47 protein-coding genes and 1 tRNA gene (1 of these 48 running past the window's edge) are annotated in these 57,671 nt (G+C 52.1%); 28 read left to right on the top strand and 20 right to left on the bottom strand.

Going from position 1 to position 57,671, the window contains the following annotated elements; genetic code table 11:
* From BLQ17_RS11665 to BLQ17_RS11655, 3 genes are all read left to right on the top strand, one after another.
* A protein-coding gene (locus BLQ17_RS11665; protein WP_092223020.1) for an acetoacetate--CoA ligase crosses the window boundary here: on the top strand, nucleotides 1-509 show its final stretch. It extends 1,435 nt beyond the left edge of the window; the window shows 509 of its 1,944 coding nt (coding positions 1,436-1,944); the start codon falls outside the window, past its left edge; its stop codon occupies nucleotides 507-509.
* Between the two features lie 82 nt (nucleotides 510-591).
* Nucleotides 592-3,057, top strand: a complete 2,466-nt coding sequence (gene recD2, locus BLQ17_RS11660; protein ID WP_092223018.1) for an SF1B family DNA helicase RecD2 — start codon at nucleotides 592-594, stop codon at nucleotides 3,055-3,057.
* A 98-nt stretch (nucleotides 3,058-3,155) separates the two neighbouring features.
* Complete coding sequence (locus BLQ17_RS11655) at nucleotides 3,156-5,021, top strand: hypothetical protein (RefSeq protein ID WP_092223016.1); 1,866 nt, start codon at nucleotides 3,156-3,158, stop codon at nucleotides 5,019-5,021.
* Between the two features lie 87 nt (nucleotides 5,022-5,108).
* Here the strand turns inward: BLQ17_RS11655 and BLQ17_RS11650 are convergent, their stop codons facing one another.
* The 3 genes from BLQ17_RS11650 to BLQ17_RS11640 form a co-directional block, all read right to left on the bottom strand.
* Nucleotides 5,109-5,939, bottom strand: a complete 831-nt coding sequence (locus tag BLQ17_RS11650) for an amino acid kinase family protein (RefSeq protein ID WP_092223014.1) — start codon at nucleotides 5,937-5,939, stop codon at nucleotides 5,109-5,111.
* 28 nt (nucleotides 5,940-5,967) lie between these two features.
* Nucleotides 5,968-6,174, bottom strand: a complete 207-nt coding sequence (locus BLQ17_RS11645) for a hypothetical protein (RefSeq protein WP_092223012.1) — start codon at nucleotides 6,172-6,174, stop codon at nucleotides 5,968-5,970.
* Between the two features lie 255 nt (nucleotides 6,175-6,429).
* Nucleotides 6,430-7,629 (bottom strand): putative sulfate/molybdate transporter, encoded by a 1,200-nt coding sequence (locus tag BLQ17_RS11640; RefSeq protein ID WP_092223010.1) that lies wholly within the window; start codon nucleotides 7,627-7,629, stop codon nucleotides 6,430-6,432.
* Nucleotides 7,630-7,856: 227 nt separating this feature from the next.
* Here BLQ17_RS11640 and BLQ17_RS11635 point away from each other — a divergent pair, with 227 nt between their 5' ends.
* Nucleotides 7,857-8,252 (top strand): hypothetical protein, encoded by a 396-nt coding sequence (locus BLQ17_RS11635; RefSeq protein ID WP_092223008.1) that lies wholly within the window; start codon nucleotides 7,857-7,859, stop codon nucleotides 8,250-8,252.
* 2 nt (nucleotides 8,253-8,254) lie between these two features.
* On the opposite strand, the gene BLQ17_RS11630 is transcribed toward BLQ17_RS11635, so the two are convergent.
* Together BLQ17_RS11630 and BLQ17_RS11625 are read right to left on the bottom strand one after the other, a co-directional pair.
* Complete coding sequence (locus BLQ17_RS11630; RefSeq protein ID WP_092223006.1) at nucleotides 8,255-9,961, bottom strand: ATP-binding protein; 1,707 nt, start codon at nucleotides 9,959-9,961, stop codon at nucleotides 8,255-8,257.
* Complete coding sequence (locus BLQ17_RS11625; protein ID WP_092223004.1) at nucleotides 9,961-11,112, bottom strand: FIST signal transduction protein; 1,152 nt, start codon at nucleotides 11,110-11,112, stop codon at nucleotides 9,961-9,963. The genes BLQ17_RS11630 and BLQ17_RS11625 overlap by 1 nt, the downstream gene beginning before the upstream one ends.
* 286 nt (nucleotides 11,113-11,398) lie before the next feature.
* Here BLQ17_RS11625 and purL point away from each other — a divergent pair, with 286 nt between their 5' ends.
* Nucleotides 11,399-15,205 carry a phosphoribosylformylglycinamidine synthase gene (gene purL, locus BLQ17_RS11620; RefSeq protein WP_092223002.1) on the top strand — a complete coding sequence of 1,269 codons (3,807 nt, stop codon included), beginning with the start codon at nucleotides 11,399-11,401 and terminating at the stop codon, nucleotides 15,203-15,205.
* Between the two features lie 58 nt (nucleotides 15,206-15,263).
* Here purL and BLQ17_RS11615 read toward each other — a convergent pair whose 3' ends face one another.
* Nucleotides 15,264-17,729, bottom strand: coding sequence for a helix-turn-helix domain-containing protein (locus BLQ17_RS11615; RefSeq protein WP_092223000.1), 2,466 nt, complete (start codon nucleotides 17,727-17,729; stop codon nucleotides 15,264-15,266).
* Nucleotides 17,730-17,756: 27 nt separating this feature from the next.
* Nucleotides 17,757-18,482, bottom strand: coding sequence for a YecA/YgfB family protein (locus BLQ17_RS11610; protein ID WP_092222998.1), 726 nt, complete (start codon nucleotides 18,480-18,482; stop codon nucleotides 17,757-17,759).
* A gap of 224 nt (nucleotides 18,483-18,706) precedes the next feature.
* Between BLQ17_RS11610 and BLQ17_RS11605 the strand changes: the two genes are divergently transcribed.
* Nucleotides 18,707-19,441: a metallophosphoesterase family protein gene (locus BLQ17_RS11605; RefSeq protein WP_092222996.1), complete on the top strand. Its 735-nt coding sequence runs from the start codon at nucleotides 18,707-18,709 to the stop codon at nucleotides 19,439-19,441.
* Nucleotides 19,442-19,478: 37 nt separating this feature from the next.
* Here the strand turns inward: BLQ17_RS11605 and BLQ17_RS11600 are convergent, their stop codons facing one another.
* Nucleotides 19,479-20,807, bottom strand: coding sequence for a serine/threonine protein kinase (locus BLQ17_RS11600; protein ID WP_092222994.1), 1,329 nt, complete (start codon nucleotides 20,805-20,807; stop codon nucleotides 19,479-19,481).
* Between the two features lie 213 nt (nucleotides 20,808-21,020).
* Here BLQ17_RS11600 and BLQ17_RS11595 point away from each other — a divergent pair, with 213 nt between their 5' ends.
* From BLQ17_RS11595 to BLQ17_RS11580, 4 genes are all read left to right on the top strand, one after another.
* A complete protein-coding gene (locus tag BLQ17_RS11595) occupies nucleotides 21,021-22,907 on the top strand; it encodes a bifunctional acetyl-CoA hydrolase/transferase family protein/GNAT family N-acetyltransferase (protein ID WP_092222992.1) in 1,887 nt (628 codons plus the stop codon).
* Nucleotides 22,908-23,009: 102 nt separating this feature from the next.
* On the top strand, nucleotides 23,010-23,588 hold the full coding sequence (locus tag BLQ17_RS11590) for a methyltransferase family protein (protein WP_176761191.1): 579 nt from the start codon (nucleotides 23,010-23,012) through the stop codon (nucleotides 23,586-23,588).
* 166 nt (nucleotides 23,589-23,754) lie between these two features.
* Entirely contained in the window at nucleotides 23,755-24,654 is a 900-nt protein-coding gene (gene serB / locus BLQ17_RS11585; protein ID WP_092222987.1) for a phosphoserine phosphatase SerB, read from the top strand.
* A gap of 462 nt (nucleotides 24,655-25,116) precedes the next feature.
* On the top strand, nucleotides 25,117-26,655 hold the full coding sequence (locus BLQ17_RS11580) for a methylenetetrahydrofolate reductase C-terminal domain-containing protein (RefSeq protein ID WP_092222985.1): 1,539 nt from the start codon (nucleotides 25,117-25,119) through the stop codon (nucleotides 26,653-26,655).
* Nucleotides 26,656-26,798: 143 nt separating this feature from the next.
* Here the strand turns inward: BLQ17_RS11580 and kdsB are convergent, their stop codons facing one another.
* From kdsB to glpD, 4 genes are all read right to left on the bottom strand, one after another.
* Complete coding sequence (kdsB, locus tag BLQ17_RS11575; RefSeq protein ID WP_092222983.1) at nucleotides 26,799-27,545, bottom strand: 3-deoxy-manno-octulosonate cytidylyltransferase; 747 nt, start codon at nucleotides 27,543-27,545, stop codon at nucleotides 26,799-26,801.
* 2 nt (nucleotides 27,546-27,547) lie between these two features.
* A complete protein-coding gene (locus BLQ17_RS11570) occupies nucleotides 27,548-28,846 on the bottom strand; it encodes a 3-deoxy-D-manno-octulosonic acid transferase (protein WP_092222981.1) in 1,299 nt (432 codons plus the stop codon).
* A 218-nt stretch (nucleotides 28,847-29,064) separates the two neighbouring features.
* A complete protein-coding gene (glpK, locus tag BLQ17_RS11565; RefSeq protein ID WP_092222979.1) occupies nucleotides 29,065-30,555 on the bottom strand; it encodes a glycerol kinase GlpK in 1,491 nt (496 codons plus the stop codon).
* Nucleotides 30,552-32,111 carry a glycerol-3-phosphate dehydrogenase gene (glpD, locus tag BLQ17_RS11560; RefSeq protein WP_407919124.1) on the bottom strand — a complete coding sequence of 520 codons (1,560 nt, stop codon included), beginning with the start codon at nucleotides 32,109-32,111 and terminating at the stop codon, nucleotides 30,552-30,554. The genes glpK and glpD overlap by 4 nt, the downstream gene beginning before the upstream one ends.
* Nucleotides 32,112-32,505: 394 nt before the next feature.
* Between glpD and BLQ17_RS11555 the strand changes: the two genes are divergently transcribed.
* Nucleotides 32,506-33,411, top strand: a complete 906-nt coding sequence (locus BLQ17_RS11555; protein ID WP_245695111.1) for a DMT family transporter — start codon at nucleotides 32,506-32,508, stop codon at nucleotides 33,409-33,411.
* A gap of 3 nt (nucleotides 33,412-33,414) precedes the next feature.
* Here the strand turns inward: BLQ17_RS11555 and BLQ17_RS11550 are convergent, their stop codons facing one another.
* Complete coding sequence (locus BLQ17_RS11550) at nucleotides 33,415-33,885, bottom strand: CBS domain-containing protein (RefSeq protein WP_092222976.1); 471 nt, start codon at nucleotides 33,883-33,885, stop codon at nucleotides 33,415-33,417.
* A 563-nt stretch (nucleotides 33,886-34,448) separates the two neighbouring features.
* Between BLQ17_RS11550 and upp the strand changes: the two genes are divergently transcribed.
* The 4 genes from upp (at nucleotide 34,449) to BLQ17_RS11530 (ending at nucleotide 39,658) form a co-directional block, all read left to right on the top strand.
* Entirely contained in the window at nucleotides 34,449-35,075 is a 627-nt protein-coding gene (gene upp / locus BLQ17_RS11545; RefSeq protein ID WP_092222974.1) for a uracil phosphoribosyltransferase, read from the top strand.
* Nucleotides 35,076-35,180: 105 nt separating this feature from the next.
* Complete coding sequence (locus tag BLQ17_RS11540) at nucleotides 35,181-36,509, top strand: uracil-xanthine permease family protein (protein ID WP_092222972.1); 1,329 nt, start codon at nucleotides 35,181-35,183, stop codon at nucleotides 36,507-36,509.
* A 121-nt stretch (nucleotides 36,510-36,630) separates the two neighbouring features.
* A complete protein-coding gene (locus BLQ17_RS11535; protein WP_092222971.1) occupies nucleotides 36,631-38,520 on the top strand; it encodes a transketolase C-terminal domain-containing protein in 1,890 nt (629 codons plus the stop codon).
* 193 nt (nucleotides 38,521-38,713) lie between these two features.
* Nucleotides 38,714-39,658: a carbohydrate kinase family protein gene (locus BLQ17_RS11530; RefSeq protein ID WP_092222968.1), complete on the top strand. Its 945-nt coding sequence runs from the start codon at nucleotides 38,714-38,716 to the stop codon at nucleotides 39,656-39,658.
* 88 nt (nucleotides 39,659-39,746) lie between these two features.
* On the opposite strand, the gene BLQ17_RS11525 is transcribed toward BLQ17_RS11530, so the two are convergent.
* The 3 genes from BLQ17_RS11525 to BLQ17_RS11515 are packed head-to-tail and all read right to left on the bottom strand — an operon-like array spanning nucleotide 39,747 to nucleotide 42,486.
* Nucleotides 39,747-40,466: a DUF2293 domain-containing protein gene (locus tag BLQ17_RS11525; RefSeq protein WP_092222965.1), complete on the bottom strand. Its 720-nt coding sequence runs from the start codon at nucleotides 40,464-40,466 to the stop codon at nucleotides 39,747-39,749.
* A gap of 12 nt (nucleotides 40,467-40,478) precedes the next feature.
* Nucleotides 40,479-41,108, bottom strand: coding sequence for a LysE family translocator (locus BLQ17_RS11520; protein ID WP_092222962.1), 630 nt, complete (start codon nucleotides 41,106-41,108; stop codon nucleotides 40,479-40,481).
* Nucleotides 41,095-42,486 (bottom strand): methyl-accepting chemotaxis protein, encoded by a 1,392-nt coding sequence (locus BLQ17_RS11515; protein ID WP_143005494.1) that lies wholly within the window; start codon nucleotides 42,484-42,486, stop codon nucleotides 41,095-41,097. The genes BLQ17_RS11520 and BLQ17_RS11515 overlap by 14 nt, the downstream gene beginning before the upstream one ends.
* 335 nt (nucleotides 42,487-42,821) lie before the next feature.
* Between BLQ17_RS11515 and BLQ17_RS11510 the strand changes: the two genes are divergently transcribed.
* From BLQ17_RS11510 to BLQ17_RS22240, 4 genes are all read left to right on the top strand, one after another.
* Nucleotides 42,822-42,898: transfer RNA gene (locus BLQ17_RS11510), tRNA-Pro, on the top strand.
* Nucleotides 42,899-43,179: 281 nt separating this feature from the next.
* Nucleotides 43,180-43,971 carry a TIGR04255 family protein gene (locus BLQ17_RS11505; protein ID WP_092222958.1) on the top strand — a complete coding sequence of 264 codons (792 nt, stop codon included), beginning with the start codon at nucleotides 43,180-43,182 and terminating at the stop codon, nucleotides 43,969-43,971.
* Between the two features lie 11 nt (nucleotides 43,972-43,982).
* Nucleotides 43,983-44,531: a hypothetical protein gene (locus BLQ17_RS11500; protein ID WP_143005493.1), complete on the top strand. Its 549-nt coding sequence runs from the start codon at nucleotides 43,983-43,985 to the stop codon at nucleotides 44,529-44,531.
* Between the two features lie 39 nt (nucleotides 44,532-44,570).
* Entirely contained in the window at nucleotides 44,571-44,960 is a 390-nt protein-coding gene (locus tag BLQ17_RS22240) for a hypothetical protein (RefSeq protein WP_143005492.1), read from the top strand.
* Between the two features lie 15 nt (nucleotides 44,961-44,975).
* Here the strand turns inward: BLQ17_RS22240 and BLQ17_RS11495 are convergent, their stop codons facing one another.
* From BLQ17_RS11495 to BLQ17_RS11480, 4 genes are all read right to left on the bottom strand, one after another.
* Nucleotides 44,976-46,037 (bottom strand): tyrosine-type recombinase/integrase, encoded by a 1,062-nt coding sequence (locus BLQ17_RS11495; protein ID WP_092222954.1) that lies wholly within the window; start codon nucleotides 46,035-46,037, stop codon nucleotides 44,976-44,978.
* A gap of 208 nt (nucleotides 46,038-46,245) precedes the next feature.
* A complete protein-coding gene (locus tag BLQ17_RS11490) occupies nucleotides 46,246-46,953 on the bottom strand; it encodes a DUF4760 domain-containing protein (RefSeq protein WP_092222953.1) in 708 nt (235 codons plus the stop codon).
* Between the two features lie 16 nt (nucleotides 46,954-46,969).
* A complete protein-coding gene (locus BLQ17_RS11485; protein WP_092222951.1) occupies nucleotides 46,970-47,854 on the bottom strand; it encodes an MATE family efflux transporter in 885 nt (294 codons plus the stop codon).
* 127 nt (nucleotides 47,855-47,981) lie between these two features.
* Nucleotides 47,982-49,025 (bottom strand): helix-turn-helix domain-containing protein, encoded by a 1,044-nt coding sequence (locus BLQ17_RS11480; RefSeq protein WP_092222949.1) that lies wholly within the window; start codon nucleotides 49,023-49,025, stop codon nucleotides 47,982-47,984.
* Nucleotides 49,026-49,766: 741 nt separating this feature from the next.
* On the opposite strand from BLQ17_RS11480, the gene BLQ17_RS11465 reads away from it, so the two are divergent.
* The 9 genes from BLQ17_RS11465 (at nucleotide 49,767) to BLQ17_RS11425 (ending at nucleotide 57,641) form a co-directional block, all read left to right on the top strand.
* Complete coding sequence (locus tag BLQ17_RS11465) at nucleotides 49,767-50,249, top strand: phage regulatory CII family protein (protein WP_092222944.1); 483 nt, start codon at nucleotides 49,767-49,769, stop codon at nucleotides 50,247-50,249.
* On the top strand, nucleotides 50,246-50,446 hold the full coding sequence (locus BLQ17_RS11460; RefSeq protein WP_092222943.1) for a hypothetical protein: 201 nt from the start codon (nucleotides 50,246-50,248) through the stop codon (nucleotides 50,444-50,446). The genes BLQ17_RS11465 and BLQ17_RS11460 overlap by 4 nt, the downstream gene beginning before the upstream one ends.
* Nucleotides 50,447-51,069: 623 nt before the next feature.
* Nucleotides 51,070-51,357, top strand: coding sequence for a transposase (locus BLQ17_RS23840; protein ID WP_456236639.1), 288 nt, complete (start codon nucleotides 51,070-51,072; stop codon nucleotides 51,355-51,357).
* A 9-nt stretch (nucleotides 51,358-51,366) separates the two neighbouring features.
* Entirely contained in the window at nucleotides 51,367-52,983 is a 1,617-nt protein-coding gene (locus BLQ17_RS11450; protein WP_092222938.1) for a DNA primase family protein, read from the top strand.
* Between the two features lie 137 nt (nucleotides 52,984-53,120).
* On the top strand, nucleotides 53,121-54,566 hold the full coding sequence (locus tag BLQ17_RS11445) for a hypothetical protein (protein ID WP_092222936.1): 1,446 nt from the start codon (nucleotides 53,121-53,123) through the stop codon (nucleotides 54,564-54,566).
* A complete protein-coding gene (locus BLQ17_RS11440; protein WP_092222934.1) occupies nucleotides 54,563-55,105 on the top strand; it encodes a hypothetical protein in 543 nt (180 codons plus the stop codon). The genes BLQ17_RS11445 and BLQ17_RS11440 overlap by 4 nt, the downstream gene beginning before the upstream one ends.
* Nucleotides 55,106-55,127: 22 nt before the next feature.
* On the top strand, nucleotides 55,128-55,964 hold the full coding sequence (locus tag BLQ17_RS11435; protein WP_092222931.1) for a tyrosine-type recombinase/integrase: 837 nt from the start codon (nucleotides 55,128-55,130) through the stop codon (nucleotides 55,962-55,964).
* A gap of 172 nt (nucleotides 55,965-56,136) precedes the next feature.
* On the top strand, nucleotides 56,137-56,769 hold the full coding sequence (locus BLQ17_RS11430; protein WP_143005491.1) for a hypothetical protein: 633 nt from the start codon (nucleotides 56,137-56,139) through the stop codon (nucleotides 56,767-56,769).
* 41 nt (nucleotides 56,770-56,810) lie between these two features.
* Entirely contained in the window at nucleotides 56,811-57,641 is an 831-nt protein-coding gene (locus tag BLQ17_RS11425; RefSeq protein ID WP_092222927.1) for a DNA cytosine methyltransferase, read from the top strand.
* Nucleotides 57,642-57,671 lie beyond the last annotated feature (30 nt).

Raw genomic sequence — 57,671 nt, 5'->3', positions numbered from 1 at the left:
ATGAGTCGGGGGAAAAGTATCATAAAGCCTATTTTGCAAGGTATGACAATGTCTGGCACCATGGAGATTTTGTCAGGCTGTCAACCAGCGGCGGGGTGACAATCTACGGCCGCTCCGACGCAACCCTCAATCCGGCCGGGGTTCGTATCGGTACGGCGGAGATCTATCGATGCGTTGAACAGCTCGAAAAGGTGCAGGAGTCACTTGCCATCGGCCAGGACTGGGATAACGATGTGAGGGTTGTGCTGTTTGTCGTTCTCCGGCCGGGGGTCGTGCTTGACCGGGAACTGGAGCAGGCAATCCGGGCGACCGTCTTCAAAAACTGCAGCCCCCGCCACGTTCCGGCAAAAATTGTACAGGTCGGGGAGCTCCCCCGTACCAAGTCGGGCAAGATTGTCGAACTGGCTGTGCGTGAGGTCGTCCACAACAGGGCGGTGAAGAACATTGGCGCCCTTGCCAACCCCGAGGCTCTGAGGCAGTTTGAAAATATTGACCGGCTGCAGCATTGAAGATGGTTTTCAGGAATTGTCCGGACAGCGGAATCAAGAGGCGGGGGGGGGGACGGGTTCAGGTTGGTGTATGGGGAGATAGATGACTGAAATTGTGGAAGTGGTGCGCGGAATCGTCAGTCGGGTAACGTATCACAACCCCGATAACGGCTGGTCCGTTTTGCGTCTGTCGCCCTTTAACAGTCCTGAAACCATGGAAACGGTGACAGTGCACCAGACCCAGGTCTTTGCCGGAGCGACCATGGAATTTCATGGGAACTGGACGGTTCATCCCCAGTACGGCAGGCAGTTCAGGGCTGAGCGGGCTATTGTCAAAAAACCAGCCACCGCCTCGGCTCTTGAGAAATATTTGGGGTCGGGGCTGATAAAGGGAGTGGGCCCGAAAACAGCGGCCAAGATCGTTGCTCATTTTGGTGAAACCACCCTCGATGTATTTGAAAAAGATATCGAAAGACTTGTCGAGGTGCCTGGGATTGCAGCCAAAAAACTGGAGATGATAAAAGGCGCATGGCTTGAGCACCGGGCGGTCCGGGAGGTGATGATCTTCCTCCAGAGCCATGGCATTTCAACCCTCTTTGCCGTTCGTATTTTTCAGAAATATGGCGACCAGGCGATAGCGCTGGTAACCGAGGACCCCTACCGCCTGGCCAACGATTTCTACGGGATCGGGTTTTTTTCCGCCGACAGGGTGGCCCTTTCCATCGGCATTGCAAGGGATGGGGAAAAACGACTGATGGCTGCGGTCCGCCATGTTCTCGGTGCGGCAAGGGAGGAGGGCCATTGCTATCTCTACCACCAGCAGATAGAGACGGCATTGACAGCGCTTTTGGAGATCTCTTTGCCCCGTGACGGCTTAGGTGCGGTGCTTGGCCGCATGGAGCAGGAAAACTATCTCAGAATGCGGCCACTGCCAGGAGCCGGAGAGCAGCTGGTCCGTTGTTACTATGGAAAAACCCTCTACTACGATGAAGCGTATGTAGCTTCGAGGATACAGCGGTTGACCGACCGTCGGGAAAACGATACCGCTCCTGTTGCAGCCCTGCTTGAGCGCCGGCAACAGCAAAACCGGCTGTGTCTGAGCCGGCAACAGCAGCTGGCGGTCTGCCAGACCGTCTCCCATCATTTTTCGGTGCTCACCGGTGGTCCCGGCTGCGGCAAGACCACCACCACCCGGGTCATCGTGCAGCTGCTTGAAGATCTTGGCCGGCGGGTACTGCTTGCCGCGCCGACCGGAAGGGCGGCCCAGCGTATGAGCGAGGTCATCGGCCGGTCGGCCCAGACCTTGCACCGGTTGCTTGAATGGCGGCGGGGAGGGTTTGAAAAAAACGAAAAGAATCCCCTGGACTGTGATTTCCTCATAGTCGACGAGTGCTCGATGCTCGACATATCACTGACTGCCTCTCTGTTGAAGGCGGTATCTGAGGGATGCCAGGTGCTGTTCATCGGCGACAGCGACCAGCTGCCCTCGGTTGGGGCAGGCAACGTGCTGCGGGATCTGATCGCATCGAGGTGCGTTCCCGTGGCCAGGTTGACCGAAGTCTTCAGGCAGGCCAGGCAGTCGAAAATTATAGGCTATGCCCATGATGTCAACAACGGTGTCGTACCGCATATTCGTTCTCCCTTCAGGAATCCCGAAGTGTGGCAGCAACAGGAAGATTGCCTTTTTATCGATTCCGATGAAGCGACCAAGGCGCAGATCGAATTTATAACCCGGGCCAGAAAAGTTCTTGATAACCACGTTTCTGACCAGCGCCCGGATAAAGAACTGTTTACCTTCCGGTGCGGGGAAGAGATAACATCCGCCTACGAGAAAGATTTTGCCATCCCTGACAAATTTCAGCATGTCGACCTAGAACGGCTCAGCCGGGCCCGGGGCCCGGTGGAGGAGCTCAAGGTGGTCCTGGGCAAGGTACACCCGTGGTCGACGCTGCATTACGGTTTTTCGGCTGTTGAGACGGTGGTTCGCCTCTATGTTGAATGGATCGGTAAATATTTCGGCATGTCCACCGAGATTCAGGTGTTGTCGCCGATGACGAGGGGGAGCCTGGGCACCATAAATCTCAATCGGATTCTCCAGCAGGCGGTCAATCCGGAACGAAGCGGAAAAGCACAGCTTACAATTGGCGACCGGATCTTTCGCCAGGGTGACCGCGTCATTCATAAACGGAACAACTATGAGCTGGGGGTGTTTAACGGGGATATCGGAAAAATTGAGGCGATAGACAACCTCGAGCCGAGCATGGCGGTCGTCTTCGGACCCGAGAACAGGACGGTCACCTATCAAAAAGATGATATAGTCGAACTCGAGCTAGCCTATGCCATTACGGTACACAAGTCCCAGGGGAGCGAGTTCGAAGCGGTCATCATCCCGGTACTCACGCAGCACTTCAAGATGTTGTACCGCAACCTCGTCTACACCGGTGTTACCAGGGCCAAAAAGCTGGCCGTACTTGTAGGCACCAGAAAGGCGCTCGCCATGGCTGTCAAGCGCGAAGATACCGCAAAACGCCAAACCATGCTGCAGCAGCTTTTGTCGAAAAACCAATAAAAAAAATTGCCAACCTGCCTTGGATTGTGGTAGTAAATCCCCAATGTTATTGGTCGTTAAAGAATGCATTTTATTGATTTCACTGCAAAAAATAACCTATGAAAAGCTGGAGATTTTATCTGTACGGCATCGTCCTCTCGTTTTTGTTTGTCGGGACATATTACCACTGTATTCTCAATACCGCGGTGGTCGAGCTCAACGTTACCTCCGATACAAGAACCCTGTTTAAAATCTATTACCGGCAGGCCGGCGGGCACTGGTCGGAAAAAAAATCGGCGGTCCAGCTGGTGACACCGGCCAGAAAGGATTATTCCTTCCGGTTGGCCGATATGAGGCGGATTGATGAGTTGCGGATTGATACCGCGGAAAAACCCTCAACGGTTACGGTTCATTCGATTGTCATCAGGCAGGCGGGCTTTGCCCCGGTAGTCGTCGACTCCGGACAGCAGTTTGCCCAGATAAGAATCGGCACCGGAGTGGAAAAATTCAGCTATTCCGAAACCGGTTTCACCGTAGCCGCCAGTTCAACCGACCCCAATGTATTCCTGTCGGTAAAACCTTTCCCTGAGCACCGGACTGCGGCGGCGAGAATCGTGGAGACGGTACTGCTGGTCATGGCCGCATTCGCCGTTGCCCATCTTGTTGAAAACGGCATCGTCGAGTCCTGTGCCATACCTCTGGCTGGACTGGTGGTTTTGACTCTGATCGTGGCAATGGCTTCCATCAGTAAAGATAGCGTTCACCCCGACGAGTCAGTACATGTGGCGGCGGCGACCTATTATACCGGAAAAAATATGCCGCCCCGGGTGGGGGCTCCTGAGATAGCTCACACCTACAGCAGATATGGAGTCTCAAGACTTCATTCCCGGGAAATTGTCTACCTGGCGGCCGGTAAATTCGCCAGGCTCCTCCAGCCGCTGCAGTTGCCTCAATATCTGGCGCTGCGCTATTTTAACGTCACGCTTTTCGCGATACTTCTGGCCGGCGCGTGGCAGTCGGGTATCTTCCGGGTCTTCTTTATCCCCCTGCTTCTCTCTCCCCAGATATGGTATCTTTTCAGCTACTTCAACTCAGAGGCTTTTGCGCTCACGGTGATAGTGGCAGCCGGATATCAGCTTGCCTCCGAAGATTCGTGCTGGAACCATTTGTTGACCGGTGACGGGCAGAGGCCTGGGCTTGGCCGTTGCATGGGGATCGGCCTGTTGTTCGGCCTGCTGTTGCTGTTAAAGCTGAATTTTTATTTCTTCCTGGTTTTTATTTTCTGCTATCTGCTCTGGAAAATTTTTTTCTGCAGAGTTGGTGTTACCCGACAGCTGTTGCTGCGGGTTCTGCCCGTGCTGGTCACGGCGGTGATGGTAGCCGTGGTATGGTGCGGTATGGACAGCTATGTTAATGATTTCAGTAAGAAAGAAAAACTGCTCGCCGCCCGTGAACATTATGCGGAAAAAATGTTCAAGCCCAGCACGCCGTTGGGAGACAAGTTCGCCTTTTTGCAGATGAAGCAGCGGGGGGTAAGTTTTGCGGAGATGGTGCATCATGCCCGATGGGGCGAAAAAATATTCCGCACCTCCGTGGGTGAGTTCGGTTATACGTCGGTTGCCGCGTCGTCGGGCTATTACGACCTGGTCAGATACCTTGGCCTGACCCTTCTGGTGCTGGCAGGTGCGGCTGTTGTGATGCGGGGCGGATTCCAGGGTATCAGCCTGCTGCTGATAACGCTTGGCTGCAGCCTGGCTCTTATGGCCGCTTCTTTTTACCATGCCTGGACCGTGGATTTCCAGGCCCAGGGGCGTTATCTGCTGCCGATTGTCGGGATGGGCGCCGTTCTTCTTTACCATACCAGGCCAAGACTGGTCGGGACCTTGTGCTGGCTGCCGGCATCGGCGCTTTTTTTCACTTCCTGCTACAGTTTTATTTTCGTTGCGTTGGCGGGTATCGAAAAATACTCCTTTGCCCTCGGCTAACAACAAAAGCCGCCTTCACAGGTAATCGCCCATGAAAGCGGCAATCAGAAAGAGAGAGCAGCACCTCCTGATACCCGATATCAGGGGCTACTGTTTGTAGATTATGGTCCCTACATGTTCCCCGTTTAATGCTTTGGTGATGTTGCCTGGGATCATCCCGTTGACGACCTGAATATTTTCGATGACTTCACTGTTCTGGATCACTTCCAGGCAGGGTCTTTCTATCACCAGGTCGTCCTGACCCCGGTCAAGCAGGTCCTGGGCACCGATTTCCGGTATAAACTCAGCGTCCTCGTTCTTTTTGGGATCATCGGTGTAGAGCCCGTTTTCATCCTTGATAAACAGCACGGTCTTCGATCCGATCAGATCGGCCAGGATGACAAGGCCGACATCGGTCCGGTGGATGGGGATGCGACCCACTTTGGGTTTGATGGCAAAGTAGTCGTAGGGAGGCATTCCGTGCATCACGGGAATGATGTTTTCCGAGAAGTAGGTGGGCAGTTTTACGATATCCGAGTGGGAGATCTTCACCCCTCCCCAGGGTGACAGCAGGGTCGCTATCATGAGCGCGTTCTGTTCGGAGATCATGCTGCCGAATTTGGCAATTACCCCGGTTGGCATCCCCATCTCAAGACCGATCGTGTAGATGTGCCGACTTCTGGTGCCGCCCCCGGTGGTTATCAGCATCTTATGTCTGGTCCTGTTGCTGACGATTTCCTTGATGATTCCGGGCAACGCCTTTATCCCACGGTCGCATATCGACTGACCACCGATTTTCATTATTTTGACATCGGGGTAAAGACGTTCCTGGGGGGCGATGTCAAGGTTGTCGATGAACTCCTTGCTCACCAGGCTTTCACCCATAAGCGCACTTTTCACATGAAGTCTTTTGCCATCTTTTTCCCTAACCAGGGCCATTGTTCACCTCTGCGCGTTCTGATTTTTTTTATGAAGCATTTTTACTTGCCGGATCTTTCTGCAGGGCGACCAGGTCTGCGCCGGTCTCGGCGGCAAGTTGCTCCAACTCTTTTTTCCTGAAGTGGTCGGAGAATATTTTAAGATCAATCTCGCTGACAGCGACAATTCTAAAACGCGGGTTGCGCTGTCCTTCTTTTGATTTTGTTCGTTCCCGATAAAAAATTTTCCCAGCCATTGGACACCTCCTTGGTTGGATGCGGTTGATTGCGGACTGTTCCGGTAGCCAGGGTTTCAGGTTAACTCTGGCTGCCACACGGGATTACCCCCTTTTACCGTTTGCCGGGGAAAAGGGGAAACGGTTTTATTTCTCTATCTATAACAACCAGTTGTCGACCGCTGTAGATTCCCGGCTCTTTTTTCATGATAACTGCGCTTTGACGATTTGTCTAGTTTATGTCGGTCTTACCCTGCCATATATCCCGTCCCTTTTTTAAACCGAAAACCTGCCGGACCGGAAAAGCCATGAAAGCAGGATGCCGGCACCGAACCCCCAGGCGAGGTTGCTGGCCAGGGTGACGGCGAGGATAAGGAACACAACGAACATCTCTTTTCTTGCCGTAATATCGAGTATGGTGAGGCACAGTTCGCAGCCGGCAAAGATCAGCAGTACCCCGAGAATGGAAAAAGGTACCAGGTGCAGCAGGGTGAGCGCCTCAGGTCCCAGGGATATGGCGAGAACGAGAAAGAGTGCGCCGATTATCAGGTTTGAGCCGCCCGTTCTTGCGCCGAACTTGTAATGGGCGGCGAGGCCTCCGGCTCCGTGACAGAGCGGGATGCCGCCGACCAGAAAGGCGAGGGCATTGGCCAGGGCCATACTGAGCGATACCGACCTGTAGGTTATTTTCCGCGCACTCTCACCAAAATAACTGTGCGAAAGGTCGGCGTTGGCGACAATGGCGTTGCCCAGGGTCATGGGCAGCTGTGGCAGAACGAGAACGAAGAGGGCAAGGGTTAAGTCCGCCTTGACAGGAATACCGAAAGGCAGCAGCTGTGGCAGGTGAAAACTCGGCCGCAGCTGGTCGAGAAGGCCGGGCTTTATCAGCAGCAGACCGGCGGCAACGCCTGATAGAATCAGTACCAGGGCGGCTGGATAACGTTTGGAGCCAAGCAGGGATAAAACGATGCACAACCCAAGGGTGCCAAGGATGATCGACAGCGGAACACCGCCGATATCCTGCAAAACGAAAAAAGGTTCCGCCGCTTTAGCCGACAGCTGCATCGACGAGTTGCCCAGTACCATCTCTATTCCCCGGACCATCAGCAGTATTCCGGTTGAGAGCTGAATGCCGCGAACAACCGGTTTGGCAATAAGTCGGCCGATAACGTCTATGGTCCCTGTGCATCCTATCAGTGCCAGCAGCAGGCAGATAAGTCCGGCGGATGCCGAGATCTGGGACGCGGTTACCCCGGTCGCGATGGCGTAGGCACCGATGGCTTTCATCGGCTGAACCGGCACGGGAACGGCGAAATAAAGTCCGGCGAAAATGTAGAACAGCGCTATGGAATAAAAAATCCCGGTAACGCTAACGCCATTGACCAGAACCATCCCCATAACCAGCGGCAGAAGGGTTCCCAGGTCGCCCAGGGAACCGGCAAACTCCATCCTGTCAAATCGGTACGATGTGGACATAATTGCAAACGGAAATAACTATTTTTTTTAAAAAAAACGGGTCAGTACTACACATATACACTATTATTGACAGAGCATAAAGAAACTGTTTGTCGACATGGTATAATAATTTCTGTGTAAAACTTGCGGTACAGCTTTTTGCGGCAGAACCGCAGGGCGGCAGCCGTGATTCAGCAATATTTCGGCCAGGGGTTGTACCTGTTTTTTGGCAGAAGGAGCGTGTTGTTATGTACTTATGCGTCGATTTTGACGGAACTGTTGTTGACCATAGATACCCCCTGATCGGCCCGCCTGTCCCGGGTGCATTGTTTTGGCTCGGCAGACTGCAGAAATGCGGCGCAAGGATCATTTTATTTACTATGCGCTCGGACGGTGGCGCCAGCGGAGACGTGCTCCAACAGGCGGTAGATTACCTGGAGGGAAAGAATATTTCGCTGTACGGTGTCAACCGCAATCCGGATCAGGATTCGTGGACCTCAAGCCCCAAGGTTTACGGCCATGTCTATGTTGACGATGCTGCGGTGGGCTGTCCCCTGGTTCATCCCGAAGGGTTCAACCGGCCATGCGTGGACTGGGCGAAGGTGGGGCCGTATCTGGAGAAGCTTTGTCGAAAAAAACGGTGAAATCAGGAGGCATTTGTCCTTCTGCGCCATGATTTCTTGTCCTTGAACTCCTTGAGATAGGCTTTCAGGGCCGCCACCAGCTCTTCGGCTACGAGGAGGTTTCTGGTTTTTATGTTCTGTGAAAGGTCGCCCACCAGTGACGAAAGCATTTGAAAACCGTACATGCCTGAGACACCTTTGAGCGAATGGGCTTTGAGCAGTACCCTGTCGGTATCGCCGCCGTTGAGGCTTTCTTCTATCTCTCGAAGATCCTGTGATATTGTCTCGATCAGGGTCGGGATGATAGTTCGCAGGTTGTCGGGAATTCGCTCTGTCTGCTGGTGTTCCAGGCAGTAACCCAGGATCTTGTTGCCCAGTTTGTCGGGGGTTGGGATGCGGCTGTTTTGCAAGGTGAACCTGTAGAGGCACTGGACCAGGTCTCTTTTGAAGAACGGTTTGGTCAACACGCCGTCAAACCCTGCCTCGAGGAAGTTGTTCTTCTGTTCGTTAAAGGCGTGGGCGGTTATTGCAATGATCACCACCGGGCTGAGCTTTCTTTTTTGCTCTTTGCGCCTCAGCGAGCGGGTCGCCGTGATGCCGTTCATTACCGGCATGCGGACGTCCATCAGGATGATATCAAAGCTGTCCCGGTCAAAAGCGGACAACGCTTCCACACCGTTTCTGGCGGTGGTGACGGCGACCGGATAATCTTTGAGATACACCTTGAACAGGTCCAGGTTTTCCTTGATATCATCGACGGCGAGAATTGAAAGTACGGGAAATTTCTCTGGTGATATCAGGTTGATGTCAAGCTGTATGCTCCGCCTCATGGACGGAGCCACCGCCGGAAGGGGCAGACAACACTTGAAGGTGGAACCGTATCCCACCAAACTTTCGAGAACCAGCTTGCCGCCCATGGTCTGGGTCAGCTTCTGGCTGATGGCCAGGCCGAGACCCACGCCGCGGTACTGCTCGGATAATGACGTCTTGGCCTGGGTAAACCGGTCGAAGATTAATTTCTGCTGGTCCTCATGGATGCCTATTCCGGTATCGGTGACGCTGAGGATCATGTGGTCCTGGTTGTTGAAATCCTCGCGCATCTCCAGGGTAATGGTGCCCTCCTGGGTGAATTTGACAGCGTTATTGACAAGGTTGAGAAGAACCTGAAAGATTTTCAGCGGGTCGCCGACCCGTTCCATGATGAGCAGCTTATCATGCCTGACCATAAACTTGAGGTCCTTCTGGAGACATAGCGGCAAGGCGGAAGCTTCAAGCTGGTTGATGATTTTCTGCAGGCTGAAGGGTTCGGGGTCAAAAATTATCTGGTTTGCTTCTATCCGTGAAAATTCAAGTATGTTGTTGAGGATTTCCAGCAGCTGCCTGCCGGTGATCCTGAGGCTGCTCAGATACTTTGCCTGGACCCCCGACAGGTTGGTTTCGGCCAGCAGGTTGGCCATGCCGAGAATGATGTTGAGGGGGGTTCTTATTTCATGACTCATATTGGCGAGGAAATCTGACTTGGAGACGTTTTCCAGTTCCGCCTTCCGGTGAAACTCCTGCAGCTGGCTGTTGGTCTTTTTCAGCAGATAACTGTTGATGTCATCGATACTTTCCTGGCGAGTCCGCTGTTCCTCCATGCGGGTTATCTTGCGGCGCAGGTAGGCACATTCCTTTTCAAGGTCGTATATTCTCAGGTCGCGGGGATCGGAGGTGCGGTCTTCTCTGGGCATTAGCTCTTCGAGTCGAGGGAGACAATGACGTAGCTGTCGCTGTGGTAGTTAACCGGCAGACCGACTCGCTGGGGACTGATTTCCCCGTACCCGTAAAATCCGAAAAAGGGACTTTGTACCTGGGTGTTCAGCAGGGCGAACTTTTCTCCGGCTCGGGTGCCGAGGAGTTGTCTCAGGGACGTGCAGGCAAAGAGCAGCAGGATCTCGGGGTCCTGTTCTGCCCGGTCGAGAATTTCCTGGTTGGCTTGTTGTGCCGCAATACAGGTATAGTCCCGTGACACCTGGGTCAGCCGGATTGTGCATTTGTCAGGGAAGTTGCCGACAAAGCGAATCAACCTGTTGCGTTCGTCGAACACGTAGGGGTTGCGCAGGTAGTATTCGTTGCTGCCTTCCTGGTAAACGGCAAGGGGAAACAGGGCAAACTGTTTCTTGTAGCCGCCCATGTTTTCATGGTAGAAGTCAAGGGCGTTCTTGTCGTCTATCTCATAGACGACATTTTTCTCATACCTGTTTACCCGGTAATGGGGGCCGGTGGGTACCGGTCCCTTGCGCACCGAAACCGATACCTTGAGTTCCCCGCCAAGCAGGAGAAGCGGTGCAGCGTCGTGAAACACCCCGGTGTTGTAAAACTGCGAGGTGCCCTTGAAGGTGTAATGGTCTCCTGCCGTACCGCCGAAGATGGGGAAAATTTCGCCGAACACTTCCCGGATACAGATGTCAAGGGAGGTTGAGGTGGTTGTAAGACCGTCGGGAAACATGAAACCGCAGACCGGGTCGCCGCCGATTTTTCGCTGGGCTTCATCCCGTGCCCGGGAAAAAGATTCTTTGGCGTTTATGGAAATGTTCTCGGCTATCGCGGCACCGAATGTGGCGGTGTCCGATGCCAGCAGCAGAAGGGCGATCGAGTCTTCGATAAAACCGGACTGCCGGGTAATTTCACCGTCGGTGGTGCAGCCGATAAGTTCAATGGTTGGAAATGCGTCGGTGATTTTTCTCAGCATTGCCGGGAAGTCGCCATCCATACAGGACGTGAGCACGATCCCGACCTGGGGAGTGATGGCTCCTATCTTGTCGATGCATTCATCGATCACCTTTTCCAGGGCGTCCTCAAAGTAGATATCATCCGAGACCGCCATAGCCGTATGCAGCATCTGTTCCTTTTCTCCGCCGGGTGGTCGGTTTTTCCCTGCCGCTGCCCGGTAACTATTGATAATGGTTCTGATTGCTGTCGATTGTTACTATACCCTAATTTATGCCGAATAAAAATAATTTCATACGGAAATTTTTACCGTTTAATGATATGGTGCAACCAGGTAGGTAATCAATCCGCAAGTGGCGGATTTTAAGGTATTGTCAGGAGTCGGATCGAAGCGTTTTCCGGTAAATCGCGTGCGGTTTCGCACAATTTATCTGTTTTGGAACATAAAGGAATTCATTATGGGTGTGAACATCACACAGCTCTATCGAAAGATCGATGAAACAAGAGCGTACTGTTATAATATCGAGTCATCAAGACCGCTTACCCCGGAAGAAATACGGTGTTTGCGGCTTATCCTGGCGGATGGCTTTCTGGTCGAGACCGTCCAGGAAACTCCGGTACTGTCCGGGGACCGGGTGGTCGAGGTCGGCCCGCGGATGAATTTTGCCACAGCATGGTCCTCGAATATGGTTTCGATCTGTCAGTCGACCGGGCTGGGGGTCGTAACCAGGGTGGAAAGATCCAGGCGTTATGTCGTTCCTGAAGGTGTCGACCTGCAGGAGTTTATCGACCGCAACCATGACCGTATGACCGAGTGTCACTACCCGGAGAAGTTGACGACGTTTGAAACGGGGGTGGTTCCCGAAGCCGTATACGAGGTGGATCTTATCGCCAAAGGCGCCGATGGTTTGACGGAGCTGCCCGGGGTCTCCATGGATGAGTGGGACCGCAACCTCTATTACGATTATTTTGTCCGGCAAAAAGGACGCAACCCGACCATCGTCGAGATAATGGATCTCAATAACGCCAATTCGGAACATTCCCGTCACGGATTTTTCAAGGGCAGGCAGGTTATTGACGGCGAAGAGAAACAAAAGACGCTTTTTGACCTGGTGAGAGAGACCCTTGATGCCAACCCCAGGGGATCGCTGGTGGCGTTCAAGGATAACTCCAGCGTTGTCAAAGGGTACGAAATAGATACGATCGTTCCCCGGAGCCCCGGAAAACCTTCACAGTTTATCCCGGTGAAAGTCGACTATAATCCGCTATTGACCGCGGAGACCCATAACTTCCCCACCGGGGTGGCTCCTTTTCCCGGGGCGGAGACCGGCACCGGCGGCAGGATAAGAGACGTGCAGGGCACCGGCCAGGGAGGGTTTGTTATTGCCGGAACCGCCGGGTACTGTGTCGGTAATCTCAACATTCCCGGCTACGACCTGCCCTGGGAACACAACTACCCCTGCCCGGATAATCTTGCCTCCGCTCTTGAGATTGAAATTGAGGCGAGCAACGGCGCCTCGGATTATGGCAATAAGTTTGGCGAGCCTCTCATCCAGGGGTTTACCCGCTCCTTCGATATGCGCCTTGAGAACGGCCAGAGGTGGGGATTTCTCAAGCCGATAATGTTTACCGCCGGTATCGGCCAGATCGACGGCCGTCACACTGAAAAATCGGCGGAGGAAAAAGGCATGCTGATCGTGCAGGTGGGCGGCCCGGCGTATCGCGTCGGATTTGGCGGCGGTGCCGCCTCCTCCATGCTGCAAGGTGAGAACGAGTCGGCGCTGGATTTTAATGCAGTGCAGCGTGGCGACGCGGAGATGGAACAGAAAATGAACCGCGTCATCCGTGCCTGTAATGAAATGGGGGATAAAACCCTCATCGACGTGATCCATGACCAGGGGGCCGGCGGCCCGGCCAACGTCTTGAAGGAGCTGGTCGAGAAATCGGGCGGCAGGATAGAGATCAGGAATATCCGGGTGGGGGATCCCACCATGTCGGTCCTTGAAATCTATGTGGCTGAATATCAGGAGCGAACGGGCTTTCTCATCCGCCCCGAAAATATAGAAAAGTTCCAGGCGATCTGCGACCGTGAAAAAGTGGGGTGCGAGGTGCTTGGCGAGGTGACCGGCGACCTGCGGTTCGTGGTGCACGACGCGTCGGATGACACCACCCCGGTGGATATAGACCTTCCCGCCCTTCTGGGGGAAATTCCGCAGAAAACCTTTCATGACTCGCGGGCACCGCTCAAGTCGTCTGCTCTCAAGCTGCCGGATGGGTTGCGTGTGGCGGACGCTCTGGGTGATGTGTTGCGGCTGGTGTCCGTCGGATCGAAACGGTTCCTGACCAACAAGGTCGACCGGGCGGTTACCGGGTTGATCGCCCGCCAGCAATGTTGCGGCCCCCTGCAGCTTACGGTGGGCAATGTCGCGGTGGTGGCCCAGTCGCATTTCGGCAGGACCGGAATTGCCTCATCCATTGGCGAGCAGTCGATCAAGATGGTGGTTGATCCGGCTGCGGGGGCGAGAATGGCTGTCGGTGAAGCACTGACCAACCTTGTATGGGCGAAAATAGAGGATCTGGAGCAGGTAAAGTGCTCGGCCAACTGGATGTGGGCGCCGAAGCTTGCCGGGGAAGGGGCGGCGCTCTACGATGCGGCCGAGGCCATGCGCGGGGTGATGACCGAGGTCGGCATAGCGGTTGACGGCGGCAAGGACAGCCTTTCCATGGCGACCATGGTGGGCGAGGAAACGGTCAAGTCGCCCCGTGAGCTTGTCATATCCACCTATGGCGCAATGCCCGATATAACAAGGTCGATCACCCCTGATATCAAGGAAGTGGGGGCGCCGCTACTGTTTATCGACCTCGGTGGCGGCAAAGACCGGATGGGAGGGAGCGCCCTGGCCCAGGTTATGAACCAGATGGGTGACAGAAGTCCCGACGTGGGGGATGGCAAGCTGTTGAAAAACTGTTTTCTCGCCATCCAGCAAATGCTTGACCAGGATCTCCTGCTCGCCGGGCACGACCGCAGCGACGGCGGGTTGATAACCACGCTTCTGGAGATGGCGTTTGCCGGAAACTGCGGACTTGAGATAAACCTCGACGGGATGTCCACGGTTTTTGAAAAGTTCTTTGCCGAAGAACTCGGCCTGGTTGTCGAGTGCAGCCAGAAGAATCTTGATGCGGTAACGGCGATACTGGCCGATTACGGGGTCGGGTACGCCGAGATCGGACGCTCGACCGAAAAAGACAGGGTGCGGGCGCTCTACAACGGTGTTGCGGTGCTTGACGAAGAGATGACCAGGCTCCGCGGATTCTGGGAGGAGACCAGTTACCAGCTGGAGCGGCTGCAGGTGAATCCGGCCTGTGCCGATGAAGAGAAAGAGGCGATCTATAAGCGCAAGGGCCCCCGGTATAGCCTGCCTTTTTCTCCGGAACCGACCGCGCCGCAGATTCTTGCAAGAGAAGACAAACCCAGGGTGGCGATCCTGCGCGATGAAGGGTCCAACTCCGATCGTGAAATGACATCCGCTTTTTATTCCGCCGGTTTTGAGCCTTGGGATATCTGCATGAACGACCTTCTTGCCGGGCGGATAACCCTGGACGGATTCAGGGGACTGGCCGCTGTAGGCGGTTTTTCATACGCCGATGTGCCCGAGTCGGCCAAGGGATGGGCGGCAACCATTCTGTTCAACCCGCGTTTGAAACAAATGTTTGAACAATTTTACCAGCGGCAAGATACCTTCACCCTGGGCATCTGCAACGGCTGCCAGCTCTTCGGCCTTCTCGGCTGGGTGCCGGAGCCGGGGCTTGCGCCGGAGGTGCAGCCGCGGTTTGTGAAAAATATTTCGGAGAGGTTTGAGTCCCGCTGGTGCACGGTGAAGGTGCAGCAATCCAAGGCGATGATGCTGCAGGGCATGGAGGACCTGGTTTTCGGTATCCATGTGGATCATGGCGAGGGACGGTTGTATTTCCCCGACGGGGCGATCCTTGAAAAGGCGAAGCAGCAGGGTATGACACCGCTGGTGTACGTGGACGACGATGGCCGGCCCACCCAGCAGTACCCGTTTAATCCCAACGGTTCTGTTGAGGGACTTGCCGGCCTCTGTTCCGCCGACGGCAGGCATCTCGCGCTTATGCCGCACCCGGAGAGGGCTTTTCTGCCGTGGCAGGCGCACTACCTGCCCGCAGAGATGAACAACCTGGTCGTCTCACCCTGGATGAAGATGTTCCAGAACGCTTATGAATGGTGCATGAAAACCAGGTAGCGACGATCGAGCAAAACGGCAATAAAAGGGGGGAGCCGGACACCGTTCCCCCCCGTTTTCATGAAGATGATTCCAGGTGAGCTTTTACAAGCCTGATCTCACCATAGCTGAATCCGGGGCCCAGGGCGGCCTTGACGTCGGTTAGCCTGCCGGATTGACAGCTCTTCAGCTGATGCTCAATCTCTTCTCTTTTTTCCGGGGCAACGAGGGAGTCAACGGACAACTCGTTTTCGGCGATGTAGTAGGCCAGATGGTTTTCTATCGTGGTGGTCGTAAGGTTTCGCATCTTTGCTATCTGCTCTGTTGTGTTTCCCGCTAAGAAGAGCTCCAGGCTCTCTTTTCGGGTGTTTTTCTTCTTTGTCCCGGAAGGCTGCAACGCCGAAGAGACGTCTTTTTGCGAGGGTGCCGAACCATCGGTAATGTTCTCCCGGTTGCAGTAGTCGGTGACCATATCGACGAGCTCGTCGCCGTACCGGGCGGCCAGCTTGTCGCCGATGCCCTTGACTTTTTTCAGCGCCGCAGTCGTTGTCGGCAGCGTGGCGGCGATCTGAATGAGGGTTTTCAGGTGCATCACCTGGAATGGAGTGAGGTTTTCACCTTTGGCTTTTTGTGTCCTCCAGGTCTTCAGCGCGGCGTAGAGCTTGTGGTGCTCGATATCTTCCTCGGTGTAGCTCACGGTTTCACTGGTGCTGCGCTTTGGTACTGATTCCACCCCGGCTCGGGATATGGCCCGCAGGTAGCGGTGTGCGTCAAATCCGGTTTCGCAGCAGGTGACGGCCGCGAGTTTGATATGCGCTTCCTCCTGCAGCCTGCTGATATTTTTTTCGGCCTTTTTCTTCAGCTCGCTGTTGTCGCTTTCAGCTTCTATCAGCGCACCCTTGTCAGTCAGCAGCTGTTTTATTTTTTCCTGAAAATAGATCGAACCCTTGTTGATGCGGTCGAGAATAACGGGGTCTTCCGAGACCGGAACCTGGTCGTCGAACAGGCTGGTGAGCTGTCTGCCGAAGTTGCTCCCCACCGTGGTAATACCGGTTGCGACTTTCTGCTGCAGGGTGTCGATGGAGGTGCTGCCGCCAATTCGCAGCAACCCCCCGCTGTTTTCTGCAAGGCCGCATAACCGGTTGAGAATTGCCTGGAGCCTCCCAAAATTAAAGCAGTCCAGCAGCAGGCTTCGCTGGTAGCTGAGCCTGGCCCGGTGCAGTTTCTCCGGGGTTGGAATGTTGTTGCTGCTGGTTGCGGTGAATTCAAGCACGCTTCTGTCGGTTTTAATCCGCCCTGGAACGATCGGCGAGCGCAGGACAAGTCCTTCGAGGGTGCGGCAGCGGCTGAGCGCCACATAGACCTGGCCGTGGGCAAAGGCAGCCTTGGCGTCGATTGCGGCGCGGTCGAACGTGAGTCCCTGACTTTTATGGATGGTTATCGCCCAGGCCAGTTTCAGCGGATATTGTATATAGGCGCCGATCTTGTCCTCGGTAATCTCCATCGTCTCGTTGTCGAGGCTGTAGGAGATATTGTCCCAGGTAACCGGTTCCACGGTGATCTCCTCATCATCTCCTTCGCACCTGACATAGACGGTGTCCCCTGATATTGAGGTTACCCTGCCGATTTTCCCGTTGAAAAACCGTTTTTCAAAGCTGTTGTCGTTTTTTACAAACATTACCTGGGCGCCGACTTTGAGTGTGAGTTCCTCGGGTGCGGGATAGCTGTGTTCAGGGAATTCTCCTTCTATCTCTGCGTGAAACCGGCAGGTTTTTCGGTCCAGATTCTCCAGCTGCGTGCGGTTGATGGCGTCGGCGTTTGCGTTGTGGGAGCAGAGCGTTATATATCCGGGGGCGCTGCTGTCGTTGTCGTTAAAATCCGGATCAACCCGGCTGTTGAGCAGTTGCAGATCCGCGCTGTCCAGTTTGTTGTCTCTTACCTTGTTGAGTAGCTCGATGAAACAGTGGTCGGTCTGCCTGTAGATATGCTTGAGTTCGATACAGACAAGTTCGGTTTCAGCCAGCGCCTTGCTGGTAAAAAAATAGGGGGAGCTGTAATGGCAACCGAGCAGGCGCCACTCATCGTTTTTGACCACCGGCGGCAGCTGGTTGAGGTCACCGATCAGCAGCAGCTGGACCCCGCCGAAAGGCTGGCTCGATCTGCGCAGCCGGCGGAGCACGTCGTCGACGCTGTCGAGAATATCGCCCCTGACCATGCTTATTTCGTCAATCACAAGCAGGTCGAGGCTTCTGATCAGGTCTCTTTTCTTGCGGTTGAATTTATGTTGCCGGCTGCTTTGCGTCCCCGGGATAAAAGGACCGAAAGGCAGCTGGAAAAAAGAGTGAAGGGTCACTCCGCCGCTGTTTATTGCGGCTACTCCGGTGGGGGCGGTAACAACCGTCCGTTTACTGCACTTTTGCTGCAACTCCTTGAGGAAAGTGGTTTTTCCGGTGCCCGCTTTTCCGGTAAGAAAAACATTACATCCGGTTTCACCGACAAATGAAAAGGCCAGGTCGAGTTCGGGGTTGGCGGCTGTTGTTTCCACGATTGTTGTTGTTCCTGTGCTAGCGGGCTACTTTTTGCCCCTGGTGAAATCGACCTCGATAATATTGTCTTTTTTTCTCTTTTTTCCAAGGGGTGCCGTCTTGGTTTTTAGTTGACGTTTTTTGTCCGCCAGATTTTGCGAATGGTCCTGCAGGGTTTTGATGGCAAGCGGCAGCGAAGCTATGAAGAAGAACTGGATCTGCAGCTCCCGTTCGTAGGGTTCGTCGGTCTGCTCAGGGAATATCTCACGAAACAACTCTTCGGGAATGGTATCGGTAAAATCGGCAACTTCCGCTGGGTCGACCAGCCCCTGGACGGTCATCAGGCTGTGGTAGATATCCTGCTTGTTTGTTTCGCTCAGCCACTTAAACTCCTCCGGGTCCCAGAGTTCTTCCCTGAGCGCCAGGGCCTCTTCAAATCCTGAGATCCACTGGTAAAGGTTTTCCAGGTCGGTTTCGTCGAGGTTTTCCAGGTCAAAGGAAAAGACAAGCTTGCCGCTGTTGTGCCGGGAGACGAGGGTGTTGTAGATCTTCATCAGGTGGCCGTACATCTTTTCCGCCTGGCGGGTATCCCGGTACTGGGGCATGGTTCCACCGAAGATCACCGGGACCCATTCACTTGGCAGAATGATGTCGGGAGTCATGGCGATGCCGAAAAGATATCCCTGGAGCTCTTCATAGGAAAAGGTCTCTTCCGGGACCTGGGTAAGGGTCAAAAATTCCTTCAATATTGCGATGTCTTCTGGTGTTAGCATGGCTTGCGTGATTGGCTGTCGGATGAAGTTTAAACAAAGCGGCTCGGAACCATAGGGTGGTCCGGGACCTTGTCTGCTGCTGACAAGTGTATTCACCAATAGTCAAAAAAGAGCGGATTGGAAAGGACAATTTGCCATTTAGTGAAAACTTGCTTATATCAACATAGAGGTTTTGGGTCGGATCTGGCCGGGAAACGATTACTACTGGACGCTCCGGGTTATCCATGAGAATTGCGGTACTGTCTGATATACATTCAAATATTGAGGCGCTCCAGGCGGTTGTCGGGCATGCCGGTGTTCACCTGGTTGACAGATATGTGTGCCTGGGTGATGTGGTCGGCTACGGTGCAAATCCCAATGAGTGCATTTCCCTCGTGAGCTCTCTTGGCTCTTGCCTGGCGGTTCTGGGAAACCACGATGCGGCCGCCCTGGGAACTCCTGTCCATATGGACAGGGATGCGCAAAAAGCGATCGCCTGGACCCGGTCTGTTTTGACCAAGAGTTCGAAATGGTTTCTGCACGAGATGAAAGATGTCATTCACCTCGGTGACATTGTTTTTTGTCACTCCAACCCCTATCGTCCGAAAAACTGGTATTACGTCACGGAAAAGACCTATATCAGTTCATCCTTTGCCCGTACGAAGGCCAAGGTGATTTTCGTCGGCCACACCCATGTCCCGGTGGCCATTACCAGGAAAAATTTTTTCTGCATCTATATCCGATCTCCCCAACACTCGATGGTCGTGCCGGTGGCCGAACTCAACCGCCAGATATTCAACGCCGGAAGTGTTGGTCAGCCCCGTGACGGAGATCCCCGTGCGGCCTATCTCATCTACGACACCCGCAAGAGCGTCATTGAATTTTACCGGGTCGGATACGATGTGAACAGGGCTTCGCGAAAAATAGCAGCCTTAGGGCTGCCGGAAAAATTCGCCGACCGCCTGGTGAAGGGGGTGTGACCCGCTTTATTGTAACAGGAGCCGGCCTGACTTTTGTTCATGGAAAAACCGGCAGGACGGTTCCCCTGCCGAAACCGGGCAGTGACGTGCGGATGTCGGTCAGGAGGTCGTCGCTGTTCTGGTATCTTTTGGCAAGATCACCCTGCAGGCAGGTCATGATAATCCTCTCCAGTTCCGGGTTTAACCCGGCCACGGCAACGTTTGGCGGCCTGCTCGTCATGGCGGGGTCGAGGTCGGCGGGATAGGTGTCGTTTTGTTGCAGGTAGGGGATCTGGTTGGTGGCGAAAATATAGAGGATCACCCCCAGCGCCCAGACGTCGCTGGCAAGGCATGCCCTGCCTGCAAACTGTTCGGGGGGCATAAAGTTTACCGTCCCTTCGGAACTGGCCTGGCCACTTTGCCAGTTAAGATCCCGGGCAATTCCGAAATCGAGCAGTTTGACCTGCCCCCGGCCGTTGATCAGGATGTTTTCCGGCTTGATGTCGCGGTGCAGGATGTTATGTTTGTGCGCATAGGCGACCGCGGAGACAAGCTGGAGAAAATAGCTTTCCCGCTCCAGCGGGGAGATCGGCCCGCGCAGAAGCTCCTGCAGCGAGGGGCCGTCGACATACTCCTGGATAAGAATGAATTTCCCGCTGTCTTTGACGATCTCTATCAGCTGGACCACGTTGGGGTGGTGGACCAGCCGCTTGAGGATGGCCGCTGACCGCAGTACCCTGATGTTCATCATGGACGAATGGGGAGACTTTGCGACCGCAAGTCTGCCGCTCGCTCTTTCCCTGACCAGCCAGACGACGCCAAACCCGCCGATCCCGAGTCTCTTGATTATCTCCCAGCGATCGAAAATATAATCCCCCCGGCGAGGTCTCGGGATGAGGGATTTGGGCGAGAAATAGTCGAGTCCGGCCTGAAAATAGTTGTACAGCCCGTGCCATGACAGCCCTCTTTTATAGGGGGGTGACTCATTCTGGCGCCGGCGGGCCATCACCTGTCCCAACTCAAGCAGGATCAGAAAGCTGATCGAGAACCTGTTCCTGTTCAGCGGCAGGTCGATAAAATCATCGGCTCCTGCGGCCAGATATTTTTTTATCTCTTTTGTATTGTCCCGCGGGACGAGGATCAGGATCGGGGCCAGGGGGCCAATGAAGTCCCGCACCAGCTGAATGGACCTGTGTTGCTTGCTTTTCGGGGCCAGCCGCAGGATGGCCAGACAGATTTTTGTCTGTTGGTGGGTGCGGATGTAGTTGCGAACGGTCTGCATGGTCAGGTCGACAGGAGTGAGGGCAAAAGGTGCAATAAGCTGCCTTACCAGGGTTCGATCAGACTCAGACAGGTTGAAAAGCAGTACGGTTTCAGTAGGGTTCATGCCATTGGTCCGCTGGTCGGTTGTTCGCCGGATATTGATTAACCCTATCAGATACCCCTGTTTTTCGACAAATACTATTTGCCCCTTGCCAAACCATGGAAAAACCGTCTCTTACCAGCTGGTCGCAGAAGGCTTGAAGAAACGATAGAAAAACAATACTATATAGTGTAGCTGTTTCATCTTCGTAACTGTTGTTCAACAAGGAGAGGTCTTATGCGGGATTCCGGGTATTGGGCGGATAATTATCAGAGAAACAGGATTACGGTTGAAGAGGCAATATCGAAAATAAAGTCTGGACAACGCATCTTTATCGAGTCTTCCACCGGAGAGCCCCAGCATCTGGTGAAGGGGCTTGCCGACGCCAGCCTGCGCTTTACCGACCTGGAAATAACCAGAATGTTCAGTGCGGAGTCGACCTCGCTGTCCCGTATCGCCGAGAAATCGAAATCCCAGAATCTCAATATCCGCTCTTTCTATCTGGGCTCGGCAAACACCAAAAGCTTCAAGGGCGACCTGCGTTTCATCACCCCGATCAATCTCTCAGACGTCCATAAACTGATAAAATCGAGACTGTTGCCTATCCAGGTGGCGCTTATCCAGGTGAGTCCTCCCGACGATTTCGGCTGGATGTCTCTTGGCGTCTCGGTGGATGTCACCGCTTCCGCCGCAGAGGCTGCCGACCTGGTTATCGCCCAGGTTAACCGACATATGCCGAAAGTGTTCGGCAGAAGTTCCATCCATGTCAATGATATCGACTACTTCGTTGAATACGATGAGGATCTGATCGAGATCGGCAACTATCCAGAAGTGGAGTCCGCAAGCCAGATCGCCAGATATATCTCACGGCTCATTGACGACGGCTCGACCCTCCAGTTAACGCTGGGGGCGACGACCAGTGCCAATATCGAGGCGATGATGGAAAAAAACGATCTCGGCATTCATACCCAGTATGTTACCAATACCATCATGAAACTCATGGCTATGGGGGTCGTGACCAATAAGAAGAAGGGGTTCAACAACGACAAGATTATCTGCAGCAACGCAATCGGTACCAAGGATCTCTACGATCTCCTTGAATACAATTCCGCAGTGGAGTTCCATCCGTCGAAATATGTCAACGATCCGCGGATAATATCGCAAAACAGGAAAATGGTGGCGATGAATCTCGGGCGTGAGATCGATCTTACCGGACAGGTGGCCGCAGACGCACTGCCGTTTAATAATTTTCTGGGTGTCACCGGAATACTCGACTTTTTCCGGGGAGCCTCGATGTCGGAAGGAGGGAAGTCGATCCTGATGATGACCTCCACCCGGGACAATTACAGCGCCAGCAGGATTGTCCCTATCCTCGAGAATTCGGCCGTGGTCGTTCCCCGAAGCGAGGTTCAGCATGTGGTGACCGAATATGGATCGGTCAACCTTTTCGGTAAAAGTATCCAGGAACGGGCTATCGCCCTCATCTCCATCGCTCATCCCGATTTCCGGGACTATCTGTTTGACGAGGCCAAGGAGATGGGACTGCTTGGACCCGAGAGATCGCTCAGGGAGGAGATGCATTCCATCTATCCCCTGGGCATTGAGGAGAGCCGGGAAATAGATGGTAAAAAACTCACTTTTCGGCCGGTGAAGCTGACCGACGAAAGAGCCATACAGGAGCACTACTACCGCCTCGACACCGCCGACGTCGTCTCCCGCTTTTTTCATGAAAAAACGAGTTTTGTCACCAAGCAGATCGAACAGACGTTCATTATCGATTACCATAACGATCTCACCATAGTCGTGGTGGAGGGCCAGCCCGGGTTTGAAAGGATTCTCGCCGTCGGCGAGTATTATCTCAATCCTGAGACGAAAATGGCGGAAATAGCTTTTTCCGTGGAGAAAACATGGCAGGGCAAAGGGTTGTCCTCCATTGTCATCCAGAAATTGGCCGAAGCGGCCAAACGAAACGGGATTAAGGGGTTGACTGCTTATACTTCACAACAGAATAAGCGGATGGTCAAATTGTTCCACAGCCTTGATTATGACGTAAAGAGTTCTTCCCAGGGCGATATGATCTACCTGGAAGCCTGTTTTGACAGAAAAGATGACTCGGGGACCTGAAAAAAGAAAGCGGCCTTTTGTCGGTACTGAATCCGGGACAACAAAAGGGGTGATCCGGCGGGTATGATCGTTTGCTGCTGTCTATGGATAGGGTGGTGCGTCTTGCATTCGCTGCTGATCACCCCCGGGGTTGTTGAGTTTCTTGAAAACCTGTGGCCGGTGCTGCCCAGGTATTACCGGCTGGCCTACAACCTCGTCTCCCTCCTGACCCTTGTCATGCTTGCGACCTATACCAGGATTGACCCGGGGCCGGTTGTTTTTGCCTGGAACGGGGTCCTGTCGATTTTCCGGTGGCTGATGATGGTTGCAGCCATCCTGCTGTTTTACGGCGGTGCCATCCAGTACGATCTGCACTACTTTTTCGGTCTGCGCCAGCTGAAAACCGGAAAATCGCATCTGCTCATGAACGGTGGAGGCGAGTTCCACCAGACAGGGGTGTTCGCCCTGACCCGCCATCCTTGGTATCTGGGCTGTCTTCTGGCCATCTGGTCCTTTCTGCCTGAGTACCATGCGAAAAGCTTTGGTGCAGCGGTCATTCTCTTTTTGTATATCCCGGTGGGAGCCATTCTTGAGGAGCGAAAGATAATGAAGTTATATGAGCAAAGCTACGGCAGGTACAGAAAAAGGGTCTCAATGCTCATTCCGCTTAAGTGGCTGGTAAAAAAAATCGGGCACTGGTGAAGGTTCTTTTTGCACTTTGTTGTGGTGCAATATTAATCCGAATGGTAAAGAAAAAAATTTTGCTTTGACAATCAGCATCTATTAAAGTGGATGGCTTTGAGCGTGCCTGGATAACACTACGAACTGTTCGCCCGCATACTGCACAAGCCACGGACGAAACCTGCCCATGACGAAAGTCGAGACAATGATGAACTATATTCTTGTACTTGTTGCGGCCGACCGGAAATCTCCTTTGACCGAAAGCCACCTGGACCTGGCCGGAACCATGTTGGGAGTGGATGTTCTCAAGACAACCTGGTTACGTCAGGGCAAAGCCGCGGACCTTGTGCTTGCGAGAAAACCTGGGCCGGATGCCAGGCTGCGGCTTGAGAAGCTGCTTGAACCGGACAGGATCGATTATTTTATCATTGCCGATGATGGAGCCAGGAAAAAAAAGCTTCTTGTGTCGGATATGGACAACACCGTAGTGGTGGGGGAAACCCTCGATGATCTCGCCGCTGCCTGCGGCCTGAAGGAGGAAATCTCCCAGATTACCGATCGTGCCATGCGCGGTGAGCTTGACTTCCGGGCGGCGCTGCGTAGCCGCGTGGCAATGCTTAAGGGGTTGAACGAGGCGGCTCTTGGCACAACCTGTGACGCGATCAGATGCATGCCCGGGGCCTCCACACTGGTGCGGTCCATGCAGCAGGCAGGTGCTTTCTGTGTACTTGTGTCGGGAGGTTTTACCTGTTTTACTGAACCGGTGGCCAAAAAACTCGGCTTTGATGTGCAGCATGGCAACCGGCTGGAACTTGACAACGGCGTTCTTACCGGAAAGGTGCTCGAGCCGGTGATTGACCATAAGTCCAAGCTTCAATTTCTCAAACATTACATGGAGGCTCGCGCCCTGGACCAGTCGTCCACCATCGCCATCGGCGACGGTGCCAATGACCTGGCAATGCTCCTGGCCGCCGGGCTGGGCGTCGGTTTTCACCCGAAACCCTATCTCAAAGAGCGTATTGAGAACAATATCCTTTACGGTGACTTGACGGCGCTGCTTTTCGTCCAGGGGTATACGTCGTTCTGACCTCGGAAAACAGAATACCCCGTCATGGCCGCCTCACGGCCCATCCGTTTATCTAAAAAATCCGGTCGGCGAAACCGCGCCGCCGGTTTTTTCTTTTTTCTTTCTCTGTTTGTCCCTGCTTCTGCGAAAAAAAATCTCGCGTCGCACAATTTTTGGTATTATAGTACCACAGAGTGATACGGTTGGGAGACGGCAGGGGATGCCTGAGCTGTCGACTGATTGCTGCCCTGTACGGAGCCGAAAAGTCGACGCTGTTGTGATTATATCCTGTGGTTCCAGCCGATTATCCTTTCCAGGCGCTGATTCGCCAGATGGTGTGTCGGAAAGGGCGAAACAATAAGAACTGTGTGGGGGCGGTTCGTGGTCAGGTTTTTGGGCGTGCTTCGAGTCAGTCCGGGCCAGGGTGCAGGATTAATCGACAGTGCTGTTGTGAGGCGATTTTAGTTTAAAGGAGATGTTTCAGTGGCTCGTAATTTTAATGACGATATTTCTACCCCAGAAAAATTTGTAATTACCCTTGAGCTGGTTCCCGGCCGTGAATCCAGCGGCAGAACAATTGATACAATTAATGCAATTTCGCAAGAAGCGTATCAGGACAAGAGAATATCCGCCGTATCCATCACCGACAATCCCGGCGGTAACCCGGCCCTGAGTCCGGACGCCATCGGCCGGAATATCCTCAATTGCGGGATGGACGTAATAGTGCATTTTACCTGCAGGGATACCAATCGCATGGGCATGGAAAGCCGTGCTTTGCAGCTTGCCCACATGGGTATGAAAAATATCCTTGCCCTTACCGGAGACTATTCCGGCAAAGGTTTCGGTGGGCGGGGGACCCCTGTGTTTGACTTTGACTCGGTCATCCTGACGTCGATGCTCAATGACCTGAACCGGCGGTTGATTAAAACCGGACACAGTAGTGTCTTTGTTACCGGGTGCGCCGTTTCTCCCTTTAAATACACTGAAGCTGAAACATGGGTGCAGTATAAGAAGCTGGAGAGAAAATTTGAGGCGGGAGCCTCTTTTACCATCACCCAGCTCGGTTACGATATCGATAAATATGAAGAGCTGCTGCTCTATAAAAACGATCGGCAACTCGATTACCCGGCGCTGGCATCTCTTTATCTGCTTGATAAAAGATCGGCGCGGCCAATGCATGCCGGCCGGGTGCCGGGGGTTCATGTTACCAAAAAGCTGTTTGACCGGGTCATGGAAGAGTGGCAGGATCCGCAGGAAGGAAAAAAACAGGCCATTGAAAGAACGGCGAGGCTTGGGGTCGTTCTCAAGGGAATAGGTTACAAGGGGATTCACCTGGGCGGTATTCACGACTCTTTTGACACCGTTGGCCGTATTCTCGACCGGATGGAGGAAATTGAGCATAACTGGCAGGACTACAGGGAACAATTCACCGAAGACGAGCCCAATCGTTTCTATCTGTACAAAAAGACGGCCGCGACCAAGTCCATACCAAGCCGGGATGCGATAAAGGTCAAGCTTTCCGAAAACTGCCACTATCTCTTTCTGCGCACCGCCCACGACCTGTTCTTTGACAAGAATGCGTCGTTTGCCCCGGTATATAGGAAAATTTCCAGCTCTCTGGACAAGAACAAGGCGTCATGGGTGCTGAAGAGATTTCTTGAGGATCCGTTCAAGAAGATGATGCTGTCGTGTCAGAGCTGTGGAGACTGCGGTATTCAGCATGTCGGTTTTCTCTGTCCGGAATCGGGGTGTCCCAAGCATACCAGGAACGGGGCCTGCGGCGGCAGCAACAACGGCTACTGCGAGGTCAACCCGGACAAGCTCTGCGTCTGGGTGCGCGCCTACAGGCGAATGAGGAAACATGGCGAGGCGGAAAAACTGGCGTGTGAGCTGGTACCGCCACGCCTCTGGGAACTCAAGGACACGTCCTCCTGGATCAATTTTCATCTGGATAGGGATCACCAGGGAGGGCAGCAGCCCGCTGCCAAGAAACCAGCCAAGCAGTCCGAGGCGAAAGGGTAGTACCAATACCTGCACCGCAAATGAAATCTAACGGCAACAAAGCCACCTTTCAACGTTGAAAGGTGGCTTTGTCGTTTACTACAGCAAAGGACTGCATCCTGACGGCGATCCCTGGTCCCGCACCACCCAATGGCCGGATGGTGTTACAGACCTTTTAGCTGCGGCAGAATGAGCGCTATGTCTTCAGGACGATCGACTCCGAATCCCTGGTAATCAGTGAGCACCACCGTGATCGCCACACCCGCTTCAAGCAGGCGCAGCTGTTCGAGTTTTTCAATGCTTTCCAGGGGGCTTGGCGGAAGGGACGTGAAGGTTTTCAGGACCGGCAGCCGATAACCGTACAGGCCGATGTGGAGCAGGTAGTTGTCTTCAGAAGTTCCGGGGTCGCGGTGGTGCGGTATCTTGGCTCGTGAGAAATAGAGCGCCTTTCCTTCCCTGGACCGGACAACTTTGACCCGGTCCGGGTTGTCCGCTTCTTCCGGGCTGATACTCGTGGCAAGGGTGGTTACCTGGGTGTCCGGTCGGCCAAACGGTTCAATCAGCGCTTCCAGTATCCCCGCATCAATTGCCGGCTCATCCCCCTGGATGTTGATTACCACAGCCTCATCCTCAAGTCCCATAATCTCTGCGGCTTCCATAATGCGATCCGATCCGCTCGGGTGATCGGGGCTGGTCATGACCACCGGAACTGAACGTTCTTGAGCCGCCTTGAAGATCCGGTCATCATCCGTTGCAAGACATACCCGTTGGAACGCCGGGCAGCTGGCAGCCTGTTCATAGACCCACTGAAACATAGGCTTTCCAAGTATTTCGGCAAGAGGTTTGCCGGGAAAACGGTGAGACTGGTATCGTGCGGGGATGATCGCGTAGCAGGGTGGGAGATTGGTCATGTCTATTCTGTTCTGGTAAAATGAAAGTGTTTTGCAATTTCCTGGCAGGCTTTCAGGGTGCCGCCTTTTTTGGTTTCAAGGTAAGCTTGGACCTGTTCAATAACTTCTTCCCTTGGCTGCCGACTGTCGGCATGGCTGATAAGCGCATGGGCCAGGTCCGCTGCGTTGTCAACGACGGTGACAAGCCCGGAGGTGACTATTTCCCGGCCGACCCAGCTGAAATTTTGCCAATGGGGGCCGATAACGGGGCGCAGCCCGAATGCCAGTGGCTCAAGAAAATTCTGGCCGCCCAGTTTCTCCAGGGAGCCTCCCACAAAAGCGCTGTCTGAATAACCGTAGGCGCTGGAAAGTTCACCGTATTTGTCCCAGACTATCACGCTCTGACTGCCGGAGATGGACGTGATCTCAGATCTTCTGGCTGTTGCGATATGCTCTGCGTCGAGCATGTTGACCCAGTGTGACACCCTTTCCAAATGTTTGGGGAATATGCCGACGACGATGTCTTTTCGTCTGTCAAGGATTTCAGCAACAGCGGCGAGTATTTTCGGTTCCTCCTCCCGGCGGACCGAGCCGAATATGATAAAAGGTGCCGCTTTTTCTGCAAAAATGAGACGGGAAGCGCGGCCTGCGGTGCCGGCTGCAGGGACCGTCCTGTCAAACTTGATATTGTTCATCAGCGCAACCTTGCTGTTGCCCATCACATGGGCAAAGCGGTCCGCATCGGTCCGGGATACGGCCAGAATACGCCCGGGGCCGAACCTGTTGAAAAAAAAGCGCATTCGCCGGTAGGAACGGAAGCTTTTTTCAGACATTCGACCGTTGACGAGAAAGAGCTCGACATTCTGCCCGGCCGCTGCAACCAGATATCCCGGCCACAGTTCGGTTTCCATAAGTATGCCGAGCCGAGGCTGGAACGCCTGAAACGCCTTACGCATCAAGTGGGGCGCGTCCAGCGGGAAATAGCTGACCGTAACGTCGATTATGCCTTGACTTCCTGCAGTACCATGACCCCTGTCATGCCTGGCCTTGTCAAGGGTTTGCACTCCCTGTTCGGTGCCGGAGGTTGCCAGAATTTTCAACCTGGCCTGTTGCGGAACAACGGCTGCAAGCTGATCGAGCAGGGTGTTGGTCAGCATGGCTTCTCCGCCGGAGGCCGCCTGTATCCATATATCGAAGGTTCCTTCCGGCAGATCCTGCAGCGTCCGCTGTCGCCAGCCGGTACGAATGCGCGGCAGACGTTTTAACAGTGGAAAAGCCGCAACCCACGCCAGGGTATAGATAAAAAGAAGAATTTTAGTCAATGGGAATCGTCCGGCCCGTCACATACGGATCTGATAATGTAAAAAACGCTGACAGCTCAGAAAGTGAAGATGATCCTAGCCTTTTTCCCTTATCTTTTCAACAATTGATAGAGGGTTGTCGCTATTCTTTCAACCAGCGGGGTCGCTCTCGCCCCATCGCGGGTGGTTCGGCCTATATATTGTACGATAACAATCGGTTACTTGTAAGCCCCGCCGGGTTACCCGGTTGACAGAGTGCGGCGTACCGCTTCTTTCCAGCCGTTGTATTTACGAAGCCGGACAGCGTCGTCGAGTGACGGGCGAAATTGTCGGTTTAGCTGCCAGGATGCGGATATTTTTTCAAGCGAAGGTACCATGCCGATATGCAGCCCCGCCAGATAGGCGGCGCCCAAGGCCGTGGTTTCAAGAATCACGGGCCGGTCCACGGGAGCGTTGAGGATATCGGCGAGAAACTGCATGGTGTAGTTGGAGGCGACCATGCCGCCGTCCACCCGCAGCACGGTATCGCCCATCTTTCCCCAGTCTTTTTGCATGGCATCGAGCAGATCCCTGGTCTGGTAGCATACAGACTCGAGCGCCGCCCTGGAAAGCTCGGCTGGACCGGTTGCCCTAGTGATGCCGAAGATCGCTCCCCTGGCGTTGCCGTCCCAGTGGGGGGCTCCAAGACCGGTGAAGGCGGGGACCAGGTAGACGTCCTGGTCGGGGTCGGCCTGCCCTGCTAATTCCCCGGTTTGTTCGGCCGATTCGATAAGCCCCATGGCGTCGCGCATCCACTGCACCGCAGAGCCGGCCACAAAAATCGATCCCTCAAGGGCGTAGGTCGTTTTGCCTCTGAGCCTGTAGCCTATAGTCGTCAGGAGCCTGTTGTCGGATGTGACCGGCTGTTCGCCGGTGTTGAGGACGATAAAGCAGCCGGTCCCATAGGTCGACTTGACCATGCCCGGTGCAAAGCATGCCTGTCCGACCAGCGCCGCCTGCTGGTCGCCGGCTACCCCGCCGATGCGTATGGGAGCGCCGAAAAGCTCTGGTGTGGTGGTGCCGAAATCGGCGGAACTGTCCTGTACCTCGGGAAGCATGGCGCGGGGAATGTCGAGGATCTCAAGCAGCTCGTGGTCCCAGCAGTTTTCATGGATGTTGTAGAGCATGGTGCGTGAGGCGTTGGTCGCATCGGTGGCGTGGATTTTTTTTCCGGTGAGGTGCCACAGGAGAAAAGTGTCCACCGTGCCGAAAAGAAGCTGTCCGCGATCAGCCTTTTTCCGGGCATCGCCAACGTTGTCGAGCAGCCATTTGATCTTGGTTGCGCTGAAATAGGAGTCCGGCAATAGACCGGTTTTGTTGGTAATCATGGGACCGTAACCCCAGCTGTCAAGACTTGCGCAAAAAGCAGACGTGCGTCGGTCCTGCCAGACGATGGCGCGGTGGATGGGCTTGCCCGTCTGTTTGTCCCAGACAATGGTGGTCTCTCGCTGGTTGGTTATGCCGATCGCATCAATATCGCTCCCCTGCAGCCCTGACTGGTCAAGCGCTTTATGGCAAGTTGCCAGGGTAGAACGTAAAATTTCCTCTCCGTCATGTTCCACCCATCCCGATTTCGGGAAAAACTGGGTTAATTCCTGCTGGGCGACAGAGACGATATGGAAGTTGTCGTCAAAAATAATAGCGCGGCTGGAGGTCGTTCCCTGATCTATGGCAAGGATATGCGAGGTCATTGCCCTTCTCCTTTGTCAAAAAAAATGAAGTTTTTTTGTGTACCTGGTTGCCCGTCTGCCTGTCTTGTTCTTATATAGCTCTCAAGGTCTGCCACCTGGCGCTGATTAAGAAACAGTCCCAGCCTGGTGCGGCGCCACAGGATATCGTCGGCGGTCATCGCCCACTCGCGTTCAATGAGGTAGTCCACTTCAAAGCTGTACAGGTTGTGGCCGAAGTGGACGCCGAGACTGTCGGTACCCCTTACCGCGTCAATCATCTCCCTGCTTAAGGTACCGTAGGCCCTGAACAGACGGTGCGCGTGCTGCTGGTCGAGCAGGGGACACAGGTGCTGCAGTTCTTCGGTTTTTCTGGTGAATTCGCCGGGGCGGAAGTCGCCGCCGGGAAGGGGGCTGTGTGTTGTCCACTCGCGTTTCATCGGGGGGAGATAAGGGGCCAGCCTGGCCAGTACCGATTCCGCCAGCTTTCTGTATGTTGTTATCTTTCCGCCGTATATTGACAGCAGGGGGACCTTGTCCCTTAAGGTGTCAAGCTTGAGGACATAATCGCGCGTTGCCGCCTTGGCGTCGCTTTTGCCGTCGTCAAACAACGGCCTGACCCCGGAAAAACTGCTCACTACATCGTTTGCCGTTATCGGTCTGGCAAAGTATTCCGAGATCGCGCCGCAGAGGTATCCGATTTCCTTATCTGAAATTGCTGCGGTTTCGGGGCTCTTGCTGAAGTCGACTTCGGTGGTGCCGATAAGGGTGAAGTGGTGTTCATAGGGGATGGCAAAAATAATCCTCCCGTCGCTGTTCTGGAAAATATATGCCCGGGAATGATCAAAGAGTTTTTTAACTATGATATGGCTGCCCTGAACCATCCGGATATGCTCTCTGGTGGCGCCATGGGTTATGTGCTCCATCAGCTGGTCCAGCCAGGGACCGCTGGCGTTGACGAGGGCTCTTGCTCTCACCTGGTACTCCCTGTTCCGAACAAGGTCGACCATGGTAAGGGTCCAGAAGTCCTTCGATCTGACCGCGGAAACCAAGGGACTCCTGGTTCTGATTACGGCTCCCAGCCGTCTCGCGTCCATTGCGTTGAGAATCACCAACCGGCTGTCCATGACCCAGCAGTCGGAATACTCAAAACCGCGCCGGTACTCTTTCTTGAGTAGTCTGCCGGCGATATCGGTTTGCAGGTTAACGGAACTGGTTCCCGGGAGCAGCCTGCGGCCTCCGAGGTGGTCGTAGAGCAAGAGTCCCAGCCGGATTAGCCAGGCCGGCCGAAGACCTCGGTGGTGCGGCAGTATAAAACGCAGGGGCCAGACGATATGGGGAGCGTTGGTGAGCAGTATCTCCCGCTCGCGCAGTGCTTCCCGCACCAGCCTGAACTCGTAATATTCCAGATACCTGAGACCTCCGTGGATCAGTTTGGTCGAAGCGGAAGATGTGCCGCTTGCCAGATCGTCACGTTCGCAGAGAAATACCGAGAGTCCCCGCCCTGCGGCGTCACGGGCTATGCCGCATCCGTTGATGCCGCCGCCGATAATTGCAATGTCGTAAACGGGAGTTGTCATGAGTCCGGCCATTTTATCGTAAAAACGGTCGCCGTGTCCGCCTGGCAAACCTGACACCCCGGTCGGCAACCTGGATGTTGCGTCAGTAAAGGGTGTTGCGAAAAATATTGTAAAAGAACAGGTATATAAATACTATCCAATGCCGCCTCAATAATGTCAAATTGTATTTCCACCAAAAGATCAACCGGATTGCACCGGCACCAGCCGCTTACTGCGGCGGCCTGTTTTTTGATTTTTGTCTGCAGCCCGCGACAAGATCAAGGTTGTAAAATCGTGCACCTAAAGTATAGTTGCGTGGATGCGATTTGCTGTAATAACCTGAGGTTGGGTGGAGATAAACTGTTCTTGCAAGATTTGTACGACAGGCGGGGTTGCATAATTTTACTACGGATTTATGATGAAGCGTGTTCATGCCAATATACTATTGACTGTTGCCGCAATGATCTGGGGCAGTGCTTTTGTGGTACAGCAGATCGGCACGGGAGGGCTCGGAGCCATCACCTTTACCGGTGCCAGGTTCCTTGTGGGGGGGGGTGCGGTAATGCCTTTCGCGGTACGCCAGTATGTGAGGGTGCATCGGAGTGAACGACAATTTGTTGCCCGGGACTGGTGGGGGATGGTTGCAACCGGGGTGGTACTGTTTACTGCCGCTTCCCTTCAGCAGCATGGGATTTTGCACACCACCGTCACTAATTCCGGGTTTCTCACCGCACTGTATGTGCCCCTGGTGCCGGTCATCGGTCTGCTCGTTCTGCGCAGAAAGGTGCACTTTTCCGTCTGGCCTGCGTCGATCTGCTGTTTTGTCGGTACATATATACTTAGTGGTGCTCACACTGTCGCGCTGGCCGCAGGTGACCTCTGGGTGATAGCCAGTACCGTTTTCTGGGCGTCGCACGTTATCCTGGTGGGTATTATGGCGTCCAGGACACGGGCACCCCTGGTTGTTGCCGTGGTGCAGTTTGTTGTCTGCGGCGTTCTCGGTTTGCTTCTTGGAGGCGGGATGGAACAACCGACCATAGACCAGTTTTACCTGGGGTGGTGGGGCATCTGCTATGTCGGCATATTCTCGGTGGGAATGGCCTTTACCCTGCAGGTGGTTGGCCAGCGGTTCACCCCCGCCGCGGATGCGGCGATAATTCTCAGCTCTGAAACCGTGTTCGCAGCTATTTCCGGCGCTCTGTTTCTTGGCGAGAGGCTGTCGGTGCTACAGCTTTCGGGCGGGGGGGTGATCCTTGCGTCCATTTTGGCCGTCGAACTGCTGCCCCTGTCTCCCCTGGGTAAGCCCAAACCTCTTGAGTAGAGGTCAGCCGGCGACGAGTTCGGTCAGGGTGTTGTACACATCCCGCAGATAGACCATTCCCGCAACCTTTCCATCACCACTCCTGGTCACCGGGAGCCGGCGGACCTGTTCGGTGAGAAAAACATCGGCGCATCTGAAGATCGATTCGTCGCTGGTGATTACCCGTACATCCTCGGTCATTACCCGGTCGACGGTTGTGCAGGAAAATTCTCCCGCCTTGTCCGCCCGTACCGAATCCAGTGGGATATGGTGGTGGCGATCGGTGAGATAGAGGTGTGACGGGATGAGGCGCCTGAGGATGTCCTTGGTCGAGACAATTCCCACAAGATGCATGCGGGTGTCGAGCACCACCAGGCCGTTTACCGGCATCCCGTGGTGGCGCTTGGTGGCACGAAAGACGTTAATCGCTTCGGTGAGCGTCATTTCCGGGGTCAGCCAGTTCCTGAGGGGCTCCATGATGTCTTTGACTTTCATCGGCTCTCCTGAATAGAAGGTTCACGGGTCCGCGCAGCGTGGCGGCTGCAGTTACTCTTTGCCAGAACAGTGCGGTGGGTCACATCTACACTATCATACAGACTTTTTGCGATCAAATAATTTTATGCAAACAATAACGGAAATAGATAACTGAGTGGCGGGGGGACCACCGGAAGCGTACCTGTACCATAAAACGGCGCCTGTCAATAAAAGGGTGTGGAAAATGAAGTGTGTCCGGTAAAAACCTGCACCATGTCGGCCAGGTGGCCGGGTCGGCTTGGGACATTGTCGCCGGAAGACAGTTAGCCAGGGTGAGTGAGTAGTCGGCAGTCCTGCGGCGGCAGGGTGGATGTTTTGCTTGTGGCGCGGTATTTTTCCAGGGAAAATTCCTTGCTTTTTTTTTATTTTTTTTTAAAACACAATAGCGCGAATGTGTGTCGAAAATCGGTGTGTCAAGAGGAATCGTCGAAGGTGGCGAACTGTTTGGCAAAAGTAGAGCTGCGGTGCGAAAGAAGTCCGTATTCTTCAAGATGCAATAAAAAATATTCCAGGGGAGAAAGGCAATGAGCGTCCACGTTGCGGACCATCCACTTATCAAGCATAAATTGGGATTGATGCGTAAACATGATATCTCAACCAAGGATTTTCGGGACCTTTCGTCCGAAGTTGCCCGACTGCTCACCTATGAAGCGGCGAAGGATCTGCCCACTGAAAAAAAGACAATCCAGGGGTGGGCCGGTCCGGTAGAGGTTGATGAACTCAAAGGGAAAAAGATCACGATCGTGCCGATTTTACGAGCCGGCCTAGGGATGATGAACGGGGTCATTGACATGATTCCGTCGGCGCGGGTCAGTGTCGTCGGTTATTACCGGAATGAGCAGACATTGCAGCCGGTTGAATATTACATAAAAACCGCAAAAGATATCGAAGAGCGGATCGCCCTTATCCTCGACCCGATGCTCGCCACGGGCGGAACGCTGCTTGCCACTATCGAGACGCTGAAAAAAGCCGGATGTAAAAGGATCAAGGGACTGTTTCTGGTGGCGGCGCCCGAGGGGCTGAACAAGGTCACCACCTTGCATCCCGATGTTGAAATCTATGTTGCCGCGGTGGACGAACGTCTCAACGAGGTCGGTTACATATTGCCGGGTCTGGGGGATGCCGGTGATAAAATTTTCGGCACCCAGTAACTAAACGAGTCGTTGTGTGGAACCGGCGATGATTTCTTTTAAAAAATGTGACAGGGCCGTGGCGGCTGCAACAGGCACAAATTCAGCAAGGGGAGGCTTTGGGTAATGTCCGAAGAGACACCTGATTCAAACTATATTTTCAGATTCTCCGACAGTCTGCTTGGAGCCCAGATGCTTTTTGTGGCTTTCGGCGCGTTGGTGCTGGTTCCGATTCTGACCGGACTTGATCCGAACGTGGCACTTTTTACTGCGGGGATCGGGACACTGGTGTTTCAGATGATTACCAAGGGCAAGGTGCCGGTATTTCTGGCATCATCCTTTGCGTTTATAGCGCCGATCATCTATGGCGTTCAAACATGGGGTATTCCGGCTACGCTCTGCGGTCTTGCAGCAGCCGGGGTTTTCTATATTGTCCTCAGTCTGGTGATCCGGTTCTGCGGGGCCGGAATTTTGCACAAATATCTGCCCCCCATCGTGACCGGTCCGGTGATCATGGTGATCGGGCTGGTGCTGGCCCCGGTAGCCGTGCACATGGCGATGGGTCGCACGGGTGACGGTTCCGGCTGGCTTGTGCCGGAGACCACGGCGATGATTGTCGCCGGAGTTTCCCTGGTCACCACCGCGCTTGTATCGCTGCTCAGCCGGGGATGGCTCAAGCTTATCCCGATTCTCTGCGGCATCGTCACCGGATATGTGGCCTCGATTATGCTCGATTTCGTGGGGTTCTCGGCGGCAATGCAGGCGACTTTTGACCCGGGGACGCTCAACAACTGGACTTCACCGGCGCTGATTTCCTTTAGCACGGTGGCCGAACGGGCCTGGTTTGCGATGCCCGCGTTCGTTTTTCCCGAGTGGAAATGGGAGGCGATCCTCTTTATCGTGCCTGTGGCTATCGCTCCGGCGATAGAACATTTCGGCGACGTGCTTGCCATAGGTTCCATCACCGGTAAGGATTACGTCAAGGATCCGGGGATCGAAAACACCATGCTCGGCGATGGCATAGCAACGTCTATCGCCTCGTTGCTCGGCGGACCGCCAAACACGACATATTCCGAGGTAAGCGGAGCGGTAGCGCTCACCAAAGCGTATAATCCGGCGATCATGACTTGGGCGGCTGTGACTGCCATCCTGCTCTCTTTTGTCGGCAAGATAGGCGCGATACTGGCGACGATTCCAACTCCGGTGATGGGGGGGATCATGATTCTGCTGTTTGGTATGATAACGGTTGTCGGTATTAATACTCTCATGAGATCGGGAGTGGACCTGGCAACTCCACGAAACCTGATTATTGTTGCCGTTATTCTCGTCTGCGGGATCGGCGGTATGAAATTTTCCGTGGGAACGTTTGCTATAGAGAAAATAGGACTTGCGGGAGTTTTAGGATTGCTCCTCAATGTGGTTTTGCCGGACAACAGGGAAAAAAAGGCCTTCTGAACAATCGATTTGCAAGGGCCGTGCATAGAAAATAAAAAAATTTCCGCCCGTCTTGCTGTAAGATGCGCTGGAAAAAGACAAGTGACCCGTCAAAAAGACGCGGCATAAACTGGAGGTTACGATGGAATTCCCCTTGGATTTAAGTGGATACGCTCCGCTCAGGTTCGAACCTGGACAGCAGCGGATGAGCGATCAGCAGCGTGGGCAGTTGCAGAACAATATTCAGATTGTTCGAGACAGCCTTATTTTTTTCACCGCCCTGGCAAACGTCAAAGGTTTGGGAGGACATACCGGCGGCGCTTTTGATATCGTCCCCGAACTGCTGATCGTGGACGGCTTTATGAAGGGGTCGGACTCGATCCACCCGGTCTATTTTGATGAAGCGGGTCACCGGGTGGCGATCCAGTACATGATGGCGGTACTCAACGGGCACAAGGATATTGAATCGCTGCTGCACTACCGGGAATATGATCACGGGTATTACGGACATCCAGAGCGCGATGAGAAAAACGGGGTGTTCTTTTCATCCGGTCGTCTCGGCCACCTCTGGAGCTACGTGAACGGGGTAGCCGAAGCGGACCGCAGTAAGACCGTTGTCATGTTCGGCAGCGACGGCTCTCAGATGGAAGGGGATAATGCGGAGGCGGCCCGCTATGCCGTTGCCAGAAATCTCAAGGTCAAGCTCTTTATCGATGATAACGACGTGACCATTGCCGGCCATCCGACACAGTATATGCAGGGCTACGATGTGGAAAAAACCCTTCAGGGGCACGGCCTGCAAACAAGCTCCGGGAACGGCGAAGAGCTTGACTCTCTTTTTGCGCGGATCAGCGCCGCACTGGCAGCTGACGGCCCGGTCGCAGTTGTCAATAAAAGACCGATGGCCGTTGGGGTTGCTGGGATTGAGGGCAGCCCCAAGGGGCATGATGTGATTGCCGTAAACCTTGCTGTAGACTATCTGAAAAAGAGAAATCTCACCAAGGCTGTCGAGTGCCTTGAAAATTTCACCGTGGAAAAAACCAAGCAGACATACCTTGGCAGCAGTGCGGAAATGGGTAAGGTGAGGGATGATTTCGGGAAGGTCGTCTGCGAGATTCTTGACGGTATCGAAAGTCCGGCGGACAAGGTCCTGGTGGTTGATTCCGACCTCGAGGGCTCCTGCGGTCTGCATCACATCCGCAAAAACCATCCCGAGGTCTACGTCACCGGCGGTATCATGGAAAGGAACAACTACTCCGTTGCCGCAGGGTTCGGTTCCGAGCCCGGACGTCAGGGCATTTTCGGCACCTTTTCCGCTTTTCTTGAGATGGTCGTCTCTGAAATCACCATGGCGAGGCTCAATGACGCCAACGTTCTGGCACATTTTTCCCACGCCGGAATCGATGATATGGCCGACAACACATGTCACTTCGGGATCAATAATTTCTTCGCCGACAATGCTCTTGCCGAAGGCGACCTGACAAGACTCTATTTTCCTGCCGATGTGCTGCAGCTGCGTGCAATATTGCAGAAAATCTTCAATGACAAAGGGTTGCGCTTTGTCTTTTCAACCCGTTCGGCAACCCCTTGTCTTCTTGACGAAGAGGGGCAAAAACTGTATGACGGCGGTTACCGCTTTGAGCCCGGAAAAGACGAAATAGTCCGTGAGGGGGAAGATGGCTACGTCGTCACCTACGGAGAGATGACCTATCGCTGCCTCGACGCTGTTGAGCAGCTGAGAAAGGCTGGCCTGCGCGTAGGACTTGTCAATAAGCCGACGCTTAATGTAGTGGATGAAGAGATGATGGCGAAAGTGGGGGCAAGCCCCTTCGTGCTCGTCGTTGAGAGCCAGAACAGCAAAACCGGACTCGGTTCGCGCTTTGGCAGCTGGCTTCTTGAAAGGGGCTGCGCACCGAAGTACGGGGCCATGGGAACGTCGAAAATCGGCCATGGCGGGATCGCCGAACAGTTGCCGCACCAGGGGCTGGCTGTCGACGATATCAAGGCCAGAATAGAGCTGATGAAAGGGTAAGCGGTCTTTGTACCCGAAGGTTGCGACAATCAGAAGCGGCCCGTTTCCTGTTGGAAACGGGCTGTTTTGTTGTCCGGCACTGCGGATTGCAGATCAAGGCGATACGGAGATGCTCGACACGTCAAGTATAGCCGGTGAACAGGTATCACGACTATTTGCGAAAATCGTATATTTTACAATAAAGGGATAGCAGATGAAGAAAGTTATCGTTTCAGGGTCCATGGCATATGACAGGATCATGAATTTTTCCGACAGGTTCTCCGATCACATCCTGCCGGACAAAATCCATGATCTCAACGTCTGCTTCATGGTCGACGGCGTGACCGAGAATTTCGGCGGAACCGCCGGCAATATCGCATACGCTATGAAACTGATGGGTGAGGAACCTGTCATCACCGCGACCATCGGCCGTGACCATCACACCTATTTTGACTGGATGGGTAAAAACGACATTTCACGGGAAGGTATCACTGTGGTAGAAGGTGAACTGACCGCAGGAGCCTATATAACCACCGACAAGACCAATAATCAGATAACCGGATTCAACCCCGGGGCCATGAAGTACTCTTCAAAACTCGATTTCACCGCTCTTGATCCGCACCAGGTGATGCTGCTCATCTCCCCGGGAAATCTCGACGACATGGTGAATTATCCTGCGAGGTGCAAGGAAAAGGGAATCGGGTATGTCTTCGATCCAGGACAGGCACTGCCCATGCTCAGCGGGGACGACCTGGTCGAGATTATCAGGGACTGTTTTCTGCTTATCGTCAACGACTACGAGTTTAATCTTATCCTGGATAAAACGGGATTGAGCAAACAGGAGCTGCTCGGCCTGCCCGCAAACACCATCGTCACATTAGGGGAACACGGCTCGGATCTTTATGAAGACAGCGGCGTAACCAGGATTCCCTCTTTTACACCTCGCCGGGTGGTTGATCCCACTGGCGCAGGCGATTCCTATCGGGGCGGCCTGATGAGCGGGCTGCTGCAGGGAGCGGACCTGAAGGCAAGCGCGATACAGGGGAGCGTGTGCGCTTCTTTTGCCGTCGAATGCAACGGAACCCAGGTTTACAGTTTTACCCGCGAGGAGTTTACCAGCAGGATGGCGACCCGGGTCGCGGTTGCCGAACCTGTCTAGCCCGCCTTGTATGCTGCATGGGATTTTTACAGATGAATCCTGCCGCTTCATAAGGGCGGGGTTTTGGCGTTTTGCCAAAGAGAAATTTTCAATTCGCCGGTGGCGGGGGCTCACGTTCTGGGGTGCTGTTTTCAAGGTTGACCAGCGCCTCTGGCAAAAGCGAGGGATCGGTGATTTCTTCACCCGATCGGTACTGGGCAAGCAGTTGTTGCGAACTTCTGGCCAGTTCTCGCCTAACCCGCCTCCGCTCTCCTTTGACTCGAGCTATTTTCATTGAATCATAGGTTGTCGTCTGGTGCCGCAGCCAGGCTACGACAGCTTTCTGCGCTCTCTGCTCAAGCGGGATTGTCGCTGTTCTTGCCACCGTTTTCGAGCCGACGGGGGTAGCCAGCTCGGTTACCGCTCTTGCCACACGAAGCGCAAGATCTTCATGTTTGTGATGGAAATCGAGGAAGCGAAGGACCGCCTGGAAAAATTCTTCAACGTAATCCCGCTGGATTTTTTCCCTTCTCTGCTGCTCGTAATGGCGCCTTTGGGCATACCCGGGTGCCTGACGCTTCTGGGCGATCTCTTCTTTGGCGGCGCGTATATGGCAACCATTGCACCAGACCCCCTTAGAAATGAGCCGGCGGCCTTTCTTCTGCTGGACAACCCAGCTGGCGCCCTTGGATTTCACCAGCCTGGTCAGCGGACCGTCGCCGGGAGGAAGCAGTTCCCACTCGGCGGGTACTTCCAGCACGGTGCCGTCTTCGGCGGTTACTGTCCGGGGGGACGGCCCCGGGGCGACTTTGCGACAGTTGTCGTCCATAGAATCCTCGCGCTACTGCCTGGTTGCAAGAGCAAGTTTAATGGCGAGGATGACAAACACCGTTCCCGCCATGCGGTTCAGTATGTTCTCTGCACGATTTGATTTCCTGAAATAGTCGCCGATTGAACCGGCCAGAAGGCTTATCCCGCCGAAAACCAGTATGGTGGTGACTATGAACAGAAAGCCGAGAAGCAAAAATTGGGGGAACAGGGGCCCAATGGTTGGATCGGTGAATTGGGGCAGAAAGGCCAGGAAAAAGATCGATACCTTGGGGTTGGTAACGTTCATGAGGATGCCCCTGCGGTACAGTTTTCTGATCGGGATCTTCTCTGTCTTCTGTTCCGCCCTGGTACCGCCGATTGTGCGGAATGAGAGGTAGGCAAGATAGAGCAGGTAGCCGGCGCCGATATATTTCAGCAGGTTGAAGGCGAGCGCTGAAGCCTGGAACAGGGCGGCCACACCGAGGGCCACCCCCATGGTGTGTACGATGATACCGGTGCACAATCCAAAAGTGACGGCGATGCCGGCCAGTTTGCCGCGTTGGGCCGACTGGGTAAGTACGAACAGGTTGTCAGGGCCGGGGGCCAGGGCGAGAAGAATTGATGCGGTAAAAAACATCAGCAGTGTTTCAGGACTTTGCATCTCTTTTGGTAAGGTTGAGTTGGTCGATAAAAGAGAGAAGGTGGTCTGCTGTCTTCACCAGTCTCTTCATGGAGCCGAGGGTCTCGTTATTGGACAGGGCCGACTCTCTGCTTGCGGCCGGAATGGCCTTGAGCGTAAGGACTATTTCCTTGAGTCCTCCCTCGACGGCTGCCGCACTGTTTCTTATCTCGTCTGCGGCTGCTGTCAGCTGTCGGTAGATTTCCGCTGGCGGCGGGGTGCTTTCGTGTATCTGCTGCAGGACTTCAAGCTCGCTTGAAATCTGGTCGTGTACCCGTTTGGTTGTCTTGACAAGTCCCAGCACCTCCCCTTTGAAATTTGCCGAGAAGAGCCCGAGTTCCTTTGAGGCCCGGGAGGATATCTCTGCCAGTTTTTTTATCTCCTCGTCGGCTTTTTGCAAATCGTGCTGCCTTGGCGCGTCACTGTTTTCAATGGAATCGTTAAGAGACAAAAGAGTCGCTTTTTCTGAAAATTTATCAACGGCCATGGCAACATGGGCGAGGCCGAGCGACTTTTCCTGAAACTCCATAACACCGCGGGATGCGGTTTTCAGTTCTTTGTCGATGGACGCAAGGGCGGTGGCGGAGCTGTTTTTGCCTGCTGAATCGCCTTGCAGGTCTTTGAGAAGGGTCTGCTGGGTTTTGGTCTGGCCGGTAATTTTCTGTGCCGTCTTCAGGACACTTAACATTTTATGGGCAACCGAGGTGGCATTTTTTGCCTGGAGTAAATTTTTTTCGATCAACACGCTGTTGTTGCCCGATATCTTGGTCGCAGATTTTTTCACAGCGTGTGCTACGGTTGATGTCTTGGCAACAACTTTTTCCAGCCTCTCGGCCAGGGTGTTGAAATGATGAGCAAGCACACCCCGGGAGTCTTCCGTCACCTCTGCCCGCACCGTCAGGTCTCCTTCCTGCAGGGTGCTGATCTCCATCAGCAGCTTTATCATCGAATCCCGGAAAGATTCGAGATCGTCCCTGGTTTGTACCAGGACGGTTATGCGATCGAGTGTTCTGTTGAGCTGATCGGCGATATTGCCAAGGCCGTCTTCGCCGAGCACCGGAGTTCTGGATTTGAAATCCTCTGTTGCCAGCTTTTCGAGCGTTTGCAGGATAAAGCCGGCCTGTTTTTGCTGCCGGAATGTCAACCGGAGTCCTATGAGGCTTATTGCGATAAAAATCGGCGCAGATGCAAGCAGCAGATATATTGGAAAACCCCTGCCGTTCCCCAGAAAATAAAATGCCAGGGTAAAGAAGAAAACCACTGTCGAAACCGATAGCAGGATCCAGAATAGAGGTAGGAGAGCTGATCCGGTTGAAGTGCCGTAACCGCCGACGTAGCGAATATTGTTGTCTGTGTTCATCCTATGGTCTTAAAAATCGTATGGTAGAATGAGAAGGAAAAATATCACGGCAGAAATCTAACCAATTTATCTCTACTTTGGAACAGTTTTAAAAAGATCGGGTTAATATTTGGCCATTGCCCTCTGCAACCTGTCCGGGGTGCGCTGAGTTCTGCGGGTAAAAAATGCAAAAAACCAAAAAAGAGCAGGAGATGTGGCTTTTACTTTCGTTTCATAAGAAAATTACTTGACAACAGCTTCAATTTGGAGCAGTTTAGCACAACTCGGAAACAATTCCGTTCTTGTCCTGAAACAGGCCGCAACGGTTATCCGAAAAAAGAATATTCAAATGAAATCGGGAAGTGGCTCAGTCTGGTAGAGCACAGCGTTCGGGACGCTGGGGTCGGAGGTTCAAATCCTCTCTTCCCGACCATTTTCAAAGGGTTTCAGCCGATTGGCTGGAACCCTTTTTTGCTTCAAACATTGACCAACATTGACCAAGATTGACTAGGGTCGTTTTGTCGTTAAAAGTGTTACCAGAACGATTCTGATCGGTTGCGTTAAAAAAATAGATTCAACTGTTGTTGATTTGTTAGTTTTTTTTGTGTTAATTTCTGGGCGGTAACATAATATTCGTTGGTTGAAAACGATGCTCAAAGATCGTATAAATAGTAAAGCGTCGAAAAACAAAACAAGACCTGTTCAGGAGATAAAATGAGTCGGCCGATAAGCGGTGATCATGCGATTGAGGTCGCTAACTTCGTCTGTGTCTTTGATAGTCCGTTTTCCGCTCGAGCTATTCAGTCTTTACATGCTCTGAAGGAAACGTTTAAGGATAAATATCCTGTCTTTTCAACTACTAATGTGGTTAGTATTCAAATGAGTCATGGTGATGTTGCACCATCAATGAAGCCAGAAGCTGAGGGTGTTTATTTGCAGCGGCTAAAGGCAGATAGTAAGCAGCCGGCGTGGGCTATCAAAGTTGAAAGAAATTCAATAATTGTGTCCTGTTATGTCTACGAAAGGTGGGTAGGTGTGGCTGGCAAGGCAATTGAAGATCTTGCTGCGATAGTTGGATTAGTAGATGATGGCAGGAATCCTGTTAATCATCTCGTGCTTCATGTCGTTGACCGCTTTGTTGGTGGAACAAAACAAAATTATAAGATTAATCAAGTTTTCAATTCGCGGTCTAGGTATTTGTCGAGGCAGGCAAAAGAGGCTGGAGCTTTATGGCATGTTTACCAGGGATGGTTTGAAAGTATTCAAGAGTCAGATGGTAGGTTGTTGCATAATCTCAATTTAAGTACACATGAAACTCCGCATGGAATGCTTACAACAATCGATCATAATGTTCGGTATAATTTTACGCAACTTGCTGCCGCTTCTGATATTGCAGACGTGGAAGTGACTCGCAGTAAGTTCGATATCCTCCATGAGAAAAATAAAAAAGTACTTTCTGATCTTTTGAACAAAAAACAATGTCGGGCGGTGAAGTTATGCGAATAGGGACAACTGATATGCTTGATTCCTTCGAAAAAGACGAAGGATCATTTTTGAAGGGAACAGTAGCCAAAGTGGCTTCAGTTGCAACGAAAATCGGTTTGGCCGGTACAATTGCACTTTCACCATTGGTGTCGACGTTGTGTAGGGACTTCACATCTTCTGATTATGATCAGGTTCCTACTTATAGGAACGGATATCTTGATCTTGAAAGTGATAGTGCAAAAGCTTATTCAAAAGCTCCTTTTGAATTTATGAGTCTTTATTCTTGTCAACAAAGTGATGTGGAAAAAATTGTATCGTACGTCCATGAGTATCCTTTTGTTCAGGACTTTCTGGTTAAAATGTCAGAGATAATTGACAATATATATCCTGGGCTTAGTGATAAAAAGTTTCTGAATTGTATCATGGATCCTGATACTGGTGAGCCACTCCTAGAGCTTGTTTTTGAATCTGGGCTTCCTTTGGATGAAGAGTTTTTAAGCAAAGATCGTGCTGTATTTGAGGAAATAGATGCTTGTGGTATTGCAGATGGTCTAAAAAATGTTGTTTTTGTAAACTCATAAATCTCTCAGATTATGACTTGTAATCCACGAGATTTGTTTGTGATTGCCACCTGGTTGTATGATACTCGCCCTGCATCGCCTGAGCCTGTTCTGTTGCGGACAGTGGTAAATAGGGCTTACTACGCTGCGCTCATCACAGCGCGAGACTATACGGGGTCTTCGACTGTTGGTAATCGTGGCCATGGAAATGTAGTAGATGCGCTCAGAAGTGTAAGTTCGCACGCATCAAATAGTCTGGACGCAATGAGGTTGTTACGTCGTCAAGCAGATTATGAGCTTGGTACTGCTATCACTGAGAGGGAAGCTTGCCGTTCTATTACATATGCGAGGCAAATCTTATACGATCTTGGCGTGCAACTGTCTCTCGGTAAAGAATATTCGTTTGATTTTCTGGATACAGATAAATTTGTCGGAGAAGTTGAAGATTAAGTACACAGGTACGGTTTATCTGTCGTCTTTTTCCGGCTCAAAAATGGTTGGTAGTTTTTTCAGGGCATCCTCAGTTAATTGCCTTGAGAGGTGCTGATATTTGTCTACTGTCTGCTGAATTGATTTATGCCCCAGTAGCGACGAGACGTGTTTGAGATCAGCTCCGTTACTGAGCAGTTTGGTGGCAAATGAATGGCGCAGATCGTACATGCGCATGCGTCTTGTTATCTTGGCTGCTTTTTTCGCTGTTCTCCAAGCAGTCTTTATCGTTTTTATCGGTTTGCCTTTATAGGTTACTATAGGAGCCGACATTGGCTTATTCTCATTGAGATCCTCCTCGAGCCATTTTCCCAGTAAGGCCATAAAGTTTTTGTCCATAACCGGCACCGTCCGTGTCTTCAATCCTCCTTTGTCGGCAGAAGTGATCACAATGTTACCTCCGGCAAGGTCGACGTCGGTCCATGTGAGGCGCATCAGTTCAACTTCCCCTGGGCGTAGACCGGTATAATAGGAAAGAACTATAGCCCGGTACAGGTGCGGTGGAGAATGCTTGAGTATAGCCTGGACCTCAGCTACCGTCGGTGGGCGTATCTCTGCATCATCCCGGGCCGGGAAGTCATAACCATCCATCGGGTTTGATGCTATGTATCGCCGCTTCACCGACCAGCGCAAAATTGCACGAATGTCACACAGGTCTCGGTGGACTGTTGTCCTTTTCACTTTTTTTAACCGATATGAGACATATTTGTCGAGTTTGTCTGGTGTTATCTGAGAGCCTTTGTGAGCGCCAAGCTCCGGCAGGATAACGCCATCGATTTTTGATTTAAGTGCTATATAGCTGGCATTGGACATCATTGGGCTTTTTGCTGCCAAATAACTGTTTGCCAAATCAGTAAACGGTGGAGAGTTGTCCACCTTTTCTTTCCCTAGGCCGAGCTCATTGTTGCGTTCTATGGCTCTGATCTCGGCATCTGGGCCACGGCCGAAGTATTCACGAGTCCGGTTTGGTTCGGCAGTGTTCTTCCCTTTAGGATAATTGATAAACCAGCGGCCGTCTTTTTTTTGGTGTACTGACATTTGAGTTTTTTCTAGTTTTTTCTTGTTTCATCTGTGATGATGCTATAGTATTTAGAGTACAATTAGTTGCGTTAAGTATTGTTTTTTGCTCGTAACAGTAACAAAAATTAGACATGATGGAGGAATTGGTATGAAATTTTATAATGAAGAGTGGCCAGATAAGTAACTATCATCAATAAGAATATAATTATCTAGGGCCGAATCCGGATCAACCGGTTTCGGCCCTAGATTTTTCAGTGTTGTTTTTCTCTCGATCTTCGAAGCGCGAGGCTACTGACCTTAGGTTTTCGTAAATTTTTCCTTGTCTCCCTGGATACATATCGACATTGATATGTGTAATGTAATCGTCGAAAATCGCGGCTACTCTCAATAATGGGCCACCATAGAGTTTGTATATTATTTCCTCGTCAAAGACACATTGCTCTACTCCTGTAGCAAGGTATTCAAAATTATTTAGGACACTGGTTAGAGCGCTGTCAACCTTCCCTCCGTCTCCGTCATGATCTATTCTTAGCTTTCCATTAAAGAACTTACATTCACCATCACTGTTTAAGACACATATCGCTTTGTGGATTATTTCTACTGCTATTTTTTCATGTCTTCTTCTGTTTGTGTAATTGAATTTTTTATCAATAATTTCTATAGAATCTCGAAGGCTTATTTTTACGTTTTTAGCTTCTTTTATAGCCAATTGTCTTCGGTTCCAATCATGATTGGCCCTGAACTGAAATCCGCTAAAAAGTATTGCTATGATTACAAGGCTGTGCCCTGCTGCATTGATGGTTTCTGGGGTTGTGAGGATTGATTTGTAACGCATGTAGGGGACCGCAACACAAGCTATGATAAAAAGTAAAAATAAATACCTGTTGTGATATTTAAAAATGTGTTTTTTTACTATGTCTAGTTTGCTAGCCATGTGTTTATCCTTATTATTAGATTTTTTTCAGAGCCTGCTTTGCTTTTACGTTCCCCAGTCTGGCAGATTCCTTCAGGTCGATAGTCATGTTTTTTTTGTCCTTCATTCTTGAATAGCCAATGGCCCGAAGGTAGATAGCGGTGCTATCTGTTTGGTTGGTTTCAATGTGTTGTGACAGTGCGGCAATTGCCTCATTGTTTCTATTTTCTTGCAGGAGACGTTTTCCTTTATTTAGCCAGTCTGTTTGTTTATTGGTGGCTGTTCTTTCAGAATTCCTATCTTTTGCAGATTCATCATTGGTTAAACTTTGTTTGCAAAAACGACAGAATATAGCCTCTTTAAGGATTGTTTCAGCGCAGAATGGGCAGTGTTTAGTGTTTGGTTTCTTGGTTGTTTGGTGTTTTTCTTGAACCATTGTTACGATCTGCTGTTTCCTTGTAAAGAGGAAAACAATGGTTGCTGGACCGGCGATAACTATCCATGCAATAATCCACACTCCAAGACCGATTCCTGCGCCGATGGTTGCGCCTGCCATTTCAAAGTCACTATTCCCTAAGGTGTCTGCCACTTTGCTAATCTCAGCAATGCCAAAGGCAGCACCAGCAAAACAGAATAGAGACCAACCTATTCCAACTGCCTTTGCGGCAGTGTTAATTGCTGAAGGTTTAGTGGTGTTGTGGTCAGGTATTCTGTCGCCTGATGCTAGTGCTTTTATGTCACTACGTTTGAAAAGATAAAGAGGAAAGCAGATTATCCACAAGATGGCCACGCACATCGCCCACCCAATCGGTCCCATATTTAGAAATCCGTTTGATAGTCCTCGTTCTGCGCCTATCGATTTTGCATCGAAATACACCCAGATCGCTGATGCCACAACAACTAGAACCATTAATGAATCCATTTCTTGCTTTCCTCTTTTTGACTGGTATTGCAGTGAAGTACGGTATAATTACCTAGTAAATTTTGATGTTTTCACCTATGTATTTCCCTCTTTTCGATCCTTATATTCCTTACGGAGTACTATAATTTTACCCCGCGTTTTGCTCTCTTTTTTGAGGGGATGGCTCTTCGAAGCCATTCAACCTTTTCTCCATGCGCGCCATTCTCTCAGCCATTGCGCGGTTTTCTTTAAGTAGTTTGTCTAATTTCTCGTTCAGTTTTTCCATTCCTTCCTCGTTTTTAACAGCTTCATGAAAGGCCCTAATATTAGCTGCCAGGGCCGACCTATATGATGTTTTTGATTCAAGTACTTCGGTGGTCATGACCAGCATTTCTGATATTGACCACTGATTTTCTGTGCTTGGTTCGGCATTATTTATTTCAGGCGGCCTGGATGTATTTTGGTCATGTTGATTTTTTTTAGGATCTATTTCTTGTTTTTCGTTGCCAGCTAATTCATATGCACATTTCATGTAAATATCCAACATGTAAGGATATTTGTTCCTTCGTTTTTTGTTTATGAAACCGCAACTGCAAGCGTTCAATGCAGTCGAGTAATATTTTTTACATTTATGGCAGAAGCAAGGTGTCTCCTTTGGTTTCTGGTTTTTAATCTCGTCAGTGAACTCGCCAACAACCTCAAGGATTACCCCTCTTACCTTAAATGGAGAATTTTCGGCGAGACAATGTGATATTCTATGGCCTCCGCCGTATCCTTCTCTTCCTAACTGTAGAGGTTCGTCTGGGCCTCCTCTACCGTGTTGATGCCATTTTCCGCAGTGAATGCAATAGAAGTGCAGTTGTGACTTTAGGTCGTCATACGTTCTGACAACAGGGAATATTTTATTTTTATCTGATTCGATGTCAATAACTTCAGGGTCTGCCCGGTAAAGATCACTGAGACATTTGTTGTCGATATCCTTGATATTTGGCATTTTTCCGCTATACAGCCATTCTACCGTCGTTTTAAATGGCTTGGCGATTTTTAGTAGCTTCTCAACAGGTGGCGTGTTGCTTCCGTTGAGGTAGCCTCTTATGCTCGACTCCCCAATGTCAACGAGCCGCGCGAAAGCTCGCGTGCTCATGTTGCCTTTCAGAATTAACAGTCTCTCAATTAAATTTTTATTTGCCATAATATCATATAGTTGAATTGTGCGTCGATTTTATGAGCAACATATCGCGCATAAAGGCTTTGACATGCGCGATATGTTGCGCTACCATGGTCCCCATGAACAGCATACAAATAATAGGAGCGATCCAGTTGGCAACCGGCAAGTTGGTTCCAGAGGTGGCAAAGGAAAACGGATACGGCAAATCTGCTTTTTACAGAGTCATAAGTGGTGAGAGTCAGTCTCATGTACTCAGAAAGCTGATATCCGAAATAACCAAATTGTCGATTGATGAACTTTGGCCAGATCAACCCAATGGCGATTCATGAAATACACAAGCTCATATACCGATAATTCAGGAATCACGACTTCGATTTCCGTGTCTGCTGAAGCGTCCGATCTATCACGGCATCTTGAAGACGGCTCACTCGATCAAAAAGTTTCTGATCTCGCTGCGTCATTTGAGACTTCTCTTTCGGGAATGCCCGCAGTGCATCTGCAAGCGCATCGTGCAATCGCAAGAAATCTATTGACGGCTTCATGTGAGCTCCATGAACGACGGGTAGCTGAGTTGGAAACAGAGTTGGCCCGTGAGCGGTCAAAGGAAGGAAAATAAGAAAAGTCCCGTCCCCTGGACACAATTAGGGCGTTTTTAGCCTGGCAGCTAACATCCTAACAGGGGGCGGGCGTTTTTGTCCAATACAAAAAATTAGTCTAACCCCGCTCCTGTGGGGTCTGCCATGAAAATTTAAGGGTAAAATCATCATGAGCGACATTTACATCACACAGACAAAGACGCTGAAAGAGGCGCTCTACGACACCATTCACCACAGCAGGATACCGCCGAAAGCTATCGCAGAGCAGCTCGATATGGCGCTTTCATACCTGTACCGGGCGGCAACAGAAGATCCGGATATGGGTAATGAGAGTGCAACTGGGGTCAGATTCCCGGCAAAGCAAATAGTGCCTTTGGTCCGTATCACTGGCGACTATCAGGTTATGGACCTTATGGAATTCCAGCTCGGTCGTGTTGCAATACCTATCCCAGAGTCAGGAAGCCTCACCATAGAAGATATACGCGCTCAGGCTATGCGAGCCACAATTGAGTATGGCGAACTCATCAAGAAGCTTGAGGAATCTATCGCTGATGGGGTGGTTACAGATAAAGAGCAGCAGCAAATCGAAAAGGAAGGCATGGATGCTGTCAAGGCAATTATGCTCCTCATTTCTGCCAACAAATCGCTATGAACCTGCCGGAAGTGCATAAACTCAGCACCGTTGAACTGACGGCCGCAAGGCTTCGTCAACAGGCTCGGGAGCTCATTCTTATGGCCGAGGAGCTCGAGGCGTCTGTTCCCAAAAGAAAAACGAAGAGCCGCAATGTCTTTATCGATCCTAGGACTGGTAAAGCAACGCCGGTAAAGAAAGGGCATATAAAATGGTAAACATAAATGAGACTTCTTGCTTGCCTGTTGATGATAGCGGCTCCTGTAGCCGTGTTTCTGTTTTGCCTAATCCAGCTGACGAAATAAGTATATGCGATCGTGCTGCGTTGTTTCTCCATGAGAATGCACTCGCAACCTTTGGCATTGGCATAATCATGTACGTGTGTTTTTCATTTTTCTTAATCGTGCTTGATAAGAAAGCGTCAGGCCCTGCTGCGTATGCCGCTGCTGATCTGTATGTTTGTGCGCCACTCCTAATATCAGATTCCCTCAACCCCGTGCCCGATGGCGCCGCAAGCAGGGCGGCGTGGGCCTCCTCAGAGAGTGAGGGATGTTATGCAGATTAACAATATCCGCACTACTGACGTACTGCTCAATCGATTGACCGTTGGTGGTGATAGTTGTTCGGCCGCTTCTTTCTGCCTGGAGGAGAGCAAAGGGTCGCACCCTCCTCCACACCTCCTCCTCCCCTTAAGGGGGATCACAGCAAGGTCTACAACAGATTCAAAACCTTTTGGGTCCTTCCAGGGCCGGGGGTCTCACGGGTACGGGAGAGCTCGATAAAAGCGCATGGATATTTTTTTTATTTTAGCGGAAAAACGGAATCTTAGCGAGGACTCCATATGAGTGCAAGTATATGCCGGATTACCACAGGGGATCTGCCAGAGTGTCCAAGATGTGCAGGACAGGATTTATGGCGAGCCGGGGTAACTGGTGCAGGAAAACAACAATGGAGGTGTAAGAGTTGCGGGCGAGTTTTTGTCATAGATCCTTATATTAATGGAGATATTAAGATGATTGCCGACCGTATGCTGCGCGAGGGTTTCCCGGTTCCGCAAGTTGCCGTTGTCCTGGATGGGTTCGTTTCCCGCCGCTGGCTATACCAGCGAAAAAAAAGTTGCCAGTGGTAAGGGGAGGCGATGAGAACGATAGGAGATAATACCGGTGGAGGCGGTGAAGTAGTCAAAAGCAATCCGCCGGCACCTAACTCGGATTTGCCCTCTAAGTTTGTCATGGAGTGTCTGGCGACCGAGAGCGAGGGCGACGGCCGGCTTTATGCCGAGCTGCTCAAAAACAAGATGCTTTATGCCAAGGCATCCGGGAGTTGGTACCAGTGGAACGGCCATTGTTGGAGAGAGGACGAAACAGATATGGCCCTTGGCCTTGTCCGGTATGTTACCGATCGGTACATCCAGGAAATCGAAGCATTCGAGGAACAGATCGAAAAATCCAAGAAGGAAAACGACCCGGATGACCATAAGATATTCTCCAAGAGCTGGGAGCGCAAGATATCTATGCTGCAGGCAAAAATCAAGGCACTCAGGCAGACCAAGGGCCGCAATGCCTGTCTTGAATTTGCACGTACAAACTTTGACAACGGCATCACCATTGTCGGCACCGAGTTCGATAAAAATCCATGGTTGCTTGGCGTCAGAAACGGCGTTGTCGATCTGCGATCTGGAGAGCTATACCCGGGAGAGCCGGGCCATATGATCTCAAAACAATGTTCCTGTGATTATCTCGGCCTGGACAGTGTTGATCTCAGCGACTGGGTGGAGTTTGTACAGACAATTTATGACAACGATCATGAGTTGATCGACTTTGTGCAGCGGCTCCTTGGCTACGGCCTTACCGGGTTGACTACTGAGCATGTCTTTCCGTTCCTGCTCGGGCGCGGCCGTAACGGAAAGTCGCTACTTATGGATGCCATTATCCGGACGATGGGCGATTACGCCGCTATGATCCCATCTGATCTCTTCCTGGCAAGCAATGCCCCGAGGAGCTCAAACGGGCTAGATCCAGCGATTATGAAACTCGAAGGGCTCAGGCTTGCCGTTGCTTCTGAAGTGGAGGAGGGTAGCAGATTTTCAGCGGCACAGGTCAAAAGGATAACCGGAGGCGACGTCCTCGAGGGTCGCAATCCTTACGACAAAAAGCTCCGTAACTTCGAGCCAACACATCTCACCTTGATGATCGGTAACCATGAGCCAACACCGCCGACCGGTGATCCGGCGTTCTGGGACCGCACCTACTTGATCAGACACCGGCTCCGTTTCGTTAAAACAGAACCGCAGCATGAGAACGAGCGGCCGGCTGATCCAGATATCGATGAGAAGCTGGAAAAACTCGACTCGCAGGTGCTCTCCTGGTTGGTCGAGGGCTGCCTCCGGTGGCAGGCAAACGGCAAGAAGTTAGACCCGCCGTCATCGGTATTGAAGGCCACCGAGGAATACCAGGAGGACGCAGACTTTGTCGGTCAATTCATTGAGGCGTGCTGCAATACCGGTCAGGAAGAGAAAAAGACAGGATCCACGGAACTCTACACCGCCTTTGCCACCTGGTTCCGTGAAAACATCAACGAGAAGAAGACGTACACGCCGTCGCAGCGGGCATTCGGCATAAAATTAAAGTCCCGCGACGAGTTCAATGTCGTGAAAATCAAAGGGGTTACGTACTATCGCGGCATTGTTCTCAACGCCGAGTGGTATCGCCGGATGATGGATATAGCCACCGGCTCAGAGTCTGCCGGGAGTTAGCAAGGGGGGGATGAAGTAGGCGATAATCCATAAGACTTTTACGGATACGGGGAGGAAACGCGCGCGCGTTTCTTAGTAATTATCATCTACATCCTCACCTATATAAAAAATAAAGAAGAGAAAAAAGAGAAAAAGAAATGCCCAGCCTGTTCGACCACCTTCAGAACCTCGGGTTTAAACCGCGCAAGATCTCCACAGTAGACGGCGGCGAGTATTCCTCCGCCTGCCCTGCCTGCGGTGACGGCGGCAAGGGGCAGGCGTCGGATCGATTCCATATCTGGCCGGAAAAAGAGACAGGCGGCCTATGCCGCGGCCGGTTCTGGTGCCGCCAGTGCGATATATCCGGTGATACAATCGCCTTCCTACAAAAATTTCACAATATGGACTTTAAAACAGCCTGTATGGAGCTAGGGATCGTTTTGCCGAATAGGAACGGTGACACACGCAGGAGATACCAACCGTCTCCTGAGCGTCTTACAGGTGGCCAAGGATGGGTTCCAAAAAACTATGGCCAGCCTGGAACTGTGTGGATGGAAAAAGCTGGCAACCTGCTCGCTGACTGTCAGGAGCGGCTCAAGGACCACAGTGAGGCGCTGTCATGGCTTACAGGACGTGGCATTTCCGGCGAGATAGCTCGAGCCTACGGCCTTGGCTATAACGTTAGTTCCAAAGGCGGTGACCGTTACCGGCCGCGTAGTGCTTGGGGTCTTAGTGAGAAGCAAGGTAGGAACGGAAAGAACTCGAAGTTGTGGATCCCGCAGGGATGGGTGATCCCGGCATTTGACGACCGGAAGCGGCTCGTCCAGTTGCGGATTCGCAGGCGCAATGAGGATATAGACAAGTTCGGCGGCAACATCAAGTATCTGCCGCTCGACGGCTCATCTATGGCCACCATGGTGCTGCATCCAGAGGCTGAGGTTTTTGTTGTCGTCGAGTGCGGCTTTGATGCAATCCTCCTTGCTGGACTATTGGAGGGCAAGATCGGCGCGGTCACCACATGGAACTCGTCTGCTAGACCAGACCGTAGGACCCATGCCCTGCTATCCAACGCCAGCCTGGTGATAAACGGGCTGGACTATGACGCTGCAGGTAACAAGGAGCAGGGTTGGTGGCAGGTGACATATCGCCAGCATCGCCGTCTTGACCCTCCGGCAGCGACCGCCAAGGATCCAGGTGAGGCATATGAGGCAGGAGTCGATATACGCCAGTGGGTGATCGATGGATTGCCGCGAGGGATCAAAATTAAGCTCGGTTATGATCGTCTGCGTCCTGCCGCAAAAAAGCAGCCTAAAAAAAAGGTGAAGGAAGAGCCGCAAGCGACACCAACGCCATTGGTGATTGAGATGAAGCTCTCAAACGGAAAGACCATCTATTTAACCGATGATCAGGACGAATGGCAAAAGCTCACCGACCAGGGAAAACCTGTTTTTAGCCGTAACGAGCTTAAGCGGCTGCAGAAGGCAACTGCCTCGATGAATGCAGAAGAGCGTCTTGCTGCAGCCATGCAGGCAATTGATACTAAAGAAATTTTCGGCGGATATATCCGTCGTGGCGAGAGTTTTGTGGCAGGAGACAAAACGTGACCGAGATGATCTTTACATCGAAAATATCCGTGCACCGTTGGTTGCTGGAAAACGGATGGCAGATTTCTAAAACGCAGTTTTACGACCATTGCAACGAAGGGTTGCTGCGGCCAAGAAAGAGCGACGGTAAATACGATCTGAAGACGGTTAAAAAATATGCAAACCTGCACGTCAGGAAGCTGGAAACTGGCCAAAAGGAATCTGACCGTGAAATACAGATGCGTGAGGAAAAACTCTCCATTGCCCTCGAGCGTGAAAAAATGGGGCTCGAGTCTGACAGATTCAACCTCGAAAAAAAGAAAGGGAAATATGTTGCCGTATCAGATGTCGAGTTAATGATCGTCGGACGGGCTGTGGCATTTATGGCGCATCTCAATCATACAGTTCAACAGTCGGTACCGGACTGGATTGATATCGTCAATGGAGATCAGTCCATGGCGCCGCAGCTGGTGGAGGCGATCTCCAGATCAGTTGAACAGAGGATGGGCGATTTTGCAGTAAATGCCGAGTTTGATGTGATACTTGAAGCAAATGAATAGACTGTCAACACGGGGCGTAGATATGTTGGTTAACGAAGCTGTTAATAATTATATGCAATATCACGAAGCGAATAGTAGGCCGAATACAGTGCGCGGTTTTGGTTTTACATTGTTGAGGTTTGCAGATGATTTTCGCGGCTGTGATATAAGGGCTGTCTCTGAAAATGACGTTTTGTCGTTCCTCACTAAAATCAGTTCCGGCAAAAAGCAAGCGACAAAAAGTAGCAGGGCTTCGATGTTGCGAGCGTTTTACAACTTCACTGCAGATACAGCTGTTCCCGGTTTGTCAAATCCATGCTGTAGACCGATGATTCGGAAAATTTTTAGACGGCCGAGAATGGCTCCACCACGGCTTGTTGATAAAGATCTTGTTGATGAAATTATTTACAGAACTACCGATGAGCGTAGCAGACTCATGATGGAATTAATGGGGCGAGCTGGGATGCGTGTTGGCGAAGTGCTTGGCGTGAGACCTGATGATATTGATGATGGAAAAATTACCATCAGGCGGCCAAAATCTGGACGGCTCGGAGAAGCTGTTTTTATTCCTAAAAAACTTGAGCGCAGATTAATGGATTATGTGCGCAGCTGCGGAATAGCTGGAAGATCAAAAATATTCGATATCAGCTATACGACTGCGAGACGTATTGTCTGCCGTGCTGGTGATGTTGTTGGTGTGAAGCTGCGGCCGCACGATTTGAGGCGTCATGCAGCGACCCAGGCATCTCGGTCAGGTATGCCGCTTGAGATGGTTTCAAAAGTTATTCTTCGTCATGCTGATCTTGCCACAACTCAAAGGTATTTAGGTGAAGTTAATGACATGGAAGCATCGAGGTGGATAGAGCATCTGCTCGGATAAAACGAAGAGGTAACAAATGAGCCCAATAGTACAAAGATCATGCCCTTTGGCTCCTGCAGGCATCAAGACGCGAATGTCAAAGGAATCGTTTAAGCGGTGCTGTTGGTCAAAGTATAGCGCGCAATATAGGACAGGGGTCTATGTCAATCATTATTGCCGTAATGTGTGCAAGATGCAGAGTGTCCCTGAGCGTATTGATTTTGATGAAAATATTGGAGGTAAGAAAATGGCAGAAAAAAGGAATTGTGAACTATGTGGTCAACAAAAGGCAAATCTCAGTAATAATCATGGCTTGCTTGTTTGTTCTTCATGCGCAGTTATACAGAGTGGATCGAAGAACAGGCCCGAGGTTGTAATTGAATCGCTGCGGGTATTTCATCATATCCACTCGTTGCTCACTGACGAAGAAAAGCAGAAGATCGCTGCTGATTTTGGAGCCGGTGAGCATGCAGAAACCATAGAAGCTCTCAAGACTGAGCTCGTCGAAGAGAAAGCTGCATTCGAAAAAATTAAATTGAAGGCAATCGAGATGGAGAATTTGGTAACCAATTTCCAGGCAGAGGCCAAGATATCTGAAAAAAAACTCCAAGAGATCGCTGCTGAAAAAGACGCAATCAAGAATGAACTGGAATTGACGCAGGAATTGCTTGAGCAGTCCCATAAAAGAATAGATGAACTCGAGGAAGCGGCAACGCCATCAAGCAAGTTGCTGAACGTCGCCCTTGATCTTGCTCTTGGGTCGATTGATGGAAGCGTCAAAGGTGTTCTGTGTGATCAAATCCAAGCCATTCGCGAAGCTGCTTGAGTTTAAAACGAAAGTAGTACCGGTCAAAGGAAATTTTAAAAATGGAGCAATTAAATGAGTTGGCTCTTTTCGCAGGTGCTGGTGGAGGAATACTTGGAGGCAAGTTGCTCGGATGGCGTACAGTGTGCGCTGTTGAAGTCAACGCCTACGCCGCAAGCGTACTTGTCCAGCGACAAAATGACGGACTTCTCCAGCCTTTCCCGGTTTGGGATGACGTTTGCACCTTTGATGGAAAGCCTTGGAACGGAATTGTTGACGTGGTTTCAGGCGGCTTTCCGTGCCAAGATATTTCGGCAGCGGGGAAAGGGGCAGGGATCACAGGCGAGAGGTCTGGGTTATGGAAGGAGTTTGCGCGGATCATTCGCGAAGTGGGACCACGCTTCATCTTCGTGGAAAACTCGCCAGTTCTCACTGCTAGGGGAATCGACGTCATTCTCGGGGATCTGGCCCAGATGGGGTTCGATGCGGAGTGGGGAGTGCTTTCGGCGGCAGAAGTGGGAGCACCGCACAAAAGGGACAGGATTTGGATTGTGGGCAACTCCATCGGCAACGGACGGAACTCGCGGCGGGAAAATGACGGAGAAGATGACAGGTCAATCATTGCCGCAGATGGTCAACACTCCGGCAAGATGGCCAACACCATGCAGCCAGGACGCAAAAAACAGCACGCTACCTGTCTCGCAGCGAGACAGGGATTCGGTGCCTGGGGAATTGCTGAGGTCGGGCGAAAAACCTGGTGGGCAACTGAACCCAACGTGGGTCGAGTGGCTCATGGGGTGGCCGCTCGGGTGGACAGACTTAAAGCCATTGGAAACGGACAAGTGCCACTGTGCGCGGCAGAGGCTTTCCGTAGGCTGATTGCGAGAGATTAGTGTTAGGCATAGCGCAAGATAACACGACAG

This window comes from Desulforhopalus singaporensis, assembly GCF_900104445.1.
GTDB classification, from domain to species: Bacteria; Desulfobacterota; Desulfobulbia; order Desulfobulbales; family Desulfocapsaceae; genus Desulforhopalus_A; species Desulforhopalus_A singaporensis.
This window is presented reverse-complemented; position numbering and strand designations above follow the sequence as displayed.

Excerpts from the sequence above, each read along its gene's own strand:
- recD2 (WP_092223018.1), top strand. The coding sequence starts at position 592 with ATGACTGAAATTGTGGAAGTGGTGCGCGGAATCGTCAGTCGGGTAACG.
- BLQ17_RS11655 (WP_092223016.1), top strand. The coding sequence starts at position 3,156 with ATGAAAAGCTGGAGATTTTATCTGTACGGCATCGTCCTCTCGTTTTTG.
- BLQ17_RS11650 (WP_092223014.1), bottom strand. The coding sequence starts at position 5,939 with ATGGCCCTGGTTAGGGAAAAAGATGGCAAAAGACTTCATGTGAAAAGT.
- BLQ17_RS11645 (WP_092223012.1), bottom strand. The coding sequence starts at position 6,174 with ATGGCTGGGAAAATTTTTTATCGGGAACGAACAAAATCAAAAGAAGGA.
- BLQ17_RS11640 (WP_092223010.1), bottom strand. The coding sequence starts at position 7,629 with ATGTCCACATCGTACCGATTTGACAGGATGGAGTTTGCCGGTTCCCTG.
- BLQ17_RS11635 (WP_092223008.1), top strand. The coding sequence starts at position 7,857 with ATGTACTTATGCGTCGATTTTGACGGAACTGTTGTTGACCATAGATAC.
- BLQ17_RS11630 (WP_092223006.1), bottom strand. The coding sequence starts at position 9,961 with ATGCCCAGAGAAGACCGCACCTCCGATCCCCGCGACCTGAGAATATAC.
- BLQ17_RS11625 (WP_092223004.1), bottom strand. The coding sequence starts at position 11,112 with ATGCTGCATACGGCTATGGCGGTCTCGGATGATATCTACTTTGAGGAC.
- purL (WP_092223002.1), top strand. The coding sequence starts at position 11,399 with ATGGGTGTGAACATCACACAGCTCTATCGAAAGATCGATGAAACAAGA.
- BLQ17_RS11610 (WP_092222998.1), bottom strand. The coding sequence starts at position 18,482 with ATGCTAACACCAGAAGACATCGCAATATTGAAGGAATTTTTGACCCTT.
- BLQ17_RS11605 (WP_092222996.1), top strand. The coding sequence starts at position 18,707 with ATGAGAATTGCGGTACTGTCTGATATACATTCAAATATTGAGGCGCTC.
- BLQ17_RS11600 (WP_092222994.1), bottom strand. The coding sequence starts at position 20,807 with ATGAACCCTACTGAAACCGTACTGCTTTTCAACCTGTCTGAGTCTGAT.
- BLQ17_RS11595 (WP_092222992.1), top strand. The coding sequence starts at position 21,021 with ATGCGGGATTCCGGGTATTGGGCGGATAATTATCAGAGAAACAGGATT.
- serB (WP_092222987.1), top strand. The coding sequence starts at position 23,755 with ATGACGAAAGTCGAGACAATGATGAACTATATTCTTGTACTTGTTGCG.
- kdsB (WP_092222983.1), bottom strand. The coding sequence starts at position 27,545 with ATGACCAATCTCCCACCCTGCTACGCGATCATCCCCGCACGATACCAG.
- glpK (WP_092222979.1), bottom strand. The coding sequence starts at position 30,555 with ATGACCTCGCATATCCTTGCCATAGATCAGGGAACGACCTCCAGCCGC.
- glpD (WP_407919124.1), bottom strand. The coding sequence starts at position 32,111 with ATGACAACTCCCGTTTACGACATTGCAATTATCGGCGGCGGCATCAAC.
- BLQ17_RS11555 (WP_245695111.1), top strand. The coding sequence starts at position 32,506 with ATGATGAAGCGTGTTCATGCCAATATACTATTGACTGTTGCCGCAATG.
- BLQ17_RS11550 (WP_092222976.1), bottom strand. The coding sequence starts at position 33,885 with ATGAAAGTCAAAGACATCATGGAGCCCCTCAGGAACTGGCTGACCCCG.
- upp (WP_092222974.1), top strand. The coding sequence starts at position 34,449 with ATGAGCGTCCACGTTGCGGACCATCCACTTATCAAGCATAAATTGGGA.
- BLQ17_RS11540 (WP_092222972.1), top strand. The coding sequence starts at position 35,181 with ATGTCCGAAGAGACACCTGATTCAAACTATATTTTCAGATTCTCCGAC.
- BLQ17_RS11535 (WP_092222971.1), top strand. The coding sequence starts at position 36,631 with ATGGAATTCCCCTTGGATTTAAGTGGATACGCTCCGCTCAGGTTCGAA.
- BLQ17_RS11530 (WP_092222968.1), top strand. The coding sequence starts at position 38,714 with ATGAAGAAAGTTATCGTTTCAGGGTCCATGGCATATGACAGGATCATG.
- BLQ17_RS11525 (WP_092222965.1), bottom strand. The coding sequence starts at position 40,466 with ATGGACGACAACTGTCGCAAAGTCGCCCCGGGGCCGTCCCCCCGGACA.
- BLQ17_RS11520 (WP_092222962.1), bottom strand. The coding sequence starts at position 41,108 with ATGCAAAGTCCTGAAACACTGCTGATGTTTTTTACCGCATCAATTCTT.
- BLQ17_RS11515 (WP_143005494.1), bottom strand. The coding sequence starts at position 42,486 with ATGAACACAGACAACAATATTCGCTACGTCGGCGGTTACGGCACTTCA.
- BLQ17_RS11505 (WP_092222958.1), top strand. The coding sequence starts at position 43,180 with ATGAGTCGGCCGATAAGCGGTGATCATGCGATTGAGGTCGCTAACTTC.
- BLQ17_RS11500 (WP_143005493.1), top strand. The coding sequence starts at position 43,983 with ATGCTTGATTCCTTCGAAAAAGACGAAGGATCATTTTTGAAGGGAACA.
- BLQ17_RS11495 (WP_092222954.1), bottom strand. The coding sequence starts at position 46,037 with ATGTCAGTACACCAAAAAAAAGACGGCCGCTGGTTTATCAATTATCCT.
- BLQ17_RS11490 (WP_092222953.1), bottom strand. The coding sequence starts at position 46,953 with ATGGCTAGCAAACTAGACATAGTAAAAAAACACATTTTTAAATATCAC.
- BLQ17_RS11485 (WP_092222951.1), bottom strand. The coding sequence starts at position 47,854 with ATGGATTCATTAATGGTTCTAGTTGTTGTGGCATCAGCGATCTGGGTG.
- BLQ17_RS11480 (WP_092222949.1), bottom strand. The coding sequence starts at position 49,025 with ATGGCAAATAAAAATTTAATTGAGAGACTGTTAATTCTGAAAGGCAAC.
- BLQ17_RS11465 (WP_092222944.1), top strand. The coding sequence starts at position 49,767 with ATGAGCGACATTTACATCACACAGACAAAGACGCTGAAAGAGGCGCTC.
- BLQ17_RS11460 (WP_092222943.1), top strand. The coding sequence starts at position 50,246 with ATGAACCTGCCGGAAGTGCATAAACTCAGCACCGTTGAACTGACGGCC.
- BLQ17_RS23840 (WP_456236639.1), top strand. The coding sequence starts at position 51,070 with ATGAGTGCAAGTATATGCCGGATTACCACAGGGGATCTGCCAGAGTGT.
- BLQ17_RS11450 (WP_092222938.1), top strand. The coding sequence starts at position 51,367 with ATGAGAACGATAGGAGATAATACCGGTGGAGGCGGTGAAGTAGTCAAA.
- BLQ17_RS11445 (WP_092222936.1), top strand. The coding sequence starts at position 53,121 with ATGCCCAGCCTGTTCGACCACCTTCAGAACCTCGGGTTTAAACCGCGC.
- BLQ17_RS11435 (WP_092222931.1), top strand. The coding sequence starts at position 55,128 with ATGTTGGTTAACGAAGCTGTTAATAATTATATGCAATATCACGAAGCG.
- BLQ17_RS11430 (WP_143005491.1), top strand. The coding sequence starts at position 56,137 with ATGCAGAGTGTCCCTGAGCGTATTGATTTTGATGAAAATATTGGAGGT.
- BLQ17_RS11425 (WP_092222927.1), top strand. The coding sequence starts at position 56,811 with ATGGAGCAATTAAATGAGTTGGCTCTTTTCGCAGGTGCTGGTGGAGGA.